The 55,705-nt window shown below is 73.8% G+C and carries 51 protein-coding genes and 1 riboswitch (1 of these 52 cut by a window edge); of the genes, 27 read left to right on the forward strand and 24 right to left on the reverse strand.

Features of this window, described 5'->3' with window-relative positions; all coding sequences use genetic code 11:
- Positions 1–382: TetR family transcriptional regulator (locus ABZY33_RS22545; RefSeq protein ID WP_356493418.1), on the reverse strand; the 382-nt coding region annotated here is incomplete at its 3' end.
- A gap of 81 nt (positions 383–463) precedes the next feature.
- Between ABZY33_RS22545 and ABZY33_RS22550 the strand changes: the two genes are divergently transcribed.
- Positions 464–1,450, forward strand: coding sequence for an oxidoreductase (locus ABZY33_RS22550; RefSeq protein ID WP_356493419.1), 987 nt, complete (start codon positions 464–466; stop codon positions 1,448–1,450).
- Between the two features lie 103 nt (positions 1,451–1,553).
- Here ABZY33_RS22550 and ABZY33_RS22555 read toward each other — a convergent pair whose 3' ends face one another.
- Positions 1,554–2,267, reverse strand: coding sequence for a class I SAM-dependent methyltransferase (locus tag ABZY33_RS22555; RefSeq protein WP_356493420.1), 714 nt, complete (start codon positions 2,265–2,267; stop codon positions 1,554–1,556).
- Positions 2,268–2,699: 432 nt separating this feature from the next.
- On the opposite strand from ABZY33_RS22555, the gene rho reads away from it, so the two are divergent.
- The 6 genes from rho (at position 2,700) to ABZY33_RS22585 (ending at position 8,709) form a co-directional block, all read left to right on the forward strand.
- Positions 2,700–3,818: a transcription termination factor Rho gene (gene rho / locus ABZY33_RS22560; RefSeq protein WP_356493474.1), complete on the forward strand. Its 1,119-nt coding sequence runs from the start codon at positions 2,700–2,702 to the stop codon at positions 3,816–3,818.
- 29 nt (positions 3,819–3,847) lie between these two features.
- Entirely contained in the window at positions 3,848–4,339 is a 492-nt protein-coding gene (locus ABZY33_RS22565; RefSeq protein WP_356493421.1) for a GNAT family N-acetyltransferase, read from the forward strand.
- A 169-nt stretch (positions 4,340–4,508) separates the two neighbouring features.
- A complete protein-coding gene (locus ABZY33_RS22570) occupies positions 4,509–4,934 on the forward strand; it encodes an inorganic diphosphatase (RefSeq protein ID WP_356493475.1) in 426 nt (141 codons plus the stop codon).
- Between the two features lie 28 nt (positions 4,935–4,962).
- A riboswitch (cobalamin riboswitch) is annotated at positions 4,963–5,182 on the forward strand.
- Between the two features lie 31 nt (positions 5,183–5,213).
- Positions 5,214–6,335, forward strand: a complete 1,122-nt coding sequence (locus ABZY33_RS22575) for a HoxN/HupN/NixA family nickel/cobalt transporter (RefSeq protein WP_356493422.1) — start codon at positions 5,214–5,216, stop codon at positions 6,333–6,335.
- 108 nt (positions 6,336–6,443) lie between these two features.
- Positions 6,444–7,661: a hypothetical protein gene (locus tag ABZY33_RS22580; RefSeq protein WP_356493423.1), complete on the forward strand. Its 1,218-nt coding sequence runs from the start codon at positions 6,444–6,446 to the stop codon at positions 7,659–7,661.
- A gap of 328 nt (positions 7,662–7,989) precedes the next feature.
- Positions 7,990–8,709, forward strand: a complete 720-nt coding sequence (locus ABZY33_RS22585) for a dienelactone hydrolase family protein (RefSeq protein WP_356493424.1) — start codon at positions 7,990–7,992, stop codon at positions 8,707–8,709.
- 71 nt (positions 8,710–8,780) lie between these two features.
- Here the strand turns inward: ABZY33_RS22585 and ABZY33_RS22590 are convergent, their stop codons facing one another.
- A complete protein-coding gene (locus ABZY33_RS22590; RefSeq protein WP_356493425.1) occupies positions 8,781–10,745 on the reverse strand; it encodes a M13-type metalloendopeptidase in 1,965 nt (654 codons plus the stop codon).
- 101 nt (positions 10,746–10,846) lie between these two features.
- Positions 10,847–13,066 carry an NADP-dependent isocitrate dehydrogenase gene (locus tag ABZY33_RS22595; protein WP_356493426.1) on the reverse strand — a complete coding sequence of 740 codons (2,220 nt, stop codon included), beginning with the start codon at positions 13,064–13,066 and terminating at the stop codon, positions 10,847–10,849.
- A gap of 305 nt (positions 13,067–13,371) precedes the next feature.
- Here ABZY33_RS22595 and ABZY33_RS22600 point away from each other — a divergent pair, with 305 nt between their 5' ends.
- A complete protein-coding gene (locus ABZY33_RS22600) occupies positions 13,372–14,757 on the forward strand; it encodes an MFS transporter (protein ID WP_356493476.1) in 1,386 nt (461 codons plus the stop codon).
- Between the two features lie 42 nt (positions 14,758–14,799).
- Here ABZY33_RS22600 and ABZY33_RS22605 read toward each other — a convergent pair whose 3' ends face one another.
- The 6 genes from ABZY33_RS22605 to ABZY33_RS22630 form a co-directional block, all read right to left on the reverse strand.
- Positions 14,800–16,725 (reverse strand): GAF domain-containing protein, encoded by a 1,926-nt coding sequence (locus ABZY33_RS22605; protein ID WP_356493427.1) that lies wholly within the window; start codon positions 16,723–16,725, stop codon positions 14,800–14,802.
- Positions 16,726–16,747: 22 nt separating this feature from the next.
- A complete protein-coding gene (locus ABZY33_RS22610; protein WP_356493428.1) occupies positions 16,748–17,536 on the reverse strand; it encodes a 3-hydroxybutyrate dehydrogenase in 789 nt (262 codons plus the stop codon).
- A gap of 54 nt (positions 17,537–17,590) precedes the next feature.
- On the reverse strand, positions 17,591–18,070 hold the full coding sequence (locus tag ABZY33_RS22615) for an NUDIX domain-containing protein (protein ID WP_356493429.1): 480 nt from the start codon (positions 18,068–18,070) through the stop codon (positions 17,591–17,593).
- Positions 18,071–18,099: 29 nt separating this feature from the next.
- Positions 18,100–19,710 carry an apolipoprotein N-acyltransferase gene (gene lnt, locus ABZY33_RS22620; RefSeq protein WP_356493430.1) on the reverse strand — a complete coding sequence of 537 codons (1,611 nt, stop codon included), beginning with the start codon at positions 19,708–19,710 and terminating at the stop codon, positions 18,100–18,102.
- An 82-nt stretch (positions 19,711–19,792) separates the two neighbouring features.
- A complete protein-coding gene (locus tag ABZY33_RS22625; protein WP_356493431.1) occupies positions 19,793–20,356 on the reverse strand; it encodes a hypothetical protein in 564 nt (187 codons plus the stop codon).
- An 86-nt stretch (positions 20,357–20,442) separates the two neighbouring features.
- Positions 20,443–21,228: an aspartate/glutamate racemase family protein gene (locus tag ABZY33_RS22630; protein WP_356493432.1), complete on the reverse strand. Its 786-nt coding sequence runs from the start codon at positions 21,226–21,228 to the stop codon at positions 20,443–20,445.
- Between the two features lie 58 nt (positions 21,229–21,286).
- Between ABZY33_RS22630 and ABZY33_RS22635 the strand changes: the two genes are divergently transcribed.
- Positions 21,287–22,459 carry a glycosyltransferase gene (locus ABZY33_RS22635; protein WP_356493433.1) on the forward strand — a complete coding sequence of 391 codons (1,173 nt, stop codon included), beginning with the start codon at positions 21,287–21,289 and terminating at the stop codon, positions 22,457–22,459.
- A 20-nt stretch (positions 22,460–22,479) separates the two neighbouring features.
- On the opposite strand, the gene ABZY33_RS22640 is transcribed toward ABZY33_RS22635, so the two are convergent.
- Entirely contained in the window at positions 22,480–23,733 is a 1,254-nt protein-coding gene (locus ABZY33_RS22640; protein ID WP_356493434.1) for a TerD family protein, read from the reverse strand.
- Positions 23,734–24,005: 272 nt separating this feature from the next.
- On the opposite strand from ABZY33_RS22640, the gene ABZY33_RS22645 reads away from it, so the two are divergent.
- The 4 genes from ABZY33_RS22645 to ABZY33_RS22660 all read left to right on the forward strand — a co-directional run bounded on the left by ABZY33_RS22645 (position 24,006) and on the right by ABZY33_RS22660 (position 28,577).
- Complete coding sequence (locus ABZY33_RS22645) at positions 24,006–24,449, forward strand: DUF6643 family protein (RefSeq protein WP_356493435.1); 444 nt, start codon at positions 24,006–24,008, stop codon at positions 24,447–24,449.
- A 60-nt stretch (positions 24,450–24,509) separates the two neighbouring features.
- Positions 24,510–25,331 (forward strand): MOSC N-terminal beta barrel domain-containing protein, encoded by an 822-nt coding sequence (locus tag ABZY33_RS22650; RefSeq protein ID WP_356493436.1) that lies wholly within the window; start codon positions 24,510–24,512, stop codon positions 25,329–25,331.
- Between the two features lie 104 nt (positions 25,332–25,435).
- The gene (locus ABZY33_RS22655) at positions 25,436–26,041 is read left to right on the forward strand and encodes a hypothetical protein (protein ID WP_356493437.1); all 606 of its coding nucleotides are present in this window, start codon (positions 25,436–25,438) and stop codon (positions 26,039–26,041) included.
- Between the two features lie 127 nt (positions 26,042–26,168).
- The gene (locus ABZY33_RS22660) at positions 26,169–28,577 is read left to right on the forward strand and encodes a right-handed parallel beta-helix repeat-containing protein (protein ID WP_356493438.1); all 2,409 of its coding nucleotides are present in this window, start codon (positions 26,169–26,171) and stop codon (positions 28,575–28,577) included.
- A 7-nt stretch (positions 28,578–28,584) separates the two neighbouring features.
- Here ABZY33_RS22660 and ABZY33_RS22665 read toward each other — a convergent pair whose 3' ends face one another.
- On the reverse strand, positions 28,585–30,963 hold the full coding sequence (locus ABZY33_RS22665) for a hypothetical protein (protein ID WP_356493439.1): 2,379 nt from the start codon (positions 30,961–30,963) through the stop codon (positions 28,585–28,587).
- Between the two features lie 220 nt (positions 30,964–31,183).
- Here ABZY33_RS22665 and ABZY33_RS22670 point away from each other — a divergent pair, with 220 nt between their 5' ends.
- On the forward strand, positions 31,184–32,011 hold the full coding sequence (locus ABZY33_RS22670) for a DeoR/GlpR family DNA-binding transcription regulator (protein WP_356493440.1): 828 nt from the start codon (positions 31,184–31,186) through the stop codon (positions 32,009–32,011).
- A 112-nt stretch (positions 32,012–32,123) separates the two neighbouring features.
- Here ABZY33_RS22670 and ABZY33_RS22675 read toward each other — a convergent pair whose 3' ends face one another.
- Entirely contained in the window at positions 32,124–33,284 is a 1,161-nt protein-coding gene (locus ABZY33_RS22675; RefSeq protein ID WP_356493441.1) for a PLP-dependent cysteine synthase family protein, read from the reverse strand.
- Positions 33,285–33,600: 316 nt separating this feature from the next.
- Between ABZY33_RS22675 and ABZY33_RS22680 the strand changes: the two genes are divergently transcribed.
- Together ABZY33_RS22680 and ABZY33_RS22685 are read left to right on the forward strand one after the other, a co-directional pair.
- A complete protein-coding gene (locus ABZY33_RS22680) occupies positions 33,601–33,915 on the forward strand; it encodes a hypothetical protein (protein WP_356493442.1) in 315 nt (104 codons plus the stop codon).
- A gap of 205 nt (positions 33,916–34,120) precedes the next feature.
- The gene (locus tag ABZY33_RS22685; RefSeq protein ID WP_356493443.1) at positions 34,121–34,633 is read left to right on the forward strand and encodes an ATP-binding protein; all 513 of its coding nucleotides are present in this window, start codon (positions 34,121–34,123) and stop codon (positions 34,631–34,633) included.
- A 34-nt stretch (positions 34,634–34,667) separates the two neighbouring features.
- Here the strand turns inward: ABZY33_RS22685 and ABZY33_RS22690 are convergent, their stop codons facing one another.
- Positions 34,668–34,994: an SHOCT domain-containing protein gene (locus tag ABZY33_RS22690; protein WP_356493477.1), complete on the reverse strand. Its 327-nt coding sequence runs from the start codon at positions 34,992–34,994 to the stop codon at positions 34,668–34,670.
- 171 nt (positions 34,995–35,165) lie between these two features.
- Between ABZY33_RS22690 and ABZY33_RS22695 the strand changes: the two genes are divergently transcribed.
- The gene (locus tag ABZY33_RS22695) at positions 35,166–35,753 is read left to right on the forward strand and encodes a TetR/AcrR family transcriptional regulator (RefSeq protein WP_356493444.1); all 588 of its coding nucleotides are present in this window, start codon (positions 35,166–35,168) and stop codon (positions 35,751–35,753) included.
- A 14-nt stretch (positions 35,754–35,767) separates the two neighbouring features.
- The gene (locus tag ABZY33_RS22700) at positions 35,768–36,352 is read left to right on the forward strand and encodes a DUF4865 family protein (RefSeq protein WP_356493445.1); all 585 of its coding nucleotides are present in this window, start codon (positions 35,768–35,770) and stop codon (positions 36,350–36,352) included.
- 437 nt (positions 36,353–36,789) lie between these two features.
- Here the strand turns inward: ABZY33_RS22700 and ABZY33_RS22705 are convergent, their stop codons facing one another.
- The 4 genes from ABZY33_RS22705 to ABZY33_RS22720 form a co-directional block, all read right to left on the reverse strand.
- Entirely contained in the window at positions 36,790–38,043 is a 1,254-nt protein-coding gene (locus ABZY33_RS22705; RefSeq protein WP_356493446.1) for an ROK family protein, read from the reverse strand.
- Between the two features lie 84 nt (positions 38,044–38,127).
- The gene (locus ABZY33_RS22710; RefSeq protein WP_356493447.1) at positions 38,128–38,778 is read right to left on the reverse strand and encodes an alpha-ketoglutarate-dependent dioxygenase AlkB; all 651 of its coding nucleotides are present in this window, start codon (positions 38,776–38,778) and stop codon (positions 38,128–38,130) included.
- Positions 38,779–39,211: 433 nt separating this feature from the next.
- Complete coding sequence (locus ABZY33_RS22715) at positions 39,212–40,063, reverse strand: class II fructose-bisphosphate aldolase (protein WP_356493448.1); 852 nt, start codon at positions 40,061–40,063, stop codon at positions 39,212–39,214.
- Between the two features lie 32 nt (positions 40,064–40,095).
- Positions 40,096–40,980, reverse strand: a complete 885-nt coding sequence (locus ABZY33_RS22720; RefSeq protein ID WP_356493449.1) for an SIS domain-containing protein — start codon at positions 40,978–40,980, stop codon at positions 40,096–40,098.
- A gap of 153 nt (positions 40,981–41,133) precedes the next feature.
- On the opposite strand from ABZY33_RS22720, the gene ABZY33_RS22725 reads away from it, so the two are divergent.
- From ABZY33_RS22725 to ABZY33_RS22735, 3 genes are all read left to right on the forward strand, one after another.
- On the forward strand, positions 41,134–41,913 hold the full coding sequence (locus tag ABZY33_RS22725) for a DeoR/GlpR family DNA-binding transcription regulator (protein ID WP_356493450.1): 780 nt from the start codon (positions 41,134–41,136) through the stop codon (positions 41,911–41,913).
- Between the two features lie 81 nt (positions 41,914–41,994).
- Positions 41,995–43,299 (forward strand): MFS transporter, encoded by a 1,305-nt coding sequence (locus tag ABZY33_RS22730; protein ID WP_356493451.1) that lies wholly within the window; start codon positions 41,995–41,997, stop codon positions 43,297–43,299.
- A gap of 98 nt (positions 43,300–43,397) precedes the next feature.
- Complete coding sequence (locus ABZY33_RS22735; protein WP_356493452.1) at positions 43,398–44,135, forward strand: maleylpyruvate isomerase family mycothiol-dependent enzyme; 738 nt, start codon at positions 43,398–43,400, stop codon at positions 44,133–44,135.
- Positions 44,136–44,455: 320 nt separating this feature from the next.
- On the opposite strand, the gene ABZY33_RS22740 is transcribed toward ABZY33_RS22735, so the two are convergent.
- From ABZY33_RS22740 to ABZY33_RS22755, 4 genes are all read right to left on the reverse strand, one after another.
- A complete protein-coding gene (locus ABZY33_RS22740; RefSeq protein WP_356493453.1) occupies positions 44,456–44,887 on the reverse strand; it encodes a MarR family transcriptional regulator in 432 nt (143 codons plus the stop codon).
- Positions 44,888–44,954: 67 nt separating this feature from the next.
- Entirely contained in the window at positions 44,955–45,620 is a 666-nt protein-coding gene (locus ABZY33_RS22745) for a response regulator transcription factor (protein ID WP_356493454.1), read from the reverse strand.
- Positions 45,617–46,927: a sensor histidine kinase gene (locus tag ABZY33_RS22750; RefSeq protein WP_356493455.1), complete on the reverse strand. Its 1,311-nt coding sequence runs from the start codon at positions 46,925–46,927 to the stop codon at positions 45,617–45,619. Before ABZY33_RS22750 ends, ABZY33_RS22745 begins: the two co-directional genes overlap by 4 nt.
- Positions 46,928–47,023: 96 nt before the next feature.
- The gene (locus ABZY33_RS22755; protein WP_356493478.1) at positions 47,024–48,214 is read right to left on the reverse strand and encodes a geranylgeranyl reductase family protein; all 1,191 of its coding nucleotides are present in this window, start codon (positions 48,212–48,214) and stop codon (positions 47,024–47,026) included.
- Positions 48,215–48,380: 166 nt separating this feature from the next.
- On the opposite strand from ABZY33_RS22755, the gene ABZY33_RS22760 reads away from it, so the two are divergent.
- Complete coding sequence (locus ABZY33_RS22760; protein ID WP_356493456.1) at positions 48,381–49,745, forward strand: dipeptidase; 1,365 nt, start codon at positions 48,381–48,383, stop codon at positions 49,743–49,745.
- Between the two features lie 68 nt (positions 49,746–49,813).
- Positions 49,814–50,563: an MBL fold metallo-hydrolase gene (locus ABZY33_RS22765; protein WP_356493457.1), complete on the forward strand. Its 750-nt coding sequence runs from the start codon at positions 49,814–49,816 to the stop codon at positions 50,561–50,563.
- 5 nt (positions 50,564–50,568) lie between these two features.
- Here ABZY33_RS22765 and ABZY33_RS22770 read toward each other — a convergent pair whose 3' ends face one another.
- Positions 50,569–51,564 (reverse strand): NUDIX domain-containing protein, encoded by a 996-nt coding sequence (locus tag ABZY33_RS22770; RefSeq protein WP_356493458.1) that lies wholly within the window; start codon positions 51,562–51,564, stop codon positions 50,569–50,571.
- A gap of 196 nt (positions 51,565–51,760) precedes the next feature.
- Between ABZY33_RS22770 and ABZY33_RS22775 the strand changes: the two genes are divergently transcribed.
- Positions 51,761–51,937, forward strand: a complete 177-nt coding sequence (locus ABZY33_RS22775; protein ID WP_356493459.1) for a hypothetical protein — start codon at positions 51,761–51,763, stop codon at positions 51,935–51,937.
- Between the two features lie 129 nt (positions 51,938–52,066).
- On the opposite strand, the gene ABZY33_RS22780 is transcribed toward ABZY33_RS22775, so the two are convergent.
- Positions 52,067–52,498: an NUDIX domain-containing protein gene (locus ABZY33_RS22780; RefSeq protein ID WP_356493460.1), complete on the reverse strand. Its 432-nt coding sequence runs from the start codon at positions 52,496–52,498 to the stop codon at positions 52,067–52,069.
- A 577-nt stretch (positions 52,499–53,075) separates the two neighbouring features.
- Between ABZY33_RS22780 and ABZY33_RS22785 the strand changes: the two genes are divergently transcribed.
- From ABZY33_RS22785 to ABZY33_RS22795, 3 genes are all read left to right on the forward strand, one after another.
- Positions 53,076–53,510 (forward strand): STAS domain-containing protein, encoded by a 435-nt coding sequence (locus tag ABZY33_RS22785; protein WP_356493461.1) that lies wholly within the window; start codon positions 53,076–53,078, stop codon positions 53,508–53,510.
- Positions 53,511–53,561: 51 nt separating this feature from the next.
- Positions 53,562–53,753, forward strand: coding sequence for a CsbD family protein (locus ABZY33_RS22790; protein WP_356493479.1), 192 nt, complete (start codon positions 53,562–53,564; stop codon positions 53,751–53,753).
- Between the two features lie 354 nt (positions 53,754–54,107).
- Positions 54,108–55,705, forward strand: the 5' portion of a protein-coding gene (locus ABZY33_RS22795) for an NPCBM/NEW2 domain-containing protein (RefSeq protein ID WP_356493462.1). It continues 457 nt past the right edge of the window; only the first 1,598 of its 2,055 coding nucleotides appear in the window; it begins with the start codon at positions 54,108–54,110; the stop codon falls past the right edge of the window.

The raw sequence follows: 55,705 nt of genomic DNA on the forward strand, positions 1-55,705 counted from the left end.
GGAAACGGGCGTGCAGGGCGGGCGTGCGCAGGATCAACTGGACGACACGCAGCGCCCGTTCGGAGTCGGCGGCACAGGTGGTGACGGGGACCCGCACGGCGTGCAGCAGCGCCGCGGCCGGCGCCTCCCCGGCCGGCCGCCCGGCGAGCGCGGCCCGCATGTCGGCGCCCATGCCGGTCAGGAACTGGACGACGACGTCCTCCTTGGAGGCGAAGTAGCGGAAGAAGGTCCGCTTGGAGACTCCGGCCGCCGTGACGATCTCATCGACGGTGACCGCATCGAAGCCCTTGAGCGCGAGCAATTGCAGGGCCGCCTCGGTCAGTTCGTCCGAGACGAGCTGCCGCTTGCGCTCGGCGAGGCTCAGGTGGGGTCGCGTACTCACCCCTCCACCCTACACACCATGCCCATAACGGCACCCAGGCGCACCTTGACACCAAGTGCCATCAACGCCAGCCTGTGTCACATGAATCAGGAGCGCTGGAACACCGACCGGATTCCCGACCAGTCGGGGCGAGTGGTGGTCGTCACGGGGGCGGGCAGCGGTCTCGGCCTGGCCAGCACCCGCGCCCTCGCCCGCCGGGGCGCGCGGGTGATCCTCGCCGTGCGCGATGTGGACAGGGGGCGGGCCGCCGCGGCGACGATCACCGCCGCCCAGCCGGCGGCCCGGCTCGACGTGCGCCGGCTCGACCTCGCCGACCTCGACACGGTGCGCACCTTCGCCGACGGGCTGCGCGCCGACCACGCACGCGTCGACGTGCTGCTCAACAACGCGGGGGTGATGGCCCCGCCGCGCACCCTCAGCGCGCAGGGCCACGAGATGCAGTTCGCGACGAACCATCTCGGCCACTTCGCGCTCACCGGACTGCTGCTCGATCTGCTGGCGCAGGCGCCGGATCCGCGGGTGGTGACGGTGAGTTCGCTGGAACACCGCAAGGGACGCGTCGACTTTGACGATCTGACGGGTGCGCGCGGTTATGCGCCGATGACGTTCTACCGGCAGTCGAAGCTGGCCAACGCGGTGTTCGGGCTCGAACTGCACCGGCGCCTCGCGGCCGCCGGCTCCCCGCTGCGCAGCGTGCTCGCGCACCCCGGGTACAGCGCGACCGGGCTCCAGACGAACGGCACCGTGCGGGTCCCGCGGCTGGTCTTCGGCCACCTGGCACGGCCACTGGCCCAGTCCGCGGGGCGGGGAGCGCTGCCCCAGCTGTACGCGGCGACCGAACCCGGCGTGCGCGGCGGGGAGTTCATCGGCCCGGACGGGCGGGGCGAGCTGCGCGGCGCGCCCACGCGGGTCACGCTGGCCCCGGGCGCCGCCGACCCCGCGGTGGCCCGGCGCCTGTGGGAGGTGTCGGAGGAGCTGACCCAGGTGAGCTTCCCGCTCCCGGATCCCACGCGGCCGGTCCCCGCGCGGCGGGTCCGGGCGGGCGCGGACGAGACCCGGAAGGACTGACCGGCCGACCACCGTCCCGTACAGCCCCCACCGAGCCACCCCGCGTCGCCGGCCGCGCGAACTCCCGCGCCCTGCTCGGCACATGAGGCTCCACCGGAGCCGGCTACGCGCGGCGCGTGGCCACGACGAGCCGGCAGCGCGGGCTGCCGTCGGGCCGCTCGCCCAGCTCCGGGAGGTCCCGCAGCCCGACGTCGAACCCAGCCGCGGTCAACTCCCTTCGCACGACGGCGAGTCGGAACGGGCGGTAGTACATGACGAACGGCGGCCGCCACACGGCGTTGCGCACGCGCATCACCCCGTCGAAGCCGAGCATCGCAAAGTAACCGCGCGAGCCGGGCCGCGGCGGCGCGGGCAGCGGGAAGACGAACTGGCCTCCAGGGCGCAGCACATGGCGCACCTGGGTGAAGAGGCCCGGGTACTGCTCCGGCACGAAGTGGCCGAACGCGCCGAAGCTCACCACGAGGTCGAAGACCGGCCCGAAGGGCAGCGCGAGGGCGTCCCCGCGCACGTACGAGGCGGCGGGCTCGGCCGCGCGCGCCACCCGCAGCATGCCCGCGCTGAAGTCGACCCCGACGGTCCGCCCCGCGCAGACCTCACGGAGCACGCCGAGTCCTGCTCCGGTCCCGCAGCACAGGTCGAGTCCGGTTCCGTACGGGCCGAGGTCGCGCAGTGCCCGCGTGACCGGGCCGAGCAGGACGTCGGGCGTGCGGAAGGGCGTCCGGTCGAATTTCGGCGCGAGCAGGTCGTAACCGCGCTCGACCGACAACAGCGCCTGTACGGCCAGCTCGCGGAGGGTGGGGCCCTGGGGTGTGAACATGGCGGATCAGCATAGGTCCGCGGGCCGTCACCGGCCGGGCATGGCGCGCACCCGGCATCGAGTGGTACGGTCTGTTCGGCACTTGTGTACGCCCCCTTCGAGGCGCCGGTGTCGATCCCCTCTCTCCGCGCTTGGGCGCACACCGTCTCCCGGTCGCCGCCGCAGCGCATGTCCTTCCTGGTCAGCAGGGTTCAGCGGGCTCGGTCCCGCCCCCGCTCCACCAGGTTCTCTCCCGGCCCCGGCCTCGGGCTGTCCTGTCCGCCCCGCGGGGCGTGACCGTCCGCCCCGCCCGCGCCGGACCCCACCCCACCCCTTCCTCTTCCTCCCTTGCTGCGAACCGCGTCCGCGAAAGGACCGTGACCCACCATGACCACCACCACACTGCCCCTGCTCGAGGGGCCCGCCACCACCGGCCAGGCGGACGCCGCCGCTATGCCCAGGCCGCCTGTCCAGGCCGCCGGCGTCCTCGACATCGGCGCCAACGGGCAGGGCCACCTGCGTGGGAGCGAGTTGTCGGCGACGTCCCGCGACGTCCAGGTGCCCGCCGCCGTGATCCGCCGACTCGCCCTGCGCAAGGGCGACTTCGTGGCCGGTACCTGCGCCCGGCCGCACACGCTCGACCACGTCGACACGGTCGACGGCGCGCCGGCCGGCGCCGTCCGCGCCCGTCCGCGCTTCGCCGACCTCACCCCCCTGCACCCGGCCGTCCGGCTGCGCATGGAGAGCCCGGCGAGCGGCCTCGGGGGCCGCGTCGTCGACCTCTTCGCTCCCGTCGGCAAGGGCCAGCGCGGTCTGATCGTCGCGCCGCCGAAGACCGGCAAGACCGTCCTGCTGCAACAGCTCGCCGCGGCGGTCGCCGCCAACCACCCCGAGGCCCAGCTGATGGTGCTGCTGGTCGACGAGCGCCCCGAGGAGGTCACCGACATGCGGCGCTCGGTGCGCGGCGACGTGTACGCCTCCACCTTCGACCAGCCGGCCAAGGCCCACATCGCGCTCGCCGAACTCGCCGTGGAGCGCGCCAAGCGCCTCGTCGAACAGGGCCGCGACGTCGTGATCCTGCTGGACTCCCTGACCCGGCTGTGCCGCGCGTACAACAACGCGGCCCCCACCTCGTCCGGCGGCGGCCGCACCCTCTCCGGCGGCGTCGACGCCGCGGCGCTGCTCGGCCCCAAGCGCCTGTTCGGCGCGGCCCGCGCCACGGAGGAGGCGGGTTCCCTGACGATCCTCGCCACCGCCCTGGTCGACACCGGGTCGCGCGCCGACGACTACTTCTTCGAGGAGCTCAAGAGCACCGGCAACATGGAGCTGCGGCTCGACCGCGCGCTCGCCGACCGCCGGGTCCACCCCGCCGTCGACCTCGCCCCGTCCGGCACCCGCCGCGAGGAACTCCTGCTGCCCGCCGCCGAGTCGGCCGCCGTCCGCGGCCTGCGCCGGGCCCTCCAGGGACGCGACACCCACTCCTCCTTCGAGACGCTGCTCGACACACTGCGCCGCACTCCGGACAACGCCGCGTTCCTGCGCCAGGTCCACTCGACGGTCCCGGCCGGCTGACGCCCCCGCGGATGCGTGATACTGCCTGCATGACTTCGATCCTGACGCGCCCCGGCCGCGGCCCGGCCGTCACGGTCCGGCGGGCCGTCGCGGGCGACGCCAGGAAGCTGACCCGGCTCGTGCGCGGCTCCCGCGCCTACGAGGGCCCCTACGCGCCGATGGTCGCGGCTTACCGGGTGGGGCCCGACTACATCGAGGCGCACCACGTCTTCGTCGCGGCCGACATCGCCGACGGCCGCGTCCTCGGCTTCTACGCGCTGCTCCTCGCCCCGCCCGAGCTGGACCTGATGTTCGTCGCGAACGACGCCCAGGGCCGGGGCATCGGCCGGCTGCTCGTCGCCCACATGCGCGCGCAGGCCGCCGCCGCGGGGCTCGACCACGTCCGGGTCGTCGCGCACCCGCCCGCCGAAGGCTTCTACCGCAGCATGGGCGCCGTACGGACCGGCACCGCCGCCGCCCAGCCCCCGGCCGTCGCCTGGGACCGCCCCGAACTCGTCTTCCCCCTCACGCCCCCGGGGTGACTCCGGTGCGGTCCGAGGGGTTCCGCCCTCGCGCGCCGCAGCGCACACTCGGTGGCATCCGAGCGGGCGGCAATGCGGCAAGGAGGCCACATTGGGCGGCAGCGAGACGCGGGGCGACGCGTTCGACGTGATCGTGGAGATCCCGCAGGGCTCCCGGAACAAGTACGAGATGGATCACGGGCTGGGGCGGATCCGGCTCGACCGGATGCTGTTCACCTCGACCCAGTACCCCGCGGACTACGGTTACGTCGACGGCACGCTCGGCGGCGACGGCGACCCGCTGGACGCGCTCGTGCTGACCGCCGACGCCACCTTCCCCGGCTGCGCCATCGAGTGCCGGGCCATCGGGATGTTCGTGATGAGCGACGAGAAGGGCCCGGACGAGAAGATCCTCTGCGTCCCCGCCCACGACCCGCGCCACGCGTCGATCCAGGACATCGAGGACATCCCGGAGTTCGACCGCCTGGAGATCACCCACTTCTTCGAGGTCTACAAGGACCTGGAGCCCGGTAAGTCGGTGGAGGGCTCGCACTGGGAAGGCCGGGAGAAGGCCTATCAGGAGATCGCGCGGGCCCGCGGGCGCCGGTCGGCCTGACCACCCGTCGCGCCGGGGAGCGCGTCGACTAGGGTGATCGGGCCGTGGTGCTCGGGAAGACCGGTGACGGCCCTCAGGGGCCAAGTCCGGAGCGGCCCTCGCCACTGTGATCGGGCCTTCCGCCGCCTTCGGGCGGCGGGGGACGCACCGCTCCACCGTGCCACTGGCCGCCCTCGGGCGGCTGGGAAGGCCGGAGCGGCGCGGCACGCCCGTAAGCCAGGAGACCGGCCACGGCATCTCACGAAGTCATTCCACGAGGTGCTGGAGCGTGATCAAGGCATGACCTTGCCCGGGAACTCCCCTGCGCGGCCCACGGGGCCGCACCCCCACCCCTCCTTCCGCTGGCGCCGCGAGGACACCGTGCGCACCGCGGGGCTGCTCGCGGTGATAGCCGCGCTGCACGTCGTCGCGTTCGGCGTGCTGTTCCTCCTCGTCGTGCCCGAGCACTACGAGGTCGGCAACAAGGCCTTCGGTATCGGTCTCGGCGTCACCGCGTACACCCTCGGCATGCGGCACGCCTTCGACGCCGACCACATCGCCGCGATCGACAACACGACCCGCAAGCTGATGGCCGACGGCAAACGGCCCGTCTCCGTCGGGTTCTGGTTCGCCCTCGGCCACTCCAGCGTGGTCGTCGCGATGGCCGCCCTGGTCGCGGGCGGCGCGGCGCTCGCGGGCATCCTGCTGAACGACGAGTCCCGCACCCACCAGACGCTCGGCGTCGTCGGCACCACCGTGTCGGGTACGTTCCTGTACCTGATCGCCGCGCTCAACCTCGTGGCCCTGCTGGGCATCCTCAAGGTCTTCCGGGCGATGCGCGCGGGCTCCTACGACGAGCGGGAGCTCGAAGCGCACCTGGATTCCCGGGGGTTCATGAACCGCTTCCTCGGCCGCTTCACCCGGTCGATCACCCGCCCGGGACAGATGTACCCGCTCGGCTTCCTCTTCGGCCTCGGCTTCGACACGGCGACCGAGGTGACGCTGATGGTGATGGCGGGCAGCGGCGCGGCGGCCGGACTGCCCTGGTACGCGATCCTGTGCCTGCCGCTGCTGTTCGCCGCGGGCATGAGCCTGTTCGACACGCTCGACGGGACGTTCATGAACTTCGCGTACCAGTGGGCGTTCTCCAACCCGGTGCGCAAGGTGTTCTACAACCTCACCATCACCGGCCTGTCGATCGCGGTCGCCTTCTTCATCGGCACCATCGAGATCGTCGGCGTCCTGCACGAGAAGCTCTCCCTCTCCGACGCGGTGACCGGCTGGATAGCCGGTCTCGACCTGGACAACGTCGGCTACGTCATCGTCGGCCTGTTCGTCGTGGTCTGGACGGCGGCGATCGCGTACTGGCGTCTCGCCCGGGTCGAGCAGCGGTGGTCGGCCCGGGTCGCCGGGGGCGGATGAGCGGGCCCGGGCGGCCGGTGTCACGGCACGTCAGGGGCGCTCCGGCGGCGGGCGGGGCGATAGGGTGTCGCGTCGACCCGCACCGCCCGAACACTCAGGAGTACGTACGTGACCGTAGCCACCGACTCGTCCGAGGCAGCCGTCCCGTCCGGTGCGCAGGCCGTGGCGGCACCCGCCGCGGAGCCGAGGCCCGCGTCCGAGGTGCCGCAGGCGCGGGGGGCCGAGGCCGGTGAGGCCGAGAACTTCTGGCAGCCCCCGGCCGCCGAGACCGAACCCACCCCCGCCGACGCGCACGAGGCGGGGACCGGGGACGGTGACGACGACGGCGTGGGCGAGGTGGCCGAGTCCGTCGCCGCCGACGCCCACGCCTTCGGCGGCTACGCCCGTACCGGCGGCTGGACCTTCGCCCTGAAGGTGGCCCGCAGCGTGCGCCCCGGCGGCCAGGCCGCCGGGGAGACGGCCAAGGTCTCGGCGCGCAAGTTCGCCGAACTGGCCGGCTGCTCGGCCGAGCGCGTCATGCGCTTCTACAAGGCGTGGGACCGGGCCGCGGACGACGGGGTGGTCCCCCAGTTCGAGACCCTCGCGCCGGGCGCCGACGTCGAACTCCCGGACGCCGACCTCTGGCTGTCCTACTACGTGTCGCGCTCCGGCGCCGGTTCGGTGCGCGGCCAGGCGATCACCGAGGCCGCGGCGGCCGAGGGCATCCGGCCGACCAAGGCCCTGGAGGTGGCCGAGAACCCGACGGCGCTGCGGGCCGCGATCCTCGCCGACCCGGGCACCGCGGAGGCGGCCCGCAAGGCGCTGATGGACCGCCTCGGCGAGGACCCGGTGCTCCGCTCGGGTCTGGCCCGTGACATCGTGCGCGCCGACGATCTGAAGAAGGCCGTCGCCGAGGAGTCCAAGACCGGTGACCGGCTGGAGTACGTCCGCCGGATCGCCGAGGAGGGGCAGGTCAAGACGGCGGCCGGACAGAAGATCGAGGCTCCGGCGCAACTGCGCGAGGAGGCCGAGCGCCATCTGTCCCTGATCGACGAGCTGGACGAGGACGAGGAGGCGGGTGAGTGGGCCCGCGAGGCCTACGACTCGGTGCGCACGCTCGTCGCGGAGGCCGTCGAGTCCGACCCCGAGCTGCGGGTGCAGGAGCGGCGCGCGAAGTTCTACAGCAGCCTGTCGAAGGCCACGAAGGCGTTCGAGGAGCTGACCTTCGACGACGTGCAGGAGATCGACGCGATCTACGAGGACGACATGGTGCGGCGCCTGGAGGAGTTGCAGCAGGCTCTCTCGGTCTGCATCACGGCGCTTCAGGCGGCCCAGCAGAAGGGCTGACGCCCCGCCCCGCCCGCGATCCCGGTGCCCGGCCTCCTCCCGGTGGGAGGCCGGGCCCCGGGGGCACACGCTCGTCGAGTCCTTCCTGTTCGGTGTCGCGGGCTTCGCCGGCGCCTCCACCACCTTCGGCAGGCCGGTGACGGCCCGCGCGTTGCTGCACCACCGCGTTCTGCCGGCTGGCCGGCTTCTTCGCCGCCGGCCCGGTCATCGCGTTCCTGCTCCACCGCCGCGGCCCCGGTCGTCCACAGGTGACCACCCCCGCGCTCGCCCGGCCCCGCGCAGTGGCATCGTGGGAGACGATCATCGCGCTCAGCCCAGGAGGCACCTCGTGGCGGACACCCCCGACACCCCCCGCTCCACCGGCCGGCCGGCCCACCAGAACGTGACGTTCGACAGCGACGGCACCCCCGCCCACGGCTACCTGGCGCTGCCGCCCACGGGCAGCGGCCCCGGCGTCATCGTCATCCAGGAGTGGTGGGGGCTGACCGACCACATCGCCGACGTGGCCGACCGGCTCGCCGCAGAGGGCTTTGTCGCGCTCGCCCCGGACCTGTACGGCGGGAACGTGGCGCACGACTCCGGCGAGGCGCTGCGCATGATGCAAGAGCTGCCCGTGGCGCGCGGCGTCGAGCTGCTCTCCGGCGCCGTCGACCATCTGCTCGCCCTCCCCGAGGTCACCTCGGGGACGGTCGGGGCCGTCGGCTTCTGCATGGGCGGCGGCTTCGTCCTCTACCTGGCGGCCAAGGACCCGCGGGTGAGCGCGGCCGTCCCGTTCTACGGCGTGATCCAGGGCGAGGTCCCCGACTTCTCGGGGCTGAAGGCCCAGGTCCTCGGCCACTACGGAGAGCGGGACGAGGCCATCCCGGCGGCCACCCTCGACGGCCTGCGCCGGACCATCGAGGAGCAGTCCGGCATTGCGGCGGACTTCCGCCTGTACCCGGCGGGCCACGCCTTCTTCAACGACGGCCGCCCGGAGGCGTACGACCCGGAGTCCTCGGCGAAGGCCTGGTCGGCGACGCTGGAGTTCCTCACCACGAACATCAGCTGAGCCGCGCTCCGCCACGAGGCGGCGGGGCCGGGAGGCGTCCACCTCCTGGCCCCGCCGCGCATCGGCTCAGGTCACCAGATCCGCACGCGGTCCTCCGGGTCCAGCCACAACCCGTCCCCCGCCTGCGTGGCGAACGCCTGGTGGAACTCGTCCAGGTTCCGCACGATGTTCGCCCGGAACTCCGGCGGGGAGTGCGGGTCGATCGTCAGGTACTGCTGCTCCTGCTCCTTGCGCCGCTTGGTGCGCCAGCAGTAGGCCCAGTTCAGGAAGAGCCGCTGCGATCCGCTGACGCCGTCCTCGCTGACCGGCACCGGCTCGCCGCCGAGCGAGATCAGGTACGCGGTGTGGCCGATGGTCAGGCCGCCGAGGTCGCCGATGTTCTCGCCGACCGTGAGCGAACCGTTGACGGACTCCCCCGGCAGGTTCCGCGGCGAGAAGCCGTCGTACTGCTTGACGAGCGCCTTCGACTTGGCTTCGAAGGCGGCCTTGTCGTCGGCGGTCCACCAGTCGTTCAGGTTCCCCGCGCCGTCGTACTGGGCGCCCTGGTCGTCGAAGCCGTGGCCGATCTCGTGGCCGATGACGGCGCCGATGCCGCCGTAGTTCTCGGCGGCATCCGCGTCCGGCGAGAAGAACGGCTTCTGCAGGATGCCGGCCGGGAAGCAGATCTCGTTCGTGCCCGGGTTGTAGTAGGCGTTCACGGTCTGCGGCAGCATGAACCACTCGTCGCGGTCGACCGGCGCGCCGATCTTGGCCATCTGCCGGTCGTGCTCGAAGGCGTCGGCCGCGTGCGCGTTGGCCAGCAGGTCGTCGGCGACGACGGTCAGCGCGGAGTAGTCGCGGAACCGGTCCGGGTAGCCGATCTTCGGCCGGAACGTGGCGAGCTTCTCGTACGCCCGCTGCTTCGTCTCGTCCGTCATCCAGTCCAGCGCGCCGATGGACTGCCGGTAGGCCTCCAGCAGGTTCGCGACCAGTTCGTCCATGAGCGCCTTGGACCGCGGCGGGAAGTGCCGGGCCACGTACTCCTTGCCGACGGCCTCGCCGACGGCGCCCTCGACGAACGCCACGGCGCGCTTCCAGCGAGCCCGCAGCTCCGGGGTGCCGTTGAGGGTGCGCCCGTAGAACTCGAAGTTGTTGCGGACGAAGGCCGACGACAGGTAGGGCGCGGCGGACCGCACCACGCGCACGACCAGCCAGTCGCGCCACTGCTCGATGGGGGTCTCGGCCAGGACCGTGGACAGGTGCGCCAGGTAGGACGGCTGGCGGACGCAGGACCGGGCGAGCGTGTCGTCACCGCCGCCGAGCCCGTCGGCGTACGCGCTCCAGTCGAAGGCCGGGGCCAGCGCGGTGAGTTCGTCGAAGGTCGTGAGGTTGTACGTCTTCTGCACGTCCCGCGTCTCGGCCCGCTCCCAGTGGCCCTCGGCGAGCCGGGTCTCCAGGGCGAGCACGGTGCGCGCGGCGGCGGCCGGCGCGGCGTGCTCGGCGAGCGTCAGCAGCTCGGTGAGGTACGCCTCGTACTTCTCGCGCGTCTCGGCGAACTTCTCGTCGCGGTAGTACGACTCGTCGGGCAGACCGAGGCCGCCCTGGAGGATGTTGTACAGGTACCGGTCGGAGTCGCGGTCGTCGGAGTCGATGTAGGAGCCGAAGAGGCCGGAGCCGCCGATCCGCTCGAAGCGGCCGACGAAGGCCGCGAGCTGCCGGACGTCGCCGAGCCCGGCGACCTCCTGGAGCAGCGGGCGCAGCGGGTCCAGGCCGCGGGCCTCGACGGCGTCCTCGTCCATGAACGACGCGTACAGATCGGCGATCTTGCGCGCCTCTTCCGGGCCGAGGCCGGTGTCGGCGCCCGCCGCGATCTCCTGAATGATCTCCCGGACCTGCCGCTCGGCGACGTCGACGAGCTGCACGAAGGGGCCCCAGCTGGAGCGGTCGTCGGGGATCGGCTCGGTGGCCAGCCACTGGCCGTTGACATGACCGAAGAGGTCGTCCTGCGGTCGGATCGCCGGGTCCATGCCCGGGCGTGCGTCATCCAAAGTGCTCATCGCCGCAGCCTACCCAGGTCAGTGGCGTGATACAGCGGGAGAAATGACGTACTGCCCCGGTCTGCGCGCAGCAGGCCGGGGCAGTGCGGGGCGGGGCGTGATCAGGCGAGGGTCGCCAGGGCCTCGTTCAGCGTCTTCGACGGGCGCATGACGGAGGCGGCCTTCGCCGGGTCGGGCCGGAAGTAGCCGCCGATGTCGGCGGGGCTGCCCTGGACGGCGAGCAGCTCGTCGACGATCTTCTGCTCGTCCGCGGCGAGCTTCTCGGCGAACGCGGCGAAGGCCTTGGCCAGCTCCGCGTCGTCCGTCTGGCGCGCCAGCTCCTGCGCCCAGTACAGGGCCAGGTAGAAGTGGCTGCCGCGGTTGTCGATGCCGCCGACGCGGCGGGTCGGCGACTTGTCCTCGTTGAGGAAGGTGCCGGTCGCGCGGTCCAGGGTCTCGCCGAGGACCTTGGCACGGGCGTTGTCCGTGGAGGTGGCGAGGTGCTCGAAGGAGACGGCCAGGGCGAGGAACTCACCGAGGGAGTCCCAGCGCAGGTAGTTCTCCTTGACGAGCTGCTGGACGTGCTTGGGGGCGGAGCCGCCGGCGCCGGTCTCGAAGAGGCCGCCGCCGTTCATCAGCGGGACGACCGAGAGCATCTTGGCGCTGGTGCCCAGCTCCAGGATGGGGAAGAGGTCGGTCAGGTAGTCGCGCAGCACGTTGCCGGTGACCGAGATGGTGTCGAGGCCCTGGCGGATGCGCTCCACGGAGAGCTTGGTGGCGTCCTCCGGGGAGAGGACGCGGATGTCCAGGCCCTCGGTGTCGAACTCCGGCAGGTACTGCTCGACCTTCTTGATCAGCTGGGCGTCGTGGGCGCGGCCCTCGTCGAGCCAGAAGACGGCCGGGTCGCCGGTGGCGCGGGCGCGCGTGACGGCGAGCTTGACCCAGTCCTTGATCGGGGCGTCCTTGGTCTGGCAGGCGCGGAAGATGTCGCCCTCGGAGACGGTCTGCTCCAGGACGACGTCGCCGGCCTTGTTCACCAGGCGGACGGTGCCCGTGGCCGGGATCTCGAAGGTCTTGTCGTGCGAGCCGTACTCCTCGGCCTTCTGCGCCATGAGGCCGACGTTCGGCACGGAGCCCATGGTCGCGGGGTCGAAGGCGCCGTTGGCGCGGCAGTCGTCGATGACGACCTGGTAGACGCCCGCGTAGGAGGAGTCCGGGATGACGGCGAGCGTGTCGGCCTCGTCGCCGTTCTTGTCCCACATGTGGCCCGAGGTGCGGATCATCGCCGGCATGGAGGCGTCGATGATGACGTCGGAGGGCACGTGCAGGTTGGTGATGCCGCGGTCGGAGTCGACCATGGCCAGGTCCGGGCCCGCGGCCAGCTCGGCCTCGAAGGACGCCTTGATGTCGGCGCCGTTCGGCAGGGACTCCAGGCCCTTGTAGATGCCGCCGAGGCCGTCGTTCGGGGTGAGTCCGGCGGCGGCGAGGTCGGCGCCGAAGCGGGCGAACGTCTCGGGGAAGAAGGCGCGCACGACGTGGCCGAAGATGATCGGGTCCGAGACCTTCATCATGGTGGCCTTCAGGTGCGCGGAGAAGAGGACGCCCTCTTCCTTGGCGCGGGCGACCTGGGCGGTCAGGAACTCGCGCAGCGCGGCGACGCGCAGCACGGACGCGTCGACGACCTCACCGGCGAGGACCGGTACCGACTCGCGCAGCACCGTGGTGGTGCCGTTGTCGGCGACCAGCTCGATACGCAGGGCGTCGTCCGCGGCCAGGACGGTGGACTTCTCGGTCGAGCGGAAGTCGTTGACGCCCATGGTGGCGACGTTCGTCTTCGAGTCGGCGGACCAGGCGCCCATGCGGTGCGGGTGGGCCTTGGCGTAGTTCTTGACCGAGGCGGGGGCGCGGCGGTCGGAGTTGCCCTCACGCAGGACCGGGTTCACGGCGGAACCCTTGACCTTGTCGTAGCGGGCGCCGATCTCGCGCTCCTCGTCGGTCTTCGGCTCGTCGGGGTACGCGGGCAGCGCGTAGCCCTGCTCCTGCAGCTCGGCGATGGCCGCCTTCAGCTGCGGGATGGACGCCGAGATGTTCGGCAGCTTGATGATGTTGGCCTGCGGCGTCTTCGCCAGCTCACCGAGCTCGGCGAGGGCGTCGGGGATGCGCTGCCCCTCTTCCAGGTACTCCGGGAACACGGCGAGGATGCGGCCGGCCAGGGAGATGTCACGGGTCTCGACGCGCACACCGGCGGTGGACGCGTAGGCCTCGATGACCGGAAGGAAGGAGTACGTAGCGAGGGCCGGGGCCTCGTCAGTGTGCGTGTAAATAATGGTCGAGTCAGTCACCGGGGGCTCCGCTCCACGTCTTCCGTCGTCGTCTCTGCAGTCGTGCTCATATTGCTCGACATCAAGATATCTCGTGCCCGGCCCGTTGCCGAAAGGGCCCCGCCCCCAGGTCGCACCGGCCCGCCTCCGCGCCCCGCGCCCGTCCTCCTCCCCGGCCGCCGCCTGGTCGGCGCGCCCGCATGGGGGGACCGCTCACTCTTGCGCCCCGAACTATGGTGTCCCACCACATACGCCTCTGACCTGCACGTTCCTACGGTGTGGCGACACACACGCCCGTCCCCGTCGAACGCCAGGAAGTGGTGCCGATGTCGTCGCCCGCAGCCGCTCCACCCGCTCCGTCGAACCTCAAGCGCATCGTCGCCGCGTCTCTCATCGGCACCACCATCGAGTGGTACGACTTCTTCCTCTACGGCTCCGCCGCCGCACTCGTCTTCAACAAGCTGTTCTTCCCGGAGTCCGACCCGCTCGTCGGCACGCTGCTCTCCTTCCTGACCTACGCCGTCGGGTTCGCCGCCCGGCCGCTGGGCGCCCTCGTCTTCGGGCATTACGGCGACCGCCTGGGCCGTAAGAAGCTGCTGGTCCTCAGCCTGCTCATGATGGGCGGCGCCACCTTCGCCATCGGGCTGCTGCCCACCCACGCCACGGTCGGCGCGGCCGCGCCGGTCCTGCTGACGGTGCTGCGCCTGGTCCAGGGCTTCGCGCTCGGCGGCGAGTGGGGCGGCGCGGTGCTCCTGGTCTCCGAGCACGGGGACGCCGCACGCCGCGGCTTCTGGGCGTCGTGGCCGCAGACCGGCGCGCCCGCGGGCCAGCTCCTCGCGACCGGTGTGCTCTCGGCCCTCACGGCCCTGATGTCGGACGCCCAGTTCACCTCGTGGGGCTGGCGTGTGCCGTTCCTGCTCTCCGGCGTCCTGGTGATGGTCGGTCTGTGGATTCGTCTCTCTGTCGATGAATCGCCGGTCTTCAAGGAGGCGCTGGCCCGGGCCGAGATCCGCAAGACGCAGGGCGGTGCGGTCGAGAAGATGCCGCTCGTCGCGGTCCTGCGGCACCACTGGCGCGACGTCCTGGTCGCCATCGGCGCGCGGATGGCGGAGAACATCAGCTACTACGTCATCACGGCCTTCATCCTCGTGTACGCCACCACGTCGGCCGGGGTCTCCAAGCAGACGGCGCTCAACGCCGTACTCATCGCCTCCGCCGTGCACTTCGCCGCCATCCCGGCCTGGGGCGCCCTGTCGGACCGGGTCGGGCGTCGCCCGGTGTACCTGCTGGGCGCGGCCGGGGTCGGGTTGTGGATGTTCCCGTTCTTCTCCCTGGTGGACACGGCGAGCTTCGGCAACCTGATCCTCGCCGTCACCGTCGGCCTCGTGCTGCACGGCGCCATGTACGCCCCGCAGGCGGCCTTCTTCTCGGAGATGTTCGCGACGCGGATGCGCTACTCCGGCGCGTCGATCGGCGCCCAGTTCGCCTCGGTCGCGGCGGGGGCCCCGGCGCCGCTCATCGCGACGGCCCTGCTGGCCGACTTCGGCAGCTCGACGCCGATCTCCCTGTACGTGATCGCCGCCGCGCTCGTGACGCTGCTCGCCGTGGGCGTCGCCAAGGAGACCCGCCACCGCGACCTCACCGCGGACGCGGCGCCGCGGACCACGGACGCCCCGGAGCCCGGCCGGCACGCCGACGCGCACACGGTCTGACGGCCCCGGCCCGCAGGCCCCGTACGGCGCGCGCGTACGGGGTCAGCGGTGGTCCGGGCCCGCCAGCCGGTGCAGCCGCAGCGCCAGCTGGATCTCCAGCGAACGGCCGGGCTCCTGCCAGTCCGGGCCGAGCAGCCGGCCGATCCGCTCCAGGCGCTGGGCGACGGTGTTCACGTGCACGTGCAGCGCCTCCTTGGTGCGGGCCGGGCTCGTCCCGGACGCGAAGTAGGCGTCGAGCGTGCGCACGAGGTCGGTCCCCCGGCGTTCGTCATAGGTGACGACCTCGCCGATCGTGCGGTCGACGAAGCCGCCGATGTCCCGGCTGTCGGCGAGCAGCAGCCCGAGGAACCCGAAGTCCTCCGCGGCCGCGCCCTCGCCCGCCCGGCCGAGCAGCCGCAGCGCGTCCAGGCAGCGCCGTGCCTCGGCGTAGGCGTGGGCGGCGGTCTCGGCGCGGGCGACCAGGTCCGCCACCGGGGCGGAGGCTCCGACGGTGACCGTCTCGTGGATCGCGGCGGAGAGCCGCTCGGCCACGTGCGCGGCCATGCCGGACGCCGTGCCGCCGGAGCGCAGCGGCAGGAGCAGGACCGTGCCGCCGTCGCGCGCCGCGGCCAGCCCGTGCCGGGTCGCGGCGAGGTGGTTCGCCGCCGACCACAGGCGGCGGCGCGCGGCGGCCTCGGCCTCGGCGTCGGCGTCGGCGGCGCCGGCCGTCTCTAGCCGTGCGGCGAGCACGACGTGGGTGGTGCCCAGGTCGGCGTGGAGGCGCGCGGCCCGCTCCCGCAGCAGGCGCGGATCGCGGTCGCGGGCGTCGAGCAGGTCGTCGAGCAGCTCGCCCCGGACGCGCTGTTCGGCCTCGGAGGCGGAGCGGCGGGCGAGCAGCAGCAGCGACGTGACCATGGCGGCGCGCTCCAGGGTCCGCTGGTCGACGGGGTCGAGCCCCGGCTGCCCGCGCAGCACCAGGGCGCCGAGGAGTTCACCGCCCGCGGCGACCGCCGCGACCCAGTCGGCGCCGAGGCGCACCGCGTGCCCTTCGGTGCGGGAGACCTCGACGGCCTCGCCCGGGGCGGTGTCCGCGTCGGTGAACTCCACCGTGCCGTCGAGCACCTGGGAGACGGCGGCGGCCACGTCGTGCACGCCGCCGCCGCGCAGCACCAGCTCGGCGAGGCGGTCGTGCACGTCGGAGGCGCGCTCGATGACGCCGCTGCGGTCCCGGATGATCTCGTTGGCCCGCTCCAGCTCGCCGAGGGCCTCGCGGGTCTCGGTCAGCAGGTTCGCGGTGTCGATGGCCGCGGCGGCGAGCGCGGCGAACGAGCCGAGCAGCGCGATCTGTTCCCGCTCGAAGACCCGCGCGCGCCGGTCGGCCGCGAAGAGCACTCCGATCACGTGCGAACCCAGCGTCAGCGGTACCCCGAGGATCGCGACGAGGCCCTCGTCCTGGACCCCGGCGTCGATGGTGCGGGTGTGCTGGAAGCGCACGTCCTGCCCGTAGTTGTCGGTGACGTAGGGCCGCGCGGTCTGCGCGACGAGGCCGCCGAGTCCCTCCCCCATCCCGAGGCGCAGTTGCTGGAAGCGGGCCGCGACGGACCCTTCGGTGACCCGCATGCAGGTGTCGCCGCGCGCCGGGTCGTTCAGTGTCAGGTACGCCACGTCGGTGCCGAGCAGGGAGCGGGCGCGCTGCACGATGGCCTGGAGGACGGCGTCGAGGTCGCGCAGTCCCGCCAGGTCGTGGGCGGTCTCGAACAGGGCGGACAGCTCGGCCTCGCGGCGCCGCCGGCCCTCCATCTCCGCGCGCACCCCGAGCGCGAGCCGCTTGGCGTCCTCCAGCGCGGCGATCCGCGCGGGCGCAGCACCCTCGGCGCGGGCCAGCAGCACCGGCTGCTCGTAGGCGTCGGCGGAGGCGCCCCGGGCGAGCAGCTGGAGGTACGGGGCCTGCGCGTCACCGGCGGGTGCCTGCGGCGGGGGCTGCTCCATGCTCATCAGGATCGCCCGCGTCTCAGTGCGCGGTCCAGCCGCCGTCGAGCGTCAACGACGTGCCGGTTATGAACGACGCCTGCGGCGAGCACAGGTAGGCCACCGCCTCGGCGACCTCGGCCGGTTCGATGAGCCGCTTCAGGGCGCTGTCGCGCAGCAGCACCTCGCCGACCACCCGTTCCTCGGGAATGCCGTGCTGTGCGGCCTGGTCGGCGATCTGCCGCTCGACGAGCGGGGTGCGCACGTAGGCGGGGTTGACGCAGTTCGAGGTGACGCCGTGCGGGGCGCCTTCCAGCGCCGCGGTCTTCGACAGCCCTTCGAGGCCGTGCTTCGCGGCGACGTAGGCGCTCTTGTACGCGGAGGCGCGCAGGCCGTGCACGGACGACACGTTGACGATGCGGCCCCAGCCCTGCTCGTACATGTGCGGCAGGGCTCCGCGGATCAGCCGGAACGGCGCTTCCAGCATCACCGTGAGGACGGTGTGGAAGACGTCGGGCGGGAACTCCTCGATGGGGCGCACCAGTTGGATACCGGCGTTGTTGACGAGGACGTCGGCGCCGACCGCCGCGGCCTCGGCGGCGTCGAGGTCGGTGAGGTCCAGGACGTACGGTTCGATGCCGTCCGTCCGCCCGGCCAGCGTCGCAAGGCCCTCGGGGTCCCGGTCGACCGCGCGCACCTTGGCGCCGGCGGCGGCGAGCCGCAGGGCGCAGGCCCGGCCGATGCCGCCGGCGGCGCCGGTGACGAGGGCGGTGCGTCCGCCGAGGTCGAGCGGGGTGGCGTGGGGTGCGGCGTCAGGGGTGCGCGGGGTCATGGTCGCACCCTAGGCACCGCGCTGACGTCGCCCGATGTGGCCGGCACCCATACTTCAGCGCTCGCTCATGGTCGCGAACCATGCCGGCCCCTCGGAGTGGGCCTGTTTGATGCGCAGCAGCGCGTGGTCGCGCAGCGGCGGCAGCGCGTCGAGGGCGTACCAGGCGACCTCCAGGGACTCGTCGTCGTTCACGCGCGCCTCGCCGCCGGTGGCCCGGCAGCGGAACGTCGTGTCCATGAACTGGCACACGTCGCCGTTCGGGTACGTGAGCGGCGGCTCCGCCTGGACCAGGACGACGCGTTCGGCGACGCACTCGACGCCGGTCTCCTCCCGGACCTCCCGGACGGCGACGTCCGCGGGCTGCTCGCCGGGCTCGGCGATGCCCGCGGGCAGCTCCCACCGGCCCGTGTCGGCGCGGCGCCCGAGGAGCAGCCGGCCCGCATCGTCGAAGACCACGGCGGTGACGCCGGGCAGGTACAGCAGCTGGTGGCCGGCGTGGGCCCGGATCGCGCGGATGAACTCTGGAGTCGCCATGCCCTCGACCCTAACCGGGCGCCGGGGGCTCAGGCGTCCGAGCGCCGGCCGGTGCGGGCGCGCACGACGGCCCAGGCGAGGCCGCCGAGGCCGACCGCCACGAGCAGCGCCTCGGGCCCGGCGCCCAGCCGCGTGGCGAGGGTCCGCGCGGTGCGTTTGGGGACGTCGGCGACGAGGGTGGCGGCCTCGAACATCCCGGTGTGCTGCGCGACCGAGCCGTCCGGCCGGATCACCGCGCTGATGCCGCTGGTGACCGGGACCATGACGGCCCGGCCGTGCTCGACGGCGCGCACCCGGTCCATGGCGAGCTGCTGGTATGTCATCTGGCTGCGGTCGAACGTGGCGTTGTTGCTCGGCACGGAGAGGATCTGCGCGCCTTCGCGGACCTGGTCGCGCACGACGTCGTCGAAGGCCGCCTCGTAACAGGTCACGTTGCCGATCTTCGTGCCCGCCATGTCGAAGGCGACGGCCTTCTTGCCGGGGACGAACTCCCCGGCGCGGTCCACGTCCTTGCTGAAGATCCGGAAGAAGCTGCGGTACGGCATGTACTCGCCGAACGGTTGGAGGTGCCGCTTGTCGTAGACCGCGCCGGGGCCCTTCTCGGGGTCCCAGAGGATGAGCCGGTTGCGCGCCGAGCCGTCCTTCGCGGTGACGACGGCGCCGACCGAGATCGGCGCGCGGACGGCCCGGGCGGCCCGGCTGATCTCGTCGTACGCGTCCTGGTTGACGTACGGGTCGATGTCGGAGGAGTTCTCCGGCCACAGGACGAGGTCGGGCCGCTTCACCTCGCCCGCGTCGATCCTCGTCGCGAGCTTCATGGTCTCGCGCACGTGGTAGTCGAGCACGGCCCGGCGCTGGGCGTTGAAGTCCAGGCCCATGCGCGGCACATTGCCCTGGATGAGCGCCACGCGGGCGGTGCCGTCCTGCGCCGCGTTCGACACGAAGGGCGAGGTCGCGGCGCCGGCGATCAGCGGCGCGGCAGTCAGGACGGCAGCGGCGCCGACGGTGCCGTCCCGCAGGAGCCGCGCGCCGCGCGCACCGGCGCGGTACAGGCCGAGGCCGCGCAGGGCGAGCGCGGCGAGGCCGAAGCCGCACAGCACCACGGCGAAGCCGAGCAGCGGGGTGCCGCCCAGCGAGGCCAGCGGCAGGAAGACGCCGCTGGGCTGGCCGAAGGCGACCTTCCCCCAGGGGAACCCGCCGAACGGGAACCGGGCGCGCAGTGCCTCGTCGGCGATCCAGACGCCGGCGGCCCACAGCGGCCACAGCGGCAGCCGCGACACGTACGCGATGCCCAGGCCGGCCAGGGAGAGCACCAGCGCCTCCGCGACGGCGAGCGCGAGCCACGGCAGCGGTCCGACGTCGACGCCGGTCCAGGAGAGCAGCGGCACGAGGTAGGCCAGGCCGAGGACGAGCCCGAGGCCGAACCCGGCCCGCAGCCGGCGCCCGTGCACGGCGGCACCGAAGAGGCCGAACGACAGCGGCGCCAGCCAGGGCAGCTCACGCGGCGGGAAGCTCGCGTAGAGCAGCAGCCCGGCGGCGACCGCCAGGCCGACGGGCACGAGCCGTCGCAGGTGGGAGGGGCGAGCGGGGTGCGCGGCTGGCTCGTCCGACGGGGCGACGGAAGGTGCGGTGGCGGTCACCCGGGGAGTGTACGGCGCGTCCCTGTCGGCAGGACACGCCGGCCGGAGCGGCCCCTGCCGGTCGCACGAGCGGCGCGCGGGGTCAGATGCGGGGCTTGGCCTTCTTCGGCGTGAGGCGGTCGCGGATGTGCCGCACCGCGCTCTCCGCGTCGTCCACGGTCACCGTGAACTTGCGGCCGTCGCCGAGGCTGAGCACCAGGCCCTCACCGCGGCGCACCACGACGGCCATGCCGATCTCGGGGCGCCAGCGGTACCCCCAGCCGCCCCACTGCCGGGGCGTGACGGACGGCGCGAAGTCCGCGTCGACGACATCGGCGAGCGGGATGCGGCGCCGCGGCAGGCCGATGTGGCCGCAGCGCACTTCCAGGTGCTCCTTGTCTACCTTCACGGAGACGTGCAGGAACGCCAGGGTGCCGAAGAGGATGAGCAGACCCGCGGCGATCAGGCCGATCACGGACATGGCCAGGGCGGCGATGCCGGTGGCCCAGGAGCTGACCACGGCCAGTTCGATGCCGAGGGCCAGGCAGGCGAAGCCGCCCAGGGCCAGCAGCCACTGCACGCGGTTGCGTGCCCGGCCGGTCCAGATGTCGCTCGCGTGGGCGGAAGAGCGTCGCCCGGGGTGTTCGTCGGCGGCGTGTTCCCTCATGCGTACGAGCCTACTCATGTTCCCGGACGAAAGCACGGGGTAGCGGAGCGTGACCGTCCCGGCGCCCCGACCTCGCTGCCCGGCGCTCAGCCGACGTGGCTCACGGCCTGCAAGGAGCGTCCTTCGGCGTACGTGAGCGCGGCCGGCGGGAGCGTCTCCGTGCGGCCGCTGAGGAGCACGGTGAGGGAGCCCCGGGCGTCCGGCCGGGCCGGGGGCCGCTCGCCGATCCGGCGCAGGGCCTGCGCGGCGACGGCGCCGGCGCTGCCCAGCAGGGCGGGCGGGGCGGCGCCGGGCCGCCGCACCGCGGCCTGGATGCGCTCCGCCACCAGTTCGTAGTGGGTGCAGCCGAGGACGACCGTGCGCACGTCACGCGGGGTGAGGGCGGCCGCGGCCGCGACGGCCCGGTCGATGCCCTCCTCGTCGGCCCACTGCACCGCGTCGGCAAGGCCCGGGCAGGGCACTTCGGTGACCTCGACGCCCTGGGCGAACTCCCGGATCAGACCCCGCTGGTAGGGGCTGCCCGTGGTGGCGGGGGTGGCCCAGATGGCGACGGGCCCGCCTGCCGCCGCGGCCGGCTTGATCGCGGGGACGGTGCCGATGACGGGGATCGCCGGTTCGAGCCGGGCGCGCACGGCCGGCAGGGCGTGCACGGACGCCGTGTTGCAGGCGATGATCAGCGCGTCCGGCCGGTGCGCGGCGGCGGCCTCGCAGGCGGCGAGCGCCAGCCACCGGACGTCTTCGGGGGTGCGCGGGCCCCAGGGCATGCTGTCGGGGTCCGAGGAGAGCACGAGATCGGCGTCCGGCCGCAGGGTCCGTACCGCGACGGCGGCCGCGAGCAGTCCGATTCCCGAGTCCATGAGCGCGATCTTCACCCGGAAACCATAGTCGATAGGACCGACAGGGCCGCGGCCGTGGGGCAGACTGCGGCGGATGGACGTCGTTGTGTGGATCACCGCGGCCGCGTCGGCCGCGTGGCTGTGGCTGCTGTTCTGCCAGGGGTTCTTCTGGCGCACGGACCTGCGGCTGCCGCCGGGCGCGGAGCCCGCGCGGTGGCCGGACGTGTGCGTCGTCGTCCCGGCCCGGGACGAGGCGGCGGTCCTGCCGGACAGCCTGCCGTCGCTGCTCGCCCAGGACTATCCGGGCCGGGCGGAGATCTTCCTGGTGGACGACGGCAGTACGGACGGGACCGGCGAGGTGGCGCGGGAGCTGGCCCGGCTGCACGGCGGGCTCGCGCTGACGGTCGGCTCGCCCGGGGAGCCGCCCGCCGGCTGGACGGGGAAGCTGTGGGCGGTGCGGCACGGCATCGCCCTGGCACGCGCGCGTGACCCGGAGTTCCTGCTGCTGACCGACGCGGACATCGCCCATGAGCCGGACAGCCTGCGCACGCTGGTGGCGGCGGCGCACACGGGCGGCTTCGACCTGGTGTCGCAGATGGCGCGGCTGCGGGTGGTGAGCGGGTGGGAGCGGCTCGTCGTGCCCGCGTTCGTCTACTTCTTCGCGCAGCTCTATCCGTTCCGGCGCATCGCGAAGCGCGAGGCGCGCACGGCCGCCGCCGCGGGCGGCTGTGTCCTGCTGCGGACGCGGGCGGCCGAACGGGCCCGGATCCCGGACGCCATCCGGCACGCGGTGATCGACGACGTGTCGCTCGCGCGGGCCGTGAAGCGCTCGGGGGGCCACATCTGGCTGGGCCTCGCCGACCACGTCGACAGTGTGCGGCCCTATCCGCGCCTCGCCGACCTGTGGCGGATGGTGTCGCGCAGCGCGTACGCGCAGTTGCGGCACAGTCCGCTGGTGCTCCTCGGCACGGTGCTCGGCCTCGCGCTGGTCTACCTGGTGCCGCCCGCGGCCGTGTGCGCGGGCCTTGTCGCGTCCAGCGCCCCGACCGTGCTGCTCGGGGCGCTCGCGTGGGCCGTGATGACGGGGACCTACGTCCCGATGCTGCGCTACTACCGGCAGCCGCTGTGGCTCGCTCCGCTGCTCCCGTTCACCGCGTTCTTGTACCTGCTCATGACGGTGGACTCCGCGGTGCAGCACTACCGGGGCCTGGGCGCGGCCTGGAAGGGCCGTACGTACGCGCGCCCCGACCCGGCACCCGAGCAGTAGGCGGCGGGGGCGGCGCGCGCCTACTTGCGGCCCGGGCTCCAGTTCATGCCCCACCCGTAGACGCGGTCCACGGTGCGCTGCGGGCTGACGCCGCGGTCCGGGACGAGGTAGCGGGCCTCGCGCTGGACGGTCAGGTCGCCGCCCTCGTTGGTGATCAGGGCGAGCGCGCACACCGTGGAGGGCACCGTGCACTCGTCCAGGGAGAAGTCGATGGGCGCCCCGCCGCCCGGTTGCAGCGTGACCGTGGCGTGCAGGTCGGCGAAGCTGCGCGCCCCCTCGTAGATCGTCACGAAGACGAGGATGCGGCGGAAGGCGTCCTTGTGGTCGAGGTTGACGCTGAGGTTCTCGCCGGTGGCGACCGTTCCGCTGCGGTCGTCGCCGTCGAGGTGGATGTACGGGGGCTGGTGCAGCGCTCCGAAGGCGTTGCCGAGCGCCTGGACGACCCCCTTGCGGCCGTCGGCGAGTTCGAAGAGGGCGCACAGGTCGAGGTCGAGATCGCGGTGGAGCGCGGTGGCCCGTCCCCGCTTGCTTCCCCAGCCGCTGAACTGTTTGCGCACCTCCCAGTTGAGGTTGACCCGCATCGTGCCGGAGGTGCCGCCCTGTTTCGCCAGGGAGACGGTGGGCGACGCCTTGGTCAGCGTGACCTTGGTCAGGCGGACGGGCTCGGGGGCGGGGGCCGGCGGGGGCGGCGGACTCGCCGGGGCGGCCGGAGCGGCGGCGGGCGTGGGTGCGGGCGGCGGGGTGCGCTGCGGTTCGTCCACGCTGATGCCGTAGTCCGTGGCGAGGCCGGCGAGGCCGCTGTCGTAGCCCTGGCCGACGGCCCGGAACTTCCAGGCGCCCTGGCGCCGGTACAGCTCGCCCAGGACGAAGGCGCTCTCCACCGTCGCGTCGGCGCTCTCGAAACGGGCCAGTTCGGTGCCGGCCGCCGCGTCGACGACCCGGATGTACAGCCCCGGGACCCGTCCGAACGTGCCGCCGTCCGCGGACGCGGCGAGCACGATCCGCTCGATGACCGGCTCCACGCGCGCGAGGTCGACGACCAGCGTGTCCGTGACGGCGCCGTCCGCCGTGCTCTTGCCCTCGTGCCGGACCGCGCCGGACGCGTGCGCGGGCTGGTTGTAGAAGACGAAGTCCGCGTCGGAGCGGACCTTCCCGGAGACGAGGAGGAGGGCCGAGGCGTCGGCGTCGGGCACGCCGGGACCGGACCGCCACCCCAATTCGACCCGCACCGCGGGAGCCGGCACCGCGACATTCGCGCCTTTGGTCATTGTCATGTCTGCCCCCAACGTTCCTCTCCGGATTCCCGGCCAACCTATTCCCCGGCCCCCGAAAGACCCCAGAGACACGGGTGAAGATCACCGGTCCGCCCCCGTCGGCGACCCTCGGTAACCCGTCAGGAACGCGGCATTTACACGATCCTGGCGTCCCGTGACGACCGTTTTTGCCAAGTTCGCTCACATTGGGGACACGCAGGCCCGGCCGACACGCAAAAGAACCCTCTTATCGGTCTCCCCAACGACCACATCGTGGGCTTAACTTATGTGCCATGACCTCCCCCCGCTCCACCTATGGCGGCGGTTACTACTCCGCGCCGTCCTTCCCGGACACTCCGATCTACGACTCCCTGGTCGCAGAACGGGGCACTCCCCAGATCGCCCCGATCCGGGTCCCCTCCGCGTACGACACCGGGAGCCAGCTGCCCGCCCTGCCCTCGGCCCTGCCCGCCCTCCCGTCCGCGCCGTCGCCGCAGTACGGCTACGGAACCCAGCAGCACGCCCCGATGCAGCAGGTCCCGGCCGCGTACATCCCGCAGCAGGCCGCGCCCCGGGGTTACCAGCAGCAGGCCGCGCCCCGTGGCTACCAGCAGCAGGCCCAGCCGCAGCGCCCGGCCCCGGGCACCGGCTACGAGGCGATGCGCCCGGCCGCGCCCCGGCCCGCCCCGGCGCCGTACGAGGATCCGTACAACCGCCAGCAGTACCGCGGTTACTGACCCCGCCGCGTTCGCTCGCCCGCACCAGGGGCTGTCAGTGCCGGCTGGCAGGATGGCCCCATGTCGCAACCTGCACTCAGTTCGATACACGTCTACCCGCTGAAGGCGGTTCGGGGGCACGCGCCGCGTGAGGCGGCCGTGGAACCGTGGGGGCTCGCGGGAGACCGTCGCTGGGTGCTGATCGACGCCGAGAACAAGATCGTCACGCAGCGCCAGTACCCGCGGCTGGCGCCGGCCGCCGCCGAGCAACTGCCCGGCGGTATCCGGCTCCGCGCGCCGGGCCGGGACCCGCTGACGGTCGAGGTGCCCGAGCCCGCCGGCACGACCACCGTCCAGATCTGGCGGGACAAGGTCGAGGCCGTGCTCGCCGCCCCGGCGGCGCACGCCTGGTGGAGCGCCTACCTGGAGACGGACATCCGGATGCTGCACCTCGCCGACCCGGCGACCGGACGCCCCATCGACCCGCAGTACGCCGAGCCCGGCGAGACGGTCAGCTTCGCCGACGGCTACCCCCTCCTGGTGACCACCCTCTCCTCGCTCGACGCCCTCAACTCGCTGATCGCCCAGGGCGACCACGCCGACGAGGGCCCCCTTCCGATGAACCGTTTCCGGCCGAATGTGGTCGTCTCGGGGACCCCTCCCTGGGCGGAGGACGACTGGTCGCGCATCGCGATCGGCTCCGTCGCCTTCCGCATCACCAAGAAGTGCGGCCGGTGCGTCGTCACCACCACCGACCAGGAGACGGCGGAGCGCGGCAAGGAGCCGCTGCGCACCCTGGCCCGCCACCGGCGCTTCGGCGACCAGCTCTGCTTCGGGACGAACCTGGTACCCCTGACGCGCGGCACGGTGCGGGTGGGAGATCCGGTCACGGTGCTCGCATGAGCCCCGGCCGACGGGGGAACCCGGTGCCCCGGCACGCTCGTTGAAGGACAATGGCAGCATGTCGCTGTCCAGGTCCAGGACGGGGGTGGAAGGGGGTGCGGTCCGTGCGGGTGATCACCGGGCTCTGGCGCTGGCGCCACAATCCGCTGCGCCGCGGCACCGACCTGGCGGAGGCCTGGATCGCGCTCGTCGCGCTGGTCCTCGTCGTCGTCGGCGCACCGGCCGCCGGCACCGTCGCGGCCTCCATGTCCCGCGACGCCCTGTACCGCTCGGTCCAGGAGCAGCACGACCGGCGCCACGAGGTCATGGCGACCGTGGTCAAGAAGGTGGCGCAGCCGCCGCTCGACCCCGATCCGGAGACCTCCACCGCGCGGGACGCGCACAGCAGGGTCCTCGCGACCTGGACGGCGCCGGACGGATCGCGCCACCGTGACCGGGTCGTCGCCGGGCTCACCTCCCCGCGCGCGGGCGAGACCTTCCCGCTCTGGACCGACCGGCGGGGCCACGTCGTGGGCCGGCCGCTCGACCGGGCCACCGCCGCCACGCACGCGGTGCTCGCGGGGGTCGGCGCGGGCGTCGCCCTGACCGGCCTCGTGGAGGGCGCCCGCCGCCTCGTCCTGTGGCGCATGGTCCGCCGCCGGTACGCGCGCCTGGACCAGGCCTGGGACATCGCCGGTCCCGACTGGGGGCGGACGGGCGCGGGCAGCTGACGGGCTTCGGCCGCGGTCAACCGCCGTGCCCCGCGCACGCTACGGTGGACCCACCTTTCGCAGGACAGACGCCGGGCAGGGCGTGAGGACGGCCCGCGTATTGACGAGGTGGGGGCAGATCAGCGCCATGGCACAGGGCACGGTCCAGGTGACGCACACCGGCACATCGCGGTGGCGGCGCCGCACGGGTGAGTACGCGTCGCTGGCCGCCGCCCTGGAAGCGGCCGCCGACGGGGACGTGCTGACCATCGCCCCCGGCACGTACCGGGAGAATCTCGTCGTCCAGCGCGCCGTGACCCTGCGCGGCCCCGAGGGCTCCCCCGGCTCGGTGCGCATCGCGCCCGCCGACGGGGTGCCGCTGACCGTGCGGGCCTCGGCGACCGTCCAGGACCTGCACGTCGAGGGGCAGGACGCGGCGGCGCCCGCGCTGCTCGTCGAGGAGGGCGCCCCGGAACTCGTGGACATACGGGTCGTCACCCGCTCCGCCTCCGGGATCGAGGTGCGCGGCGGCGCCCGGCCGACCGTGCGGCGCTGCGTGGTGGACAACCCGGCGGGCATCGGCATCGCCGTCGTGGACGGCGGGGGCGGGGTGTTCGAGGAGTGCGAGGTCGTCGCCGCCGGGCAGGCCGGGGTCGCCGTGCGCGGCGGGGCCCATCCGCGCCTGGAGCGCTGCCGGGTGCACCACACGAGCGGCGCGGGGCTCTCCGCGACCGGTGAGCACAGCGGCCTGGAGGCCGTCGGCTGCGAGGTGTACGAGGTCAGGGGCTCGGGGGTGCAGATCACCGGCCGGGCCGCCGCCCACCTCACCGACTGCGACGTGCACCGCACGACGGCCGACGGCGTCACGCTCGACACGGACGCGGTGCTCACGCTCGCGGACTGCCGCATCCACGACATCCCGGAGAACGCGATCGACCTGCGCTCCCGGTCGGTACTGACGCTCACCCGCTCCTCCGTACGGCAGTTCGGGCGCAACGGTCTGTCGGTGTGGGACCCGGGCACGCGCGTGGACGCCAACCAGTGCGAGATCTTCGACAGCACGGGCGACTATCCGGCGGTGTGGGTGAGCGACGGCGCGACCGCCGTGCTCGACGCGTGCCGGGTGCACGACGTGCCGGACGCGCTGTTCGTGCTCGACCGCGGCTCACGCGTCGACGTCGTCGACAGCGATCTGACCCAGGTGCGCAACACGGCCGTGTCGGTGAGCGACGGGGCGAGCGCGCAGCTGGACGACTGCCGCATCCGCGAGGCCGCGACCGGCGCCTGGTTCCGCGACCACGGCAGCGGCGGCACCCTCGCCAACTGCACGGTGGACGCGACGCAGACGGGCGTCATCGTCACCAAGGGCGCCGACCCGACGATCGAGCGCTGCACGGTCACCTCGCCCGCGGAGGCGGGGTTCTACGTGTCCGCGGGCGGCCGGGGCACCTTCACCGGCTGCCGGGTCACGGGCAGCGGCGGCTACGGCTTCCACGTCCTGGACGGCTGCCGCACGACCCTGAAGAAGTGCCGCACGGAGCGGTGCGCGCGCGGCGGCTACGAGTTCGCGGAGGACGGCCCCGTCGTGGAGGAGTGCGCGAGCGACGAGAGCGGCGGTGTCCGCCCCGGCGGCTCCGCGGCCGCCGCGGAACCGGCCGTGCAGACCGCCACCCAGACCGTCGGGCTGCTCGCCGCCGTGCCTGACCAGCGCCCGGTCGCACCACAGGACGCGGCGTCGAAACCGGCGCGTGCGTCGAAGGACGTCCTCGGTGAACTCGACGCCCTGGTGGGCCTGGAGAGCGTCAAGCGGGAGGTGCGGGCGCTCACCGACATGATCGAGGTGGGGCGCAGGCGGCAGCAGGCCGGCCTCAAGGCGGCGTCCGTCCGCCGGCACCTGGTCTTCACCGGCTCCCCCGGCACCGGCAAGACGACGGTGGCGCGGCTGTACGGCGAGATCCTCGCCGGGCTCGGCGTCCTGGAACAGGGGCACCTCGTCGAGGTGTCCCGCGTCGACCTGGTCGGCGAGCACATCGGGTCGACGGCGATCCGCACCCAGGAGGCCTTCCAGCGCGCCCACGGCGGCGTGCTCTTCATCGACGAGGCGTACGCCCTCTCCCCCGAGGACTCCGGGCGCGACTTCGGCCGTGAGGCGATCGACACGCTCGTGAAGCTGATGGAGGACCAGCGGGACTCCGTTGTCGTCATCGTCGCGGGCTACACCGCGGAGATGGAGCGGTTCCTTTCGGTCAACCCCGGTGTGGCGTCCCGCTTCTCACGGACCATCACCTTCTCCGACTACGTCCCCGAGGAGCTGCTGCGCATCGTGGAGCAGCAGGCCGAGGAGCACGAGTACCGGCTCGCCCCGGGGACGCCGCAGGCGCTGCTCGCGTACTTCACGGCGCTCCCCAAGGGCCCGGCGTTCGGCAACGGACGGACCGCGCGCCAGACCTTCGAGTCGATGGTGGAGCGGCACGCGGGACGGGTCGCCCAGGTCGACGAGCCGGACACGGACGACCTCACGCTCCTGTACCCGGACGACCTGCCCGAGCTGCCCTGAGCCCCGCTCACGCCTCCGGTGGCCCGGCCTCCGGGCGCGGCTGCGGGACGCCCGGTCTGAGGCGGGCCAGCAGCCGCGCCCGCTCCTGCGCGAAGACCGGGTCGGCCTGGTAGTCGCCGTGGCCCAGGATCGGTGCGGGCAGCGGGTGTTCGGCGGTCCGGCCGTAGGCGAGCGGGTCGGGCAGGGCGGGGTGGTCGACGCCCGGACCGCAGCCGCCGGACAGGCGGATGGGGCCGCCGATCGGGTCGGTCTCGCGGTACAGGTTGCGCCAGCAGTCGACCTGCCGGTGCAGGGCGGCCAGGGCGCCGGGGCCGAAGTGCGCCGGGAACCAGCGGCCGTAGAGCCGCTCCAGCGGTGACCCGTAGGTGAGCAGTCCGACGCGCTTCCTCACGGAGGGCGGCAGTTGCCAGGCGGCGGCCGCGGCGAGGACGCTGCCCTGGGAGTGACCGGAGAGGATCAGGCGGCCGCCGGTGGCCCGGGTCCACGTGGCCATGCGCCAGGTCAGGTCGGGGACAGCGCGCTCGGCGTAGCAGGGGGGCGCGAAGGGGTGCGCGGCGCGGGGCCAGAAGGTGCCCACGTCCCAGAGGATGCCGATGGTGCGGCGGGCGGAGGGGTCCTTGTAGGCGCGCCGCCCCCAGGTGACGAACAGTATGAAGCCGAAACCGATCAGCCAGGAGCCGAGCGCCTGCGCGGTGTCCGCCGCGCCCTGGACGACGGAGTACGAGCCCTCGGCGGCGACGCCCGGCACCTCGCCGGTGGCCCAGGCGCCGGCCACGGCGAGGGCGCCGAGCAGCAGCGTCACCGACGAGACGACGCCGATCATCAAGGGGGCCTTGTCGGTGAGGGCGGCCCGCGCGCGGGTGCCCGCGATGCGCTGGGTGCGGGTCGGGTCCGCGGGTTCGCCGCTCGTGCCGGGACGGTCGTAGAGGTGGTAGTCGAGCGCGACCCTGGCCGTCTCGCGCTTCTTGAGGCGCGCGGTACGCAGGACGAGCGCGCCGCACAGGGCGGCGAGGACGACCAGCAGGGGCGGGATCATGGACGCCTGCCAGGAGAGCAGGACCGGCGGCCCGTCGATGAGGCCGCTGGTGCCGTCCAGCCAGTCGGCGACGCGCTGCGCGATGCCGCCGGTCATCACGCCGCCGAGGGCGCAGGCGAGCATCGCGGTGGCCGGGCCGCCCAGGCCGCGCAGGGCGGTGCGGGGGTCCGGGGCCCTGCGGTAGATCACCTTGGCGACGACGGCGAGGGCCACGACCGCCGCGGCCTCGACGAGGGCGATGCCGCCGAAGACCGCGTCGCCGGGCAGCCGCCCCGAGGAGCGCCACTGCGGGCGGGACCAGCCCGCGTACACCATGCTCAGCGCGAGCAGGAGCAGGGCGCCGTAGGGCAGGAGGCGGACGAGCGCGCGGTCCAGGGTGACGTCCAGGGTGTTCTCGCTGCGGCCGCGGTGGACGACGACGCCGATGACGGCGAGCGCCCCCGCGAGCAGGGCGCCGATGAGGACCCATCCGAGGAGGTCCAGGAGCGCGGGGCCGCCGGGCGCCCGGTCGTGGCGGGCCGCGGACGTGCCGACGGCCGCGGCGACGGTGAGCAGGCCCGCGGCGCTGTGCGCGGCGCGCAGCCGGGCGACGAGCCGGCGCCCGTACCAGAACCCGGGCCTGCCGAGGGCGTTGTTCGCCTCGCCGTCGTCGGGTTCGGGCTGGTGCGGCAGCGGCAGCTGGGACTCGTACGCGTTCCAGGTGCGGTGCGAGAGGTACCAGAGCAGGGCCGTCAGGGCGGTGGGCACAAGAGCGGCCAGCGCGAGGCGCCGGCCCGGCTGGCTCCACCAGCCGCCGTCGCCGTGCGCGTCCACGGAGAGGAAGCCGAGCCACGCCCGCCGGGCGCCGCACGCCGCGGTCCCCGCGCACTGCCATGCCGTCAGATCGAGCGCGACCTCGCAGGCCGCGGCGGCGAAGAGCACGGTGAGGGTGAGTCCGGCGAGGCGGACGAGCAGGCCGTAGAGGCGGACGGCGCCGGAGCGGCGCAGGGCGTCGGGGCGCATCCAGTGCGCGATGTTGACGACCATGAACGGCAGCAGCAACAGCCACAGGGCCCGGGAGCCGTTGCCCGAGGTGAGGTTGGACCACACGTACGCCTCGGGGACGGGTTTGCCGCGGTAGTCGTCCGGGCGGCGCTCGGCGTCGGCGTCCTCGACCCGGCGGAAGACCGCCGCGGTCTCGTCGCCGGAGACGCGGACCGTGCGCGGGTCGCCGAGCATCTCCTGGGGTGTGGTGCCGCCGACTCCGTGCACGAGCAGTTCCAGGGCGGTCTCGTCCGCCGCCGTCGCCGGGCCCGCCGGGCCCCGTGCGCCGGTCCGGTCCTGCTCGTCCTTCTGGTTCCCGAGCGTCATCTGCGTCCCCCGTTCTGACCACCTACCAGAATCCCGCTCCGGGTCGCGCGGGCGCACTCCCCGTCACGGAATCTCCCCGATCGTTGTGGCACCGATGCACCGGGCGCCGCCGTGCCGGTCCCCCGCGGGCGGGTGGGACGGCCGTCGGCGGCGCGTGCGAGGATGACGCAGCAGAGCGCGCCGGGTGGCGGGCGGGACGGGTGAAGGGATCCGACGGGACGTGAGCGAGAACCAGAACCTCCTCGCGGAGCAGCGCCGCGCCCTGATCCTCGACGAGGTGCGCCGGCGCGGCGGCGTCCGGGTGAACGAGCTGACGAGGAAGCTCGGCGTCTCCGACATGACGGTCCGCCGCGACCTCGACGCGCTGGCCCGCCAGGGTGTCCTGGAGAAGGTGCACGGCGGGGCCGTCCCGGTCGTCGAGGCGAGCACGCACGAGCCGGGCTTCGAGGCGAAGTCGGGGCTCGAACTGAGCGCCAAGGAGGACATCGCGCGCGCCGCGGCGACGCTCGCCGCGCCCGGCACCGCGATCGCCCTGTCCGGCGGTACGACGACGTACGCGCTGGCCCAGCAGCTGCTCGACGTGCCGGACCTGACGGTGGTCACCAACTCGGTGCGGGTGGCCGACGTGTTCCACGCGGCGCAGCGCAGCGCGGGCACCCGGCCGGGCGCGGCGACCGTGGTGCTGACCGGCGGTGTGCGCACGCCGTCCGACTCCCTGGTGGGGCCGGTCGCCGACCAGGCGATCGCGGCGCTCCACTTCGACGTGCTCTTCCTCGGGGTGCACGGGATCAGCCCCGGGGCGGGTCTGTCCACGCCGAACCTGGCGGAGGCGGAGACGAACCGGCGGCTCGTGCAGTCCGCGCGGCGGGTGGTGGTCGTGGCCGACCACACCAAGTGGGGGACGGTGGGCCTGAGTTCGTTCGCCTCCCTGGATCAGGTGGACACGCTGGTGACGGACGCGGGGCTGCCGGCCGAGGCGCGCGCCGAGGCCGGTGAGCACGTGCGGCTCGTCGTCGCGGGTGAGCCGGATCCCGGTACAGAGATCTGACGGCCCGGCAGCCCGCCACTCCTCCGGCAGGGCCGCTGTCCCGCTGGCGCAGTTCCCCGCGCCCGGGGGCTGAGAGCGCGGGCGCGGGGTCACGGACGGGACCCCGCGGCGCTCACGCCTCCCGCGTCGGCCACACCCCCGTGACCAGCAGCTGTTCGAGGGTCCGGGTATAGGGGCCGATGTCCAGGCCCTGGTCCCGCAGCCACGCGTCGGAGTAGTACTTGTCCAGGTAGCGGTCGCCCGGATCGCACAGCAGGGTGACCACGCTGCCCTTGCGGCCCTCCGCCACCATCTCCGCGACGATCTTGAGCGCGCTCCACAGGCCCGTGCCCGTCGAGCCGCCGGCCTTGCGGCCGATCGCCCGCTCCAGCGCCCGGACGGCTGCGACGCTCGCCGCGTCGGGCACCTTCATCATGCGGTCGATGGCACCGGGCACGAAGCTCGGCTCCATGCGGGGGCGGCCGATCCCCTCGATGCGCGAGCCGCAGTCGCTGGAGGCGTCGGGGTCGTTCTGCGTCCAGCCCTCGAAGAAGCAGGAGTTCTCCGGGTCGGCGACGCAGACGCGGGTGTCGTGCTGCATGTAGTGGACGTAGCGGGCGAGGGTCGCCGAGGTGCCGCCCGTCCCGGCCGTCGCCACGATCCACGTGGGGCAGGGATAGCGCTCCAGCTCCATCTGCCGGTAGATCGACTCGGCGATGTTGTTGTTGCCGCGCCAGTCGGTGGCCCGCTCCGCGTACGTGAACTGGTCCATGTAGTGGCCGCCCGTGCGGGCGGCCAGGGCCGCCGACTCCTCGTACATGGTCCTGGGGTCGTCGACGAAGTGGCACCGGCCGCCGTGGAACTCGATCAGGCGGCACTTCTCGGCGCTGGTCGTACGCGGCATCACCGCGATGAAGGGCACGCCGATCAGCTTCGCGAAGTACGCCTCCGAGACCGCCGTCGAGCCGCTGGACGCCTCGATGACGGGGCGGTCCGGCCGGATCCAGCCGTTGCACAGCCCGTAGAGGAAGAGGGAGCGGGCGAGCCGGTGCTTGAGGCTGCCGGTGGGGTGGGTCGACTCGTCCTTCAGGTAGAGGTCGATGCCCCAGTGCTCCGGGAGCGGGAAGCGCAGCAGATGTGTGTCGGCCGAGCGGTTGCTGTCGGCCTGCACCTTGCGGACGGCCTCTTTCAGCCAGCTCCGGTACGCGGCATCCGTGTGGTCGACGTCGAGCGTGGGGACCGGCTCACCGGCCGGGCCGTCGCCCGCCGGAGTGCCCTGCTGGGTCGTGCTCACCGCGCGGCTCCTTCGCGTCGTCCCGCGCGTCGGGCCGGAGGGGCCCGCACGGAGCGGGGTACCGAACGGCCGGTGCGGGGCCGGTCGGATCTGACCGGACGCCTCGATCATAGACACCTTCCTCACCCTTCTCACCTGCATAAACATGCCTTTGGGCGGCTCAAAGGCAGGGCTGGCGCAGGAGGGCACGCGCGGGCGGGGGGCGCATATTCTGGATGCGTCCGTTGCTCCGCTCCGCGGCCCCGCGCGTACTGGTGCTCCCGGGCAGGTACGTGCAGACTGCATCGCAGAGCGGGAGGAGAGGGGGCGGCGCACCATGGCGGAGCCGGAGTTCACGGCGACGGGCGTGCGGATCGGGCGGCGGCTGCGCTCGCTGACCCGGGCCGGTCAGATCCGGATCACGGGCGGCAGGCTCGAACTCCTCACCAGCTACGGCAGTGAGATCGACAGCGCTCCCCTGGACGAAGTCCGGGCGGGCAAGCCCTGGTTCGGCCCCGACGACCGGGCGACGGCCGAGGTCGACGGCCGTCGGTATCTGCTGCGGCTTGGCGGGCAGAGCAGGCAGGCGGGGCCGCCTGCGGTCCGGCAGTTCATCGAGGCCGTGCGCCGGGCCGGAACGCGCGCCACCTGACGCCGCTCACCGTCGGTGACGGCTGCGAAGTTGCACGCCCGCACCCCCTGGGCCACGCTGGTCACACATCATTACTCAGGGTGCACCGGCGATGACGCTGCGAACCAGCCCCGCCGGACATGTAGCGGGCGGTCCTGCCACAGCGTGAACGTACCGCTCGATCCGTTCTCGTCTTCTTCCGGACCTCATTCGGGGAGTCGCAGCCGTGATCAGCCAGCCGAGCAGGTATTGCACGGTGGAGCTCCAAGCCCTGCCGTCGCGGATCGGCCAGGTCCGCAGAATCGTGTCGGCGCAATTGCGCTACTGGCATCTCGATCCCTTGACCGATCTCGCCGCGCTCGGTGTCACCGAGTTGCTCTCCAACGTCCACCGGCACGCCGAGCCGGACAAGAGATGCACCGTGGAGCTCGCGCTGCGCGGCAGGCGGCTCACGCTGTCGGTCCACGACCACGATCCGCGGCTGCCCGTCGCGCGTGACCTGGAAGCCGGCGCGACATGCGGACGCGGTCTCGCGATGGTCGCGGCGCTCAGCGAGAGCTGGGGCGCGCGGCCGCACCGCGACGGCGGCAAGGTCGTCTGGTTCGCCCTGTCCGTGCCGTCCCCGGCGCAGGCCCCGCCGCCGCCCCCGCTCCACGGACCTGCGGCCGCCCTCTGTCCCGACGCGCCCGAGGTGCGCGTGTCGGAGCATGCTCCCGCCCGGTCGGCCGTCGCAGGCTGACCGGGCGGTGACGCCGTCTCGACGCCCTTCCACGTCAGGCGGCGCCCTTCTCGGGCGGGGTGCCGGTGGTGGCGTAGTGGCCGAACTCCTCGTTCAGGACCGTCAGCCGGCGCCAGTACTCGTCCTCGTCGATCTCCCCCGCGGCGAAGCGGCGGCCGAGCACGGCGAGGGGCGAGTGCTCGTCGGCCCCCCGGCCGCCGCGCCGGTCGGCGTGCGGTCCGGGCCGCCACGGTCCGCGGCCGCGCCAAGCGGTGCGGCGCAGCAGCGTGACGACGCCGACGGCGACGGCCGCCCAGATGAGCGGGAAGAGCAGGATCCACGGGCCGGGCCCGTCTCCTGCGAGGTGCGCGAGGGTCTGCATCCGACTCATCTCCCGGAGAGTTGCGTGTGCGGTGCGTGATGAGTCGAGCCTCGCGCCGATCGGGGGCGAAAGCGTCGTACGACCGGCGGCACCGCACGTACCTCCGATGGAGTAGGCGGACCGCTGCGGGTTGCCTCCCGCAGCAGAGTACTGTCGTATGTAACTACTGGTATGTACAGTCAGCGCATGAAGGACACTCCGGAGCGTCTGATCGAGACCACCCGCGAGCTTTTGTGGGAGCGCGGGTACGTCGGCACGAGCCCGAAGGCGATCCTGCAGCGCGCGGGTGTCGGCCAGGGCAGCATGTACCACCACTTCACCGGCAAGCCGGATCTCGCCCTTGCCGCGATCCGGCGCACCGGTGAGGAGATGCGGGCCGCCGTCGACCGGCTGCTCGACGCGGGAGGGCCGGCCCACGCGCGCGTGGCCGCGTATCTGCTGCGGGAGCGCGACGTCCTGCGCGGCTGCCCCGTCGGCCGGCTCACGATGGACCCGGACGTGCTCCTGAGCGAGGAACTGCGCGCACCGGTCGACGAGACCATCGCCTACGTCCGCGACCGGCTCGCCGAGGTACTCCAAGAGGGCGTGGACGGCGGGGAGTTCGATGCCGACCTGGTGCCGCGCGACCTCGCGGCGACCATCGTGGCGACCGTGCAGGGCGGTTACGTACTCGCGCGCGCCTCCGGAGACACCAGCGCCTTCGACGCGGGGGTGCGCGGACTGCTCGCCTTGCTCGCGTCCGGCGGCGACCACCTGTAAGGAGAAGTACGACCGTGTACGCGATGCAGTACGAGATCACGCTCCCCGCCGCCTACGACATGGGGCTCGTCCGCGAGCGGGTGGCGACCCGGGGCCACCTCCTCGACGCGTTCGCCGGACTCGGCGTCAAGGCCTACTTGATGCGGGAGCGCGGGGTGGCCGGCTCCCCCGTGAACCAGTACGCGCCGTTCTACCTGTGGACCACACCGCAGGGCATGAACTCCTTCCTCTGGGGCGCCGGCTTCCAGGGCATCGTGCGGGACTTCGGCCGCCCGCCCGTCCAGCACTGGACGGGCGTGGCCTACGAGGAGGGCGGCGCGGCCGGACGCCCCGCGCGCACCGCGGTGCGGCGGCGCACCCCGATCGCGGAGGGCGCCGAACTCCCGGCGCTGATGGCCGGGGCCGTGGCCGAGACGGCGCGCCTCGCGGCGACGGAGGGCGCGGTGCTGGCGGCCGCCGCCGTCGACCCGCGCGGCTGGGAGCTGATGACCTTCTCGCTCTGGGACCACGACGTCCCCGAGGCGCCGGGCGACCGGTACCAGGTTCTGCATTTGTCGGAGCCCGAGCGGGAGCTGCTGGTGCGTGGGAGGCATTGGTGAGCGGCGTCGTGCGGACCGTTCAAGGCGGCGTGGCGCCGGGCGCGTCGGGGGTGGTCGACGCCCATGAACACCTGGTCTTCCGCGGCCCGCCGCTGCCGGGCCAGGAACTGGACGACACGGGCCTTGCCCGGCGGGAGCCCGCCGTGTTCGCCGCGCTCGGCGGCGGGACCGTCGTGCGGTGGGCCCTGTACGGCCGCGGGCGGCGGGCGGGCCGGAGAGCTGCCCGGGCTCGCGGCGGCGCCCGGGGTGCGTCAAGCGGCCTATGAAACAGCCGAGTTGCTCGCCTCCCACGCGGACGATCCCGCCGAGCCGTTCGTGCGGGGCGCCGATCGCCGTTGGCGGTCCCCGGGTGAGCGGCGGCGGTGGTCGAGCGGGTCCTCGTGGCCGGTCCGGCGGCCGTGTTCGCGGTGGAGTGGGCGTAGCCGCCGGACCGGTGTTCAGGCGGAGAGCGCGCCCAGCGGGTCGTCGAGCGCGGGCTGCCAGGCCAGCTCGGCGGCCCCGACCAGGCTGTTGTGGTCGAGCGTGCACGCCAGGATGGGGACGCCGCCGCTGCGCCCCCACAGGCTGCGGTCGGCGACGACGGCGCGCAGCCGCTCCGGGGCGGCGCCCAGGAGGACGCGGTGCAGCCCGCCGAGGATGATCCGGTCCGGGTTGAGGATGTTGACCAGGCCCGCGAGGCCGAGCCCGAGCCGGTCGACGAGCGTCTCGACGGCCGTGCGCACCCCGCGGTCGTCCGGGGCCTCGCGCACCAGCGCGTGCGCCTGTTCCAGCAGGGAGCCGTCCGGGTCCGGGGTGCGGCCCGCCGCGGTCAGGAAGGCCAGCGGGTCGGCCTCGACGTCCAGGCAGCCGCGGCTGCCGCAGTGGCAGGGGCGGCCCTCGGGGTTGACGGTGAGGTGGCCGACCTCGAGGGCGAGGCCCGAACTGCCGGTGTGCAGACGGCCGTCGAGGACCAGGGCACCGCCGACACCGCGGTGTCCGGTGGCGACGCACAGCAGGTCGCGGGCGCCGCGCCCGGCGCCGTGCCGGTGCTCGGCGAGGGCGGCGAGGTTCACGTCGTTGGCGGCGAAGGCGGGGGTGGCGAGGCCCGCCTCGCGCACACAGTCGGCGAAGATCTGCCGCACCGGCGATCCGGCGGGCCAGGCCAGGTGGAGCGGGTTGAGGGCGGTGCCCTCGGGCTCCGCGACCGCGGACGGCACGGCGAGTCCGGCGCCGACGCAGCGCCGCCCGGTGGACTCCAGGAGCCGGACGCCGGCCTCCACCACCGAGCGCAGCACGTTCGCCGGATCGGCGTCGATGATCTCGCAGCCGGGGGTGGTGGCGACGATGCGGCCGCCGAGTCCGACGAGCGCCGCGCGGTAGCCGTCGGCGTGCACCTGCGCGGCGAGCGCCACGGGCCCGTCCTCGGCGACCGAGAGCCGGTGCGAGGGGCGGCCCTGCGAGCCGGCCGAGGCGCTCGGCCGGGCGTCGATGCGGATGAGGCCGAGCGCTTCCAGTTCGGCCGCGACGGCGCCCGCGGTGGCGCGGGTCACGCCGAGTTCGGCGGTGAGGACGGCGCGGGTCGGGGCCCGCCCGGTGTGGACGAGTTCGAGCGCCGGGCCGAGCGCGCTGCGGCCCCGCTCCAGGCGCGGGGGCCGCGCACCGCCGCCGCCCGCCGTGTGGCCCCCGTCCCCGGAGACCGCCCTGCCGCCCATCAGCAACTCCTCGCCCTGATCACGGTCTGGAATGGTATCCGGTGTGCGCCCCCCGCCCGCCCGCCCGGCGCGGCGCGGTGTCCGTCACAGACCGCTGACGCGCAGGGTGATGTTGAGCCGGCCGCGCAGGCCGAGTTCCGGGGGTGCGGTGCCGGGCAGGGTGCGCGGGACCCCGTGGTAGGCGAAGCGGGAGGCTCCGCCGAAGACGAAGAGGTCACCGCTGTGCAGGGTGACGTCCGTGTACGGCCTGGTGCGGGTCTCGGTGTTGCCGAACCGGAAGACACAGGTGTCACCAAGGCTGACCGAGACCACGGGCGCGGCGGACTTCTCGTCCCGGTCCTTGTGCAGGCCCATGCGGGCGTCCGCGTCGTAATAGTTGATCAACGCGATGTCGTACGTCTCGGCGGGCGCCGCACCGCCGTACGCGGCGGTCACCGCGCGCCGGCCGAGGTCGGCCAGCTCCGGCGGCATCGCCTTCACGGGCTGCCCGTCGCCGTCGACGGCGGTGCGCGCGTACCCGTACGGGAACCAGTGCCAGCCCAGGCCGAACTGGCGCACGGTCATCCGGCCGCCGCCGGGCAGGCGTACCTCGCGCAGCCCCGCGGGCGGGCGCGCCCAGCTCCGGCACGACGCGAGGAGGTCGCGCTGCTCCGCCCCGCCGAGCCAGTCCGGGACGTGGACGGCGCCGGGGGCGATCTCCTCGGGTCCGCGGGCGAACAGTGCGGGTCCGGTCATGCCCTCCATCCTGCGCCCTGGAGGCCCGGGCCGCACGGAGCCCTCCCGACGCAGGGCCAACTCGCGCCGCACGCGGGCGACATCGGCGGCGGGCCGCGTCGGCCGGTCCCGGCGGCCAGGTGGGCCGGGGCTCGTGATCGTGTCGGCGGGGCCCTCGATAAGCTCGGGCATCGCGCCGCTTCTCGTCTGCGTGTTCACACGTCGGGGAGAGGGGCGCGCGAGCCGGTGACGGGGTGGCCGCCCCGTCACCGGCTTTCTGCTGCCGGGCGGGTCCGGTGACGAGCGGGTGCGCCCGGGGTGCCGCGGCCGCGCAGGTGCGTGGCGCCAACCGGGCGCTTTCCGGCGAGAGTCGGGCCATGCACACGTACCGCGCACTCGTGTGCCCGGCAGTCCGGCTGCCGGGCACACGAGGGAGGGGCGGTGCGACGCGGGGTCAGCCGCGCAGCACCGTGATCAGTTCGCCGACGGTACGGACCATGGCCTCGCGCCCGACGGTGAGGTACTTGCGGGAGTCGACGGCGTCGGGGTGCCGCGCGAGGAACTCCCGGATGGCGCCGGTCATCGCGATGTTCAGGGCGGTGCCGACGTTGACCTTGGCGATGCCGCCGCGGACGGCCGCGGCGAGTTCACCGTCGGGCACCCCGGAGGAGCCGTGCAGCACCAGCGGCACGTCCAGGCCCTCGGCGAGCCGCTTGAGGAGGTCGTGGTCGAGGGCGGCGGTGCGGGTGGTCATGGCGTGCGAGGAGCCGACCGCGACGGCCAGGGCGTCCACGCCCGCGTCGGAGACGAACGCCCGGGCCTCTCCGGGGTCGGTGCGGGCGCCGGGCGCGTGCGCGTCGAGCGGTGCGGCCCCGTCCTTGCCCCCGACCTCGCCCAGTTCGGCCTCCACCCAGAGCCCGTTGGCGTGGCCCCAGTCGGCGGCGGCGCGGGTCGCGGTGAGGTTCTCGTCGTAGGAGAGACGGGCGGCGTCGTACATCACCGAGCTGAAGCCGGCGTCGACGGCCTGGCGCAGCAGGTTGTCGCTCTGGACGTGGTCGAGGTGGAGGGCGACGTCGACGCGGGCCCCCTCGGCGACGGCCGCCGCGGCGCGGGTCAGCGGCAGGAGCCGGCCGTAGCGGTAGCGGACCGCGTTCTCGGAGATCTGCAGGATGACGGGCGCGCCGGCGGTCTCGGCACCCGCGACGACGGCCTCGATGTGTTCGAGGGTGATGACGTTGAAGGCGGCGACGGCGCCGCGCCGGGCGGCGGCCGCGGCGACCAGCGTTCCTGTTGCTGCGAGGGGCACTGCCCCTCCTTTCACATGGCCGGTGGGTGCGGTCAGCTGGCGGTCAGGATCACCGAGCGCGTGAGGTGGCGGGGGCGGTCGGGGTCCAGGCCCCGGTGCGCGGCGACGGCGACGGCCAGGCGCTGGGCCCGCACCAGCTCCGCCAGCGGGTCGAGCCGGCCTTCGATCCACAGGGCGCCGGTCGCACCGACCTGCTCGGCCAGTCCCTCGGGCGCCTCGCCCAGCATCCAGGTGGCGGTGCCCGCGGTGGTGACGCTGATCGGACCGTGCCGGTACTCCATCGCGGGGTACGCCTCGGTCCACGACAGGGAGGCCTCGCGCATCTTCAGCGCGGCCTCGTTGGCCAGGCCGACGCTCCAGCCGCGGCCGAGGAAGGTGAACTGGGCGCACTCCACGAGCCCTTCGGGCAGCGGTTCGGCGAGCGCGGTGCGCGCGTCGGCGACGACCTGCTCGGTGTGGCGGCCGAGGTGGGCGCGGAGCAGGGTGAACGCGGTGGTGGCGAAGCGGGTCTGCACCACGGACCGTTCGTCGGCGAAGTCGAGGACCACGAGGTCGTCGGCGGCCTGGCTGATGGGCGTCTGCGGGTCGCCGGTGATCGCGGTGGTGCGCACCGATCCCTTGAGTGCGGCCAGCAGTTCGAGGACCTCGGTGGTGGTGCCGGAGCGGGTCAGCGCGATCACCCGGTCGTAGGGCCGCCCGGCGGGGAACTCCGAGGCGGCGAACGCGTCGGTCTCGCCCTGCCCCGCCTGTTCGCGCAGCGCCGCCACGGCCTGCGCCATGAACCAGGAGGTGCCGCAGCCGACGACCGCGACCCGCTCGCCCGCCTCCGGCAGGGCCGCCTTGTGGCTGACCGCCAGTTCAGCGGCGCGCGTCCAGCACTGCGGCTGGCTGTTCAGCTCGTTCTCGACGTGACTCATGCCCTACCCACTCCCCGGTCGGCCGTGCGGACGCAGACGCGCCGCACAATGCGTGTTCTTGCAAGATATCGCTAGCTTTCAATCAGTATCAAGCAATCACGCGCAAACGGTTAAGGTCGTCCAACCGAGCCGTTCGACGATTGGAGGCCGCGGATGTCCCGCGACGCCCGCTGGAAGTCCCTCCTGGAGCTGCTCGTCGAGCGCGGCCGCCTCGACGTGGAGGAGGCGGCCGCGCACCTGGGTGTCTCCGCCGCGACGATCCGGCGCGACTTCGACCAGCTCGCGGAGCAGCAGATGCTGGTGCGCACGCGCGGCGGCGCCGTCGTGCACGGCGTCAGCTACGAACTCCCTCTGCGCTACAAGACCGCGCTCGGCGCCGCCGAGAAGCAGCGCATCGCCAAGGCCGTCGCCGAACTCCTCACCCCCGGCGAGGCGGTGGGCCTGACCGGCGGCACGACCACGACGGAGGTGGCGCGCGCCCTCGCCGTCCGGCCCGACCTCGCCTCGGGCACCCCGGCCCTGACGATCGTCACCAACGCCCTGAACATCGCCAACGAGCTGGCGGTGCGGCCCCAGTTCAAGATCGTGCTGACCGGCGGCGTCGCCCGGCCGCAGTCGTACGAGCTGATCGGCCCGCTCGCCGACGGCGTCCTCGGCCAGGTCACGCTGGACACGGCGGTGCTCGGCGTCGTCGGCCTCGACGTCGTGCACGGCGCCTCCGCGCACGACGAGGCGGAGGCCGCGATCAACCGCCTGCTGTGCGAGCGGGCGGAGCGGGTCGTGGTCGCGGCGGACTCCAGCAAGCTGGGGCACCGGGCGTTCGCGCGGATCTGCGACCTGGCGCAGGTGGACATCCTGGTCACGGACGTCGCCGCCGACAAGGAGACGCTCGCCCGCTTCGACGAGGCGGGGGTTCGGGTGGTGGCGGTCTGAACCGGGCGGTCCGGGGCGGCCACCAGGTCCACGTACGAGAAGAGGGCGCGCGGGGTTCCCACCCCGCGCGCCTTCTCCGTCATGGCCGCCCCTCGCCGCCCGCACCCGCCGCCGTACCGGCCCGCACCGCGCCCCGCTCCCCCCTTGTCCCGGGCGGACCCCTCGCCCTACCCTGCTTTTGTGCCGCTACTAAACAAACTCGGGACCGTCAGCGCCGACGGACCGCGCCCCGCCTCGGCCCTGACCCGCCTGCGTACCGTCCTCACCGTCTTCTTCGCCCTCGACGGCTTCGTCTTCGCGGGCTGGGTGGTGCGGATCCCCGCGATCAAGGAGCAGACCGGGGCCTCGGCGAGCGCGCTCGGGCTCGCGCTGCTCGGGGTGTCGGCGGGGGCCGTCGTCACGATGATGCTGACGGGCGGGCTCTGCCGCCGGTTCGGCAGCCATGCGGTGACCGTGGTCTGCGGAGTGCTCCTGCCGCTCACCGTCGCCCTGCCGCCGCTGACGCACTCGCCGCTCGCGCTCGGGCTCGTCCTGCTCGTCTTCGGAGCGGCCTACGGCGGGATGAACGTGGCGATGAACAGCGCCGCCGTCGACCTCGTCGCCGCGCTCGGCCGGCCGGTGATGCCGAGCTTCCATGCCGCGTTCAGCCTCGGCGGCATGGTGGGTTCGGGCCTCGGCGGACTGGTCGCGGGCCACCTCTCCCCCACCCGGCATCTGCTGGCGATCACCGTGATCGGGCTCGTGGTCACCGCGTCCACCGCGCCCGCCCTGCTGCGCCACACCCCGCCGCCTCCCGCGCACCGCTCCCACGAGGACGAGGCCCCGCGCCCCGTCGGCGGCCGCACCCGGGGCCTGGTCCTCGTCTTCGGGCTCATCGCCCTGTGCACGGCCTACGGGGAAGGGGCCCTGGCCGACTGGAGCGCGCTCCACCTGGAGGAGGACCTGCACGCCCACCCGGGGGTCGCCGCCGCCAGCTACTCCTGCTTCGCGCTGGCCATGACGGCCGGCCGGCTCTCCGGCACCGCGCTGCTCGAACGGCTCGGCAGGACCCGCACGGTGGTCTTCGGCGGGGTGACCGGCGCGGCGGGGATGCTGCTCGGCTCGCTGGCGCCCTCGGTCTGGCTGACCCTCGTCGGCTTCGCGGTGACCGGGCTCGGCCTGGCGAACATCTTCCCGGTCGCCGTCGAACGGGCCGGCGCCCTCGCCGGCCCGACCGGTGTCGCCGCGGCGTCCACCCTCGGCTACGGCGGCATGCTGCTCGGGCCGCCCGCGATCGGCTTCATGGCGGACTGGTTCTCCCTGCCCGCCGCCCTGACGAGCGTGGCACTGCTCGCGGCGGTCGCGGCGACGATCGGCTTCGCGACGCGGAACGCGGCGACCACCTGAGAGGGGCGCGTACGCCACCGCCGCCGGGCCCCTCGGCCAGGCGTCTCAATCCCCGGAAATCGCGCCGCCGGGCCCCTCGCACCCGGCACACTCGCCCCATGGAGATTGCCGAACACCTGCACGTCCTGGACACGGAGGGCCGGCGGCTCGCGGCCGCCGCCGAGCAGGCGGGGGTCGACGCCAAGGTGCCGACCTGCCCCGACTGGCAGGTCCGCGACCTGCTGCGGCACGTGGGCATGGTGCACCGCTGGGCGGCGGGGTTCGTCGCCGAGGGACATCAGGGGCCCTACCCGGACGGGGGCCTGCCCGACCTCGACGGGGAGCCCCTGCTCGACTGGTTCCGGCGGGGCCACACGTACCTGGTCGAGACGCTGACACAGGCACCGCCGGACGTGTCCTGCTGGGCGTTCCTGCCGGCGCCCACGCCGCTCGCCTTCTGGGCGCGGCGCCAGGCCCACGAGACGACGATCCACCGGGTGGACGCGCAGTCGGCGCTGCCGACGGCGCCGGACCCGGTCGCCGGGGACGTGGCGGTCGACGGGATCGACGAACTGCTGCGCGGGATGCACGCCCGCAAGAAGAGCCGGGTGCGGTCCGCGCAGCCCCGGGTGCTGCGGGTGCGCGCCACGGACGCGGACGCGACGTGGACGGTCCGCATCACCGAGGAGCCGCCCCGGGCCGAGCGCGGCGCGACGGACGAGGCGGACTGCGAGCTGGCGGGACCGGCCGCGCGCCTCTACCTGTCGCTGTGGAACCGGCTGCCGTTCCCGTCCCTGAGCGGCGACGCGTCGGTGGCCGCGCTGTGGCGGGAGCGCTCGGCGATCACCTGGGGCTGACCGGCATCCGGCACCCCGGCGTACGCCGGGCTGACCGGCATCCGGCGCCGCGTGGCGGACGCCGAGGTGTCGACAGCGCCGGGTGGCAGACGCCGGCGTGTGCCACAGACACCGGATGGCAGCCGCCGGGGTGCCGGCGCCGGTCGTCAGGCGCCTGGTGCCCACAGCCGGCACCGCGCGTCAGACGCGCCGGGCGTCAGCCGCCGGGCGCCGAGCGTCGGACGCCGGATGCAAGACTCCGGCACCGCGCGTCAGACGCCGGGTGTCAGCCGCCGGGCACCAAGCATCGGACGCCGGGTGCAAGACTCCGACACCGCGCGTCAGGCGCCAGGTGTCAGCCGCCGGGCACCGGGTGTCAGCATCCGGCGCAGTACGGCCCGCTGCACCGGCCGGACCTCGCCGTACAGGGCGCGGCCCTTCGGGGTGAGGCAGACCCGCACCCCGCGCCGGTCCTCGCTGCACATGCCGCGCTCCACGAGCCCGTCCTTCTCCAGGCGTCCCACCAGCCGGGACAGGGCGCTCTGGCTCAGATGGACCTGCGCGGCGATCTCCTGGACCCGGAAGGCCGGGCCGCCGTCCTGCGCGGTGCCCTCGGCGAGCACGTCGAGCACCTCGAAGTCGCTGGCGCCCAGGCCGTGCCGGTGCAGCTCGCGGTCGAGCTCGCACATCGTGCGCGCGTGTACGGCGAGGATCTCCCGCCACTGCTCCACGAGGCCCGACGCGACCCCCGCTCCCGACTTCTGTGCCGCCATGTCCGCACGGTAGCAGAGAGAACCCCCTTTGTTGCATTCGCATTAAATGCGTATGCACACAGAGTGGTCAGCCCAGCCAGCCCGGCCGCACCAGCCCCGACTCGTAGGCGAGCACGACCAGTTGGGCCCGGTCCCGGGCGCCCAGCTTGACCATGGTGCGGCTCACATGGGTCTTCGCGGTGAGCGGGCTGACGACCAGGCGGCGGGCGATCTCCTCGTTGGACAGGCCGATGCCGACGAGCGCCATCACCTCGCGCTCCCGCTCGGTCAGCCCCGAGAGCGACCCGGCCGCCGCCGGCTGTTTGGAGCGCGCCGCGAACTCGGCGATGAGGCGCCGGGTGACGCCCGGCGAGAGCAGCGCGTCGCCCCGGACGACGGCCCGTACGGCGCGCAGCAGCTCCTCCGGTTCGGTGTCCTTGACGAGGAAGCCCGAGGCGCCGCAGCGGATCGCCTCGAAGACGTACTCGTCGAGTTCGAAGGTGGTCAGCATGACCACCTTCACGGCCGCCAGGTCCGGGTCCTGACCGATCCGCCGGGTCGCGGCGAGGCCGTCGAGGAGCGGCATCCGGATGTCCATGAGGACGACGTCGGGCCGCAGCTCGCGCACCTGGCGCACGGCCTGCGTACCGTCGGCCGCCTCCCCCACGACCTCGATGTCGCCCTGCGCGCCGAGCAGCGCCCGGAACCCGGCGCGGACGAGCGACTGGTCGTCGGCGAGCAGGACGCGGATCATCGGGGGGCCTCCGGTGAGGATGACGAGGAAGAGGGTGCAGACGGTGCAGCGGAGTGCCGCGGGGCGGAGGACGCGGCGGTGAGCGGCAGCTCGGCCACGACGCGGAAGCCGCCGTCCGGGCGCGGGCCCGCCTCGATCGTGCCACCGAGCGCGGCGGCCCGCTCCCGCATCCCGGCGAGCCCGTTGCCGCTGCCACCCGCGTCCACGTGGCCGGCGGGCCCCTCGTCGTCGACGGTCAGCGTCAACAGGCCCGGCGTGTGGCGCAGTCGGACCTCGGCCCGGCGGGACCCGGAGTGCCGTACGACGTTGGTCAGCGCCTCCTGCACGATCCGGAACGCGGCGAGGTCGGTGCCCGGCGCCAGCGCGGGCCCCGCTCCCTCGGAGCGCACGTCGACGGTGAGACCGGCGGCCGCCGCCTGGTCGACGAGTTCCGGCAGCCGGTCGAGCCCCGGCGCGGGGGCGCGGGGCGCGTCCCCGGGAGTGCGCAGCGTGTCGAGGACCTGCCGCACCTCTCCCAGCGCTTCCTTGCTGGCGTCCTTGATCGTGGTCAGCGCGGTGCGCGCCTGCTCCGGGTCGGTGTCGAGCAGGGCGAGTCCGACGCCCGCCTGCACGTTGATCACGGAGATGGAGTGGGCGAGCACGTCGTGCAGTTCGCGGGCGATGCGCAGCCGCTCCTCGTCGGCCCGCCGCCGCGCCGCCCGCCGCCGCTCGGCCCGCGCCTGCTCCCCTTGCTGGCGCCGCACCCGGGCGAGTTCGGCGACGGCCACGACGGCGAGCACCCACGCCGCGACGAGCCCCTCCTGCCCCCAGCGGCCCGGCCCGTCGGCGGCCGGCGGCAGGTACGCGTACAGCCAGTGCGCCACCAGGAGGTGCCCCAGCCAGAGCAGTCCGACGGCGGCCCAGGCGGCGCGCCGGTGCCCCGCCACGATCGCCGAGAAGCACCCGAGCGCGACCATGAGGAAGACCGGCCCGTACGGATAGCCGCCGCCGAGGTACGCCGTCGCGCACAGGGCCGTGCCGAAGGCGACGGGGACCGGGTGGCGGTGGCGCCACAGCAGGAGCAGGCAGCCGGCGAGCAGCAGCAGCCGCCCGTAGACGTCCAGGGCGGCGCGGTCGCTCTGCGCACCCGCGGCGACGTGCGAGCCGGCGAGGACGACGACGGTCACCAGCGCGGTGGACCGCCAGGGCAGGCGGCCGCCGCGCTCCCGGTCCCACCAGGGGCTCCCCCAGGACGGGCCCGGCCGGAGCCACGGCGGGCCGCCCGGGGCCGGTCCCGGGCCGCCGTCCTGTCCGCGCTGCTGGTCCATGGCCCCACGCTACGGCGCACGGGACGCGCGAGGCGTCCGCCGGGCGGGGTGATCACGCGTACTCCCCGGGGAGTACGCGGGGTGCGCCGGGGCCGCTCAGCGCTCCATGCGCGACAGCGCCCGCCCCGCCAGCGGATGGGTGCGCACCAGCTCGCCGAGGGTGGTCGTGCCGCGGGTGATCCGCGCGAACGCGTTCCACGCGGGGCGCAGCCCGGTGAGCGCCGCGTGCAGCAGGCCGGGCCTGCGCTCGAAGAGGGTGAGCATGCGCTTGCCGACGGCCATCTCGACGCCGAGCCCGGCCTTGACGGCGAACGCGTAGTTCAGCGCCTGCCGGCGGGCGTCGACCGCGTCGTGCGCCTCGGAGACGCGCACCGCCCACTCCCCGGCGAGCCGTCCCGAGCGCAGGGCGAACGAGATGCCCTCGCGGGTCCACGGTTCGAGCAGTCCGGCCGCGTCGCCGCAGACCAGGACCCGGCCGCGGGAGAGCGGCGAGTCGTCGGCGCGGCAGCGCGTCAGATGCCCGGAGGAGATCGCGGGCTCGAACCCGGCGAGGCCGAGCCGGCCGATGAAGTCCTCCAAGTACCGCTTGGTGGCGGCCCCTTCGCCGCGGGCCGAGATCACGCCGACGGTCAGGGTGTCGTCCTTGGGGAAGACCCAGCCGTAACTGCCGGGCATCGGTCCCCAGTCGATGAGGACGCGGCCGCGCCAGTCGTCGGCGACCGCCTGCGGGACCGGGATCTCGGCCTCCAGACCCAGGTCGACCTGGTCCAGCTTGACCCCGACGTGTGCCCCTATCCGGCTCGCGCTGCCGTCCGCGCCGACCACGGAGCGGGCGAGGACGCTCTCGCCGTCCTGGAGGATGACGGCGACGGTGCGCCGGTCGGGCACCTCGCTGCCGTGCTGCTCGACGCGGGAGACCGTGGCGCCGGTGCGCAGCTCGGCGCCCGCCTTCTGGGCGTGCTCGACGAGCTGCGCGTCGAACTCGGGCCGGTTGATGAGCCCGAACAGCGTGGTGCGCGAGCGCCGGGTGCGCGCGTACTTGCCGTTCAGGGAGAACGTGACCGCGTTGATCTTGTCCTTGAGCGGCAGTTCGAAGCCCGGCGGCAGGGAGTCGCGCGAGGGGCCGATGATGCCGCCGCCGCACGTCTTGTAGCGCGGCAGCTCCGCCTTCTCCAGGAGCAGCACCCGCCGTCCCGCGACCGCGGCCGCGTACGCGGCGGACGCCCCCGCGGGCCCGGCGCCCACCACGACGACGTCCCACACCTCCATGGCCTGCTCGTCGCCCATGCCGTCGCCGTCCGTCGAGTTCTCGCTGCTCACGATGGTCTACTGCTCCCGATCCAGCTGCCTGCCGCACGTTTCCCTGGCATCCTACGGCGGCCGCCCCCGTGACCTGCTGTGGGAGGATCATCGGCACACTCTGCACACCATCGCACCTACAAGGAGCGTGCCCATGTCGCCGCACCCGATCGCCGAGACCGTCGCCGCCCTGCTGCCGCGGGCCAAGGCCGAACTGGCCGAGCTGGTGGCCTTCAAGTCGGTGGCGGACTTCGCTCAGTATCCGAAGAGCGAGAGCGAGGCCGCGGCCGGCTGGGTGGCGGACGCGCTGCGCGCCGAGGGCTTCCAGGACGTGGCGCTCCTCGACACCCCGGACGGCACCCAGTCCGTCTACGGCTTTCTGCCCGGGCCCGCGGGCGCGCCGACGGTGCTGCTGTACGCGCACTACGACGTGCAGCCGCCGCTGGACGAAGAGGCGTGGGTGACTCCCCCGTTCGAGCTGACCGAACGCGAGGACGGGCGCTGGTACGGGCGCGGCGCCGCCGACTGCAAGGGCGGGGTGCTGCTGCACCTGCTGGCGATCCGCGCCCTGAAGGCGAACGGCGGCGTGCCGGTCAACGTCAAGGTGATCGCGGAGGGCTCCGAGGAGCAGGGCACCGGTGGCCTGGAGCGCTACGCCGAGGACCACCCCGAGCTGCTGCGCGCCGACACCGTCGTCATCGGCGACGCGGGCAACTTCCGCGCCGGGCTGCCCACCGCGACGGCCACGCTGCGCGGGATGACCCTGGTCCGCGTCCAGGTCGACACCCTCGAAGGCAACCTCCACTCCGGCCAGTTCGGCGGCGCGGCCCCCGACGCGCTGGCCGCGCTGGTCCGCGTCCTGGACTCGCTGCGCGCCGCGGACGGCTCGACGACCGTGGACGGCCTGGAGGCGGCGGCGTCCTGGGACGGGCTGCAGTACGACGAGGAGGCCTTCCGCGGGGACGCGAAGGTGCTCGACGGCGTGGAGCTGATCGGTTCCGGCACGGTCGCCGACCGGATCTGGGCGCGGCCCGCGGTGACCGTGCTCGGCATCGACTGCCCGCCGGTGGTCGGCGCCACTCCGTCCGTGCAGGCCGGCGCCCGGGCGCTGATCAGCCTGCGGGTGCCGCCGGGCACGGACGCCGCCGAGGCGACGAAGCTCCTGACGGCGCACATCGAGGCGCACACCCCGTGGGGCGCCCGGGTGCGGGTCGAGCAGGTCGGCCAGGGCCAGCCGTTCCGCGCGGACACCGCGAGCCCCGCGTACGCCGCGCTTGCGGACGCGATGGCGGAGGCGTACGACGGCCAGGAGATGAGTTACGCGGGCCAGGGCGGCTCGATCCCGCTCTGCTCCACGCTCGCCTCGCTCTACCCCGAGGCGGAGATCCTGCTGATCGGCCTGAGCGAGCCGGAGGCGCAGATCCACGCGGTGAACGAGAGCGTCTCGCCGCAGGAGCTGGAGCGGCTGTCGGTGGCCGAGGCGCGCTTCCTGCAGAAGTACGCGGCGGCGACCGCCTGACCCGGCGGATTCTCTGCCCAGAGCCGAGGAGCACGCGGTCGTGACCGCCGTCTTCGTACGGTCGCTCCATGACGACCTATGAGCTGACGGACACGATCGATCTCTCGCCCCGCCTCCGTCTGTTGCGCTTCCCCGTGGGCCAGGCCTACCTGTGGCGGGACGGCACCGGGCCGGGCGCCGAGCTGACCCTGATCGACGCGGGCGCGGCGGGCGCGGGACAGCCGGTCGCCCGGGCCGTACGCGACTGGGGGCACGCCCCCGGGGACGTGCGGCGGATCGTGCTCACGCACTTCCACGAGGACCACGCGGGCGGCGCCGGGGAGTTCGCGCGGCTGAGCGGCGCCGAGGTGTACGCGCACCGGCTCGACGCGCCCTACGTGCGGGGTGAGGCGGCCGGGCCCGAGCCGGTCCTGGAGGAGTGGGAGCGCCCGATCCACGCCCAGGCGCTGGCCCAGCTCCCGCCCCGCCCGGTCCGCCCGGAACTGCCGCCGTCCGTACGAGAGGTGGTGGACGGGGACGTCCTGGACTTCGCGGGCGGGGCGCGGGTGGTCGGGGCGCCCGGGCACACCGACGGGTCGATCGGGATCGAACTCGTCCGGCACGGCGTGCTGTTCACCGGGGACGCGGTTGCCGCCTCGCCGGTGGACGGCCAGGTGATGCTCGGCGTGTTCAACCGCCACTCCGCGCAGGCCGTCGCTTCCTTCCAGCGGCTCGCGGCGCTCGATTGCGACGTGGCGTGCTTCGGCCACGGCGACCCGGTGGTGGGCGGGGCGGCCGCGGCCCTGCGGGCGGCGGCCGCCTCGTACGGGAGCGCCTGAGGCGGTCAGCCGACGGGGACGCCCGCCTCCAGGTAGAGGACGGCGCCGCGCTCCCGTGCGCGCAGCGCCCAGCGCAGGCGTTCGTAGCGGACCGGCGGCAGCAGCGCGGCCGCCTCGTTCTCGTCGACGAAGCGCCACTCCCGCAGCTCCGGTCCGGGCAGCAGGACGTGGCGCGCGGCGTCCCGCGTCAGCCGTCCGCCGTCGAAGAGCAGCCGGAGGCCGCCGTAGCGGGGCGGCGCGGGCCGTTCCCAGTCGATGACCAACAGCCGTGGTACGTCGATGAGTTGGATGCCGGTCTCCTCCGCGACCTCGCGCATCCCGGCGCGGGCGGGCGCCTCGCCCCGTTCCACGACACCGCCGGGGAACTCCCAGCCCGGCTTGTAGGTGGGGTCGACGAGCAGGACGCGCCCCTGTTCGTCGAAGAGGAGCACCCCGGCGGCGACCGTCTCGGCGCCGGGCTCCGGGGTCTGCACGATGTCGCAGACGGGGGCGGCGCCGGTACGCACGGCCGCGGCTATGCGCACGGCGGTTTCGTGGGGCGAGAGCGCTCCGTTGTCGACGAGGTAGGCGTCGGCGGTCAGCCAGCCGGCGAGCGCGGCGCGGTACGGCTCGATGTCGGCGGGGGGTTCGCCACTGGGATCACGCGAGCGCAGGATCGTTTCCTCTGGAGCGAGGAGCACATGGCACACCGGGATCCGCCGGGCCGCGAGACCGCCGAAGATCTCGTCGCGGTACTCCTGGCGCAACAGCCCCTCCGGGACCACGAGCACGCCGCCCAGCTCGGCGAGCAGGGCCGCCGCGGTGTCCACCACGAGCCGCCGCCAGATCGGCAGTTCCTGGTGGTCGCTCACCTCGGCGAGCCGCTTGGGCGGCAGCAGCCGCTCCAGCTGGGCGTCGATCTCCTCGGGGTCGAAGAGCGTGCAGTGCGGGATGAGGTCGCTCAGTTCCCGTGCGGTGGCGGTTTTTCCCGCGCGGGACGCCCCGTTGACCCAGACGATCACGGTTCCCCCTCTTCCGTCGGCCTTCTGAGGCTTGCCCGCAACACCCCGCCACGGAAACCAGCCGCAGCTGGGAACCGGCGCGGGGCCCGCGCCCGGCCGCCCGCGGGGAGCGGCCCGGCCCGAACGATCACCGCCACGTCCCCGGCGGTTCATAAGTCAGAAGCACATTGTCAGTGCGACGCGCTAGTCTCTTCACATGATCCCCACCGAGAGCCGCGACCCCGTGCGGTCCGCCGACGAGCTGAACGAGCGGATCCGCGGTCTCCTGGCGCGCTCCGGCGGCCGGTTGAGCGAAGCGCAGCGCCGGGAGTACGAGGTGCTGGTCGTGGAGTGGGCGGCCGCGGTCCGTGGCGACATCGTGAAGGCGGCCTGAGCCGAGCGGGGCCGGGGGCGGCGGGTTCCGGGGGCCGGGCTCCGCAGTGGTCCGGGGCCCCGCGCCGACGTGGGCCACCGGCGACGGACCAGCGCCGGCACGCCGACGACGGCCCGCCCGGGGCGCCGCTCAGAGTGCGGTCGTCAGCAGCCGCAGCCCGTCCACCGCCGCCGGGGAGAGGGCCGCCTCGTCGAGCCCGGCGAGCGGGACCCACTCGGCCGCCTCCGTCGTCCCCGCCACCTCCACGACCCGCGGCCCGTCCCCCTTGACCTCGACCGCGTGGAAGAGCGCGACCAGGTGCCGGTGCACACCGCCTCGTCGGACCGTGTACGCGCGGCTGTCGACGAGCTGGGCGGTGACGAACTCCAGGCCCGTCTCTTCCCGCAGCTCCCGCTCCAGCGCCTGGACCGGCTGCTCGCCGTGGTCGATGCCGCCGCCGGGCAGATGCCAACGGCCCGGCTCGAAGACCGGTGAGTTGTCCGCGAGACGGGCGAGCAGGACGCGGCCCTCCCGCGCTGTCAGTGCGTACGCGCAGACACGCGTCCGCGACGGGACGTCCATGCTGCTCCCCTCCCCCCTGGGCGGCCGCCCGTGGCGGCCTCGGCGAGGTGCACCCTACGGGTGGCGCGGCCGCCGCCCCGGGGAGCGAGGCGGGCCGGGAGGCCGGGGTGTCCGCCGTTGCCCGACGGCGGTTCACCGGCCCATGTCCGGCCTCCCGGGGACCGCACTGCGCAGTCAAGCGCAGCCGCGCGACGGGCAGAAGGGTGTGTGCGGACGCCGTCGCGGCAGGCCGTGCACACCGGGTGCGCGCCGGCCACACCCCCTGAGGCGGCCACACGTACCGCGGACACATCGACGCTGTTCCCAGCCGACCCGCGCCGCCCGGGACCGGGCGGGCTGTGCTGACCGGGGCCGAGCGTCAACCCAGCCCCCGGTCACGGCAGTTGCCGTCAGTTCACCCCATCCGGTGACGCGCTCCTACCGGGGGCCGGTACACCCGGCCCGGTGCGGAATCTGCCGATACCGTGACCGGCCAGGCGCCCTTGTCCCCGGCTGCCTCCCCGATCCGTACGCAAGAAGCACGCGGCAGCGCGGTCGGCTCCGAGGAGCGGGCCGGATGCCCGGCCCGGGGGGACCGATGCGACAGGGCAACCGACAGACCTACGTCGCCGATCATCTCGGCGGCCGCGACGGGGCGGCCGAACCGGCGGGCAGCGCGCGGTTCCCGCCCCCTCCCGCGGTGCGGACGACCGGTGACTGCGCCGTCGTCGAACTCGCCGGCGAGATCGATCTCCTCGCCTTCCAGCACATGGCTCCGCTGATCGACACCGTGGCGGCGGGCCCCTACCGCGTCGTGGTGCTGGACCTGACCGGCACCTCGTTCGTCGACTGTGCCGGGCTCGGCCTCCTGACGCGCCCACCGCCGGGCCACCGAGCGGGGCGGCCGGGTCGCCGTGGTCTGCCGGCACCGGCCTCTCGCCGTCGCCGGCCTGACCGAGAGGGTGGTTGCGGTGAGCACGGTGGAAGAGGCCCTGCGTCACCATGCGTAGCCGCTCCGGATGCGGACGCATGAAAACGCTCCTAGCGTGGCACTCGTCCCAGCTCACCGACAGAGGAGCCGATGATGGGCGAGAGCGCCATGGACAAGGCCAAGGGCAAGGCCAAAGAGATGGCCGGCAAGGCCACGGGCAACGAGCGCATGAAGTCCGAGGGCAAGGTCGACCAGGCCAAGAGCAAGGCGCGCGATGCCGTCAAGGACACGCGCGACAAGGCCGACGGCGCACGCGACTCCCTGCGGGACGACGACCGCCGGTAGCCGCACGACCGCCTGTGCCCCCTCCGCCACGGAGGGGGCACGCGCATGTCCGGGACCGGGCCGCGCAGGACCCTGGCACCGGACAGCTCCGATGTCCAGGCGCCGGACGCGGCGCGGGGGCAGCCGCCTGGCACCGGACCACGTGACGTTTCCGCCGCGAAGCCATCCCAACACAACCGAACGCGAGGTCCGCTCGCTCCGGTACCTCGCGGCGGCACAGCCCGTTCTGCCCCCTCCCGACCGACCATGACGCGACCTCTTCCAACAGACTCCAACACGGCCTACCGTGAACGCGCGTCAGTGACGCGTACATGCAGTAGTCCACTGTTCCCGGGAGCACGGAGGAACGTCACCATGCGTCGTCTTCCCACCCGCACCACCGGAACCGTCCGGCGGAGAGTCGTCGGAGCGCTGGCCGCGGCCGCGCTCTGCGCCGCCGGAGCCGTGGCGGTACCCGCGGCGTCCGCGTCCGCCACGCAGGCCGGCCCCGCGTCCGAGGCGGCACCCGCCCTCGACGACGGGCTCGCCCGCACCCCGCCCATGGGCTTCAACAACTGGAACTCCACGCACTGCCGGGCGGAGTTCGACGCGGCCATGGTGGAGGGCATCGCCGACCTGTTCGTGGAGAAGGGCCTCAAGGACGCCGGGTACCAGTACGTGAACCTGGACGACTGCTGGGCCCTGCCCGCCCGCGACGCGAACGGCAAGCTGGTCCCCGACCCGGAGCGCTTCCCGGGCGGGATCAAGGCCGTCGCGGACTACGTCCACGCCAAGGGGCTCAAGCTCGGCATCTACACCAGCGCCGGCACGAAGACCTGTAGCGACGTGGGCTTCCCCGGCGCCCTGGGCCACGAGTACAGCGACGCGCGGCAGTTCGCCGACTGGGGCGTGGACTACCTCAAGTACGACAACTGCAACAACCAGGGCGTGGACGCCGAACAGCGCTACACGACGATGCGGGACGCCCTGCGCGCCACCGGCCGGCCCATCGTCTACAGCATCTGCGAATGGGGCGAGAACAAGCCCTGGGAGTGGGCCGCGGACGTCGGCCACCTGTGGCGCACCACCGGCGACATCAGCGACAGCTGGGGCTCGATGCTCTCCCTGATGAAGCAGAACCTGCCGCTCGCGCCGTACGCGGGTCCCGGCCACTGGAACGACCCGGACATGCTGGAGGTCGGCAACGGCGGCATGACGGAGACCGAGTACCGCACCCACTTCTCGATGTGGTCGGTCATGGCCTCGCCCCTGCTGATCGGCACGGATCTGCGCACGGCCTCCGACACGACGTACGACATCCTCTCCAACCGCGAGGTCATCGCCGTCGACCAGGACCCGCTGGGCAAGCAGGGCTCCGTCGTCTCCTCCGGGGACGGGGGCTGGGTCGTGGCGAAGGAGATGAAGGACGGCAGCCGCGCCGTCGCCCTGTTCAACGAGACGGGCTCCTCGCGGCGCGTCGCGACCACGGCGCGGGCCGTCGGCCTGCCCGGCGCCCCGGCGTACGTCGCCCGCGACCTGTGGCGGCACAAGAGCTTCAACACGGCGGGCACCCTCGCCGCGACCGTCCCCGCGCACGGCACCGTGCTCCTGCGGGTGGCGGCGGACCCGAAGTGGGCCGGACAGCCCCCGGCCGCCGAACTCGGCCTGGACGAGGCGGTGTTCGTCGGACCAGGCGCGTCCACGAAGGCCGGCAGTACGTTCACGAACCTGGGCCGCACCCCGGCCCGCGACGTCGCCGTCTCCCTGCGCGGGCCAGGCGGCCGGAACTGGAAGGTCACGGCGGACGGGCCGGCGAAGGCGCCCGTGGTGGCGCCCGGCTCGGCCCTGCGCACCCGCTGGACGGTGAGCGCACCCGCGGGCACGGCCACGGGCTCCTACGACCTGACGCTGCGGGCCACGTACCGTTCGCCGCAGGGCACCGAGGTCACCAGTACGGTCCCGGTGACGGCGTC

It is taken from the genome of Streptomyces sp. NPDC006552 (assembly GCF_040611655.1).
In the GTDB taxonomy this organism is placed as follows: Bacteria; Actinomycetota; Actinomycetes; order Streptomycetales; family Streptomycetaceae; genus Streptomyces.

Coding starts and splice junctions, on each gene's coding strand:
- ABZY33_RS22550 (WP_356493419.1), top strand. CDS start 464: ATGAATCAGGAGCGCTGGAACACCGACCGGATTCCCGACCAGTCGGGG.
- ABZY33_RS22555 (WP_356493420.1), bottom strand. CDS start 2,267: ATGTTCACACCCCAGGGCCCCACCCTCCGCGAGCTGGCCGTACAGGCG.
- rho (WP_356493474.1), top strand. CDS start 2,700: ATGCCCAGGCCGCCTGTCCAGGCCGCCGGCGTCCTCGACATCGGCGCC.
- ABZY33_RS22565 (WP_356493421.1), top strand. CDS start 3,848: ATGACTTCGATCCTGACGCGCCCCGGCCGCGGCCCGGCCGTCACGGTC.
- ABZY33_RS22570 (WP_356493475.1), top strand. CDS start 4,509: ATGGATCACGGGCTGGGGCGGATCCGGCTCGACCGGATGCTGTTCACC.
- ABZY33_RS22575 (WP_356493422.1), top strand. CDS start 5,214: ATGACCTTGCCCGGGAACTCCCCTGCGCGGCCCACGGGGCCGCACCCC.
- ABZY33_RS22590 (WP_356493425.1), bottom strand. CDS start 10,745: ATGAGCACTTTGGATGACGCACGCCCGGGCATGGACCCGGCGATCCGA.
- ABZY33_RS22600 (WP_356493476.1), top strand. CDS start 13,372: ATGTCGTCGCCCGCAGCCGCTCCACCCGCTCCGTCGAACCTCAAGCGC.
- ABZY33_RS22605 (WP_356493427.1), bottom strand. CDS start 16,725: ATGGAGCAGCCCCCGCCGCAGGCACCCGCCGGTGACGCGCAGGCCCCG.
- ABZY33_RS22610 (WP_356493428.1), bottom strand. CDS start 17,536: ATGACCCCGCGCACCCCTGACGCCGCACCCCACGCCACCCCGCTCGAC.
- ABZY33_RS22615 (WP_356493429.1), bottom strand. CDS start 18,070: ATGGCGACTCCAGAGTTCATCCGCGCGATCCGGGCCCACGCCGGCCAC.
- ABZY33_RS22625 (WP_356493431.1), bottom strand. CDS start 20,356: ATGAGGGAACACGCCGCCGACGAACACCCCGGGCGACGCTCTTCCGCC.
- ABZY33_RS22635 (WP_356493433.1), top strand. CDS start 21,287: ATGGACGTCGTTGTGTGGATCACCGCGGCCGCGTCGGCCGCGTGGCTG.
- ABZY33_RS22640 (WP_356493434.1), bottom strand. CDS start 23,733: ATGACAATGACCAAAGGCGCGAATGTCGCGGTGCCGGCTCCCGCGGTG.
- ABZY33_RS22645 (WP_356493435.1), top strand. CDS start 24,006: ATGACCTCCCCCCGCTCCACCTATGGCGGCGGTTACTACTCCGCGCCG.
- ABZY33_RS22650 (WP_356493436.1), top strand. CDS start 24,510: ATGTCGCAACCTGCACTCAGTTCGATACACGTCTACCCGCTGAAGGCG.
- ABZY33_RS22660 (WP_356493438.1), top strand. CDS start 26,169: ATGGCACAGGGCACGGTCCAGGTGACGCACACCGGCACATCGCGGTGG.
- ABZY33_RS22665 (WP_356493439.1), bottom strand. CDS start 30,963: ATGACGCTCGGGAACCAGAAGGACGAGCAGGACCGGACCGGCGCACGG.
- ABZY33_RS22680 (WP_356493442.1), top strand. CDS start 33,601: ATGGCGGAGCCGGAGTTCACGGCGACGGGCGTGCGGATCGGGCGGCGG.
- ABZY33_RS22690 (WP_356493477.1), bottom strand. CDS start 34,994: ATGCAGACCCTCGCGCACCTCGCAGGAGACGGGCCCGGCCCGTGGATC.
- ABZY33_RS22695 (WP_356493444.1), top strand. CDS start 35,166: ATGTACAGTCAGCGCATGAAGGACACTCCGGAGCGTCTGATCGAGACC.
- ABZY33_RS22705 (WP_356493446.1), bottom strand. CDS start 38,043: ATGGGCGGCAGGGCGGTCTCCGGGGACGGGGGCCACACGGCGGGCGGC.
- ABZY33_RS22710 (WP_356493447.1), bottom strand. CDS start 38,778: ATGACCGGACCCGCACTGTTCGCCCGCGGACCCGAGGAGATCGCCCCC.
- ABZY33_RS22720 (WP_356493449.1), bottom strand. CDS start 40,980: ATGAGTCACGTCGAGAACGAGCTGAACAGCCAGCCGCAGTGCTGGACG.
- ABZY33_RS22725 (WP_356493450.1), top strand. CDS start 41,134: ATGTCCCGCGACGCCCGCTGGAAGTCCCTCCTGGAGCTGCTCGTCGAG.
- ABZY33_RS22730 (WP_356493451.1), top strand. CDS start 41,995: ATGGCCGCCCCTCGCCGCCCGCACCCGCCGCCGTACCGGCCCGCACCG.
- ABZY33_RS22735 (WP_356493452.1), top strand. CDS start 43,398: ATGGAGATTGCCGAACACCTGCACGTCCTGGACACGGAGGGCCGGCGG.
- ABZY33_RS22740 (WP_356493453.1), bottom strand. CDS start 44,887: ATGGCGGCACAGAAGTCGGGAGCGGGGGTCGCGTCGGGCCTCGTGGAG.
- ABZY33_RS22745 (WP_356493454.1), bottom strand. CDS start 45,620: ATGATCCGCGTCCTGCTCGCCGACGACCAGTCGCTCGTCCGCGCCGGG.
- ABZY33_RS22750 (WP_356493455.1), bottom strand. CDS start 46,927: ATGGACCAGCAGCGCGGACAGGACGGCGGCCCGGGACCGGCCCCGGGC.
- ABZY33_RS22755 (WP_356493478.1), bottom strand. CDS start 48,214: ATGGGCGACGAGCAGGCCATGGAGGTGTGGGACGTCGTCGTGGTGGGC.
- ABZY33_RS22760 (WP_356493456.1), top strand. CDS start 48,381: ATGTCGCCGCACCCGATCGCCGAGACCGTCGCCGCCCTGCTGCCGCGG.
- ABZY33_RS22765 (WP_356493457.1), top strand. CDS start 49,814: ATGACGACCTATGAGCTGACGGACACGATCGATCTCTCGCCCCGCCTC.
- ABZY33_RS22775 (WP_356493459.1), top strand. CDS start 51,761: ATGATCCCCACCGAGAGCCGCGACCCCGTGCGGTCCGCCGACGAGCTG.
- ABZY33_RS22780 (WP_356493460.1), bottom strand. CDS start 52,498: ATGGACGTCCCGTCGCGGACGCGTGTCTGCGCGTACGCACTGACAGCG.
- ABZY33_RS22785 (WP_356493461.1), top strand. CDS start 53,076: ATGCGACAGGGCAACCGACAGACCTACGTCGCCGATCATCTCGGCGGC.
- ABZY33_RS22790 (WP_356493479.1), top strand. CDS start 53,562: ATGGGCGAGAGCGCCATGGACAAGGCCAAGGGCAAGGCCAAAGAGATG.